Genomic DNA, 57520 nt, shown 5'->3' on the forward strand with positions numbered 1-57520 from the left:
GTGCGGGCGGACGCGGCTCGCTCGGCGGCGGCCCGCTCCCCCACCAGCGTCGTCAGCTGCTGCTGGGCGACGACGAGTTCGGCCTGCACGCTCGCCTGCTGGATGACGAGCTCCTGCTGCTGGGCGCGAGCGCTCACCTCGGCCGTGCGGGCGACCTCGAGCGACTGCTGCGCCTCTTGCTGCAGGTTGTCGGCCTCGACCGACGCGGCGCGGGCCACGACGTCGGCCGCCGTCGCCTGCTCCTGGAGGACCGTGACCCTGACGAGGACGTCGGTGCGGTGGCTGCCGGCCGCCTCGAGCAGCGCGGCGCGCTCGATCAGCTGCGCCGGGCTGCCTGCGGTGAGCAGCGCCGCGGCGCCGGGGCTGGTGCTGCCCTCCATGTAGGTACGGCGGGCGAAGGCGACGAGGTCGTCGCGGGCGACACCGAGCTCCGCGGTCGTGGCGGCGGCGGTGGCCGCTGCTGCCTCGGCGTGGGCGCGGGCGGCCTCGGCGGCGGCTTCGGTGGCCTGGAACTCGTCGAGCGCGATGAGGGCTTGGGTGCGGGCGTCGTCGACGACGGCCTCGGCGTCGGCCAGCTCAGCGTTGAGGGCGCCGATGCGCTGGGCCACGGCGTCGGCCTGGGCCTTCGCGCCGGCGATCTCGCTGTCGGAGGGGCGGCGGGGGGTGGCGTCGGCGACGGCCGGCGTCAGCCCGAGGAGGATCGCGGCGGCGACGGCCGTGCCACCTATGCGCAGCGCTGCACGGCGCCGTGCCGACCACGCGTGCGTGTTCGGGGTTGCGCTGTCCACGACGGGGACCTCTTCCGGTCTGCTCGGCGATGGGCACCGGGGAGTGGTGCCACCACCGTGGAGATCGGTGTCACGGAGGACGTCGTTGAGCGCGCCTCACCCCTCGGGGTGAGACGACACGACCAGGTGACGAGCCGGAGCGGCCACCCTTCAGGGGCCCGCGCCCGGGACGAGGCCTTAGTTGACCTGGCGCTCCGAACCGGCCCAGAACTCGTCGCGCAGCTTGAACTTCTGGATCTTCCCGGTCGCCGTCCGGGCCAGTTCGTCGCGGAACTCCACCCGCTTCGGGATCTTGTAGCCGGCGATCTTCCCGCGGCAGTGGGCGACGATGTCCGCCTCGGTCACCTGCTCGCCCTCGGTGACGACGACGATCGCGGTGACCATCTCGCCCCACTTGTCGTCGGGCACCCCGATGACGGCGACCTCCGCCACCGCCGGGTGGGAGAACACGGCGTCCTCCACCTCGATCGAGGAGACGTTCTCCCCGCCGGTGATGATCACGTCCTTCTTGCGGTCGGAGATCGTGACGTAGCCGCCGTCGTCGATCGATCCGCCGTCGCCGGTGTGGAACCAGCCGCCTTCGAGCGCCTCGCCCGAGGCGTCCGGGTTCTCCCAGTAACCGGCCAGCACGGTGTTGCCCCGCGCCAGGACCTCCCCCGACTCGCTGACCGACAGGCGGGTGCCGAGCGCCGGCACGCCGGCCCGCGACAGCCGCTTCGCGCGCTCCTCGGCGTCCAGGCCGTCGTACTCCGCCCGCGGCCGGTTGATCGTGAGGAGGGGTGCGGTCTCGGTGAGGCCGTAGATCTGGTTGAACTCCCAGCCGAGCTCCGCCTCGACCCGCGCGATGGTCTTCGACGGCGGAGGCGCACCGGCCACGATGATCCGCACGCGGTCCCTGCCGGGGATCTCGCCGTCCCAGTCGGCCGCGGCGTCGAGGACCGCGTTCCAGACGGCCGGGGCGCCGGCCATCAGCGTGACGCCGTGCTCCTCGACACGGCGCAGAATCTCGGGGCCGTCGACCTTGCGCAGCACGATCTGCTTCGCCCCGAGGCCGGCCATCGTGTACGGCAGCCCCCAGCCGTTGCAGTGGAACATCGGCAGCGTGTGCATGTAGACGTCGCGGTCGCTGACCTGCATGTGCATGCCGAAGGTGACGGCGTTGACCCACAGGTTGCGGTGGGTCATCTGCACGCCCTTGGGCCGGGCGGTCGTGCCGGACGTGTAGTTGATGGTGGCCGTCGCCTCCTCGTCCGGCTCGGCCCACGGGCGGGGCTCGGCGTCGAAGCGGAGCAACTGCTCGTACTCCTCGCCGGTGCCGAACCGGTGCTCGGCCTGCACGCGCTTGAGCGACGTCTCCAGCTCCGGGTCGACGAGCAGCACCCGCGCCCCGGAGTGGCCGACGATGTACTCGACCTCCTCGGGCGACAGCCGAAAGTTGATCGGCACCGCGACCCGGCCCGACGACGGCACCGCGAGCAGCAGCTCGAGCAGCCGTGCGGCGTTGTGGCTGACGATCGCCACGCGCTCGCCCGGCCCGATCCCCAGCGAGTCCAGCCCCGCCTGCAGCGCCCTGCCCCGCCGCGCCACCTCGCGGTAGCTGACCTCACCCAGCGACGGCGCCGGCTGCGCCGGTTCGTCGACGATGCCGACCCGGTCGCCGTAGACGAGCTCCGCACGGTCGAGGAAGTCGCGGGTGGTCAAGGGCACGCGCATGCCGGGCTCCCGAGGGTCGCGGCCGGCTGTCCCACCGGTCGCTCGACGTGGTGCCCGTCACGCTAGCCGCCGGCTACAGCAGCGACAGCCCCAGCCGCTCGCTGAGCATGTGCAGTGCCGCCCGCCCGGCCCGGGAATTGCCGGCCGAGTCCAGCGGGGGCGACCAGGCGGCGATGCCGAACCGGTTCGGGACGTCGCCCATCACCGCGCCGTCGACGCCGCTCTTGCAGGGGAAGCCCACGTCGTAGGCGAACTGGCCGGCCGCGTCGTAGGTGCCGCAGGTCATCATCACCGCGTTGACCCGTCGCGCCAGCGGCTCGGTCAGCACCCGGTTCCCGGTCCTCGGGTCCACCCCGTCGTTGGCGAGGAACCGGGCGGCCCGGGCCAGCTGCCGGGTGGTCACCCGCAAGGCGCACAGCCGCGCGTAGACGTCCACGACCTCCTCGACCGGGTGCGTGAAGTTGTCGAAGGAGCTCATCAGGTGCCCCATCGCCAGGTTCATGGAGCTGCCGGCGCGCTCCTTCTCGACCGTCTCCTGGTCCGGCTCGAGCCGCTCCCCGACCAGGTCGGACAGCAGATCGGTCACGGCGGCCTGCGCCGCGTCCGCCGAACCGGTCGCCTCCACCAGCACGTCGGTCACGACGACCGCCCCCGCGTTGATGAACGGGTTCCGGGGCATGCCGTGCTCCCGCTCGAGCTGGACCAGCGAGTCGTAGGGGTCACCGGACGGCTCGACACCGACCCGCCGGAAGACCTCCTCCCCGACGTGCTGCAGCGCCGTCGCGAGCGCGAACACCTTGACCACGCTCTGCACCTCGAAGCCGACATCGGCGTCGCCGGCGACGTGCTCGGTGCCGTCGAGCTCGGACAGCGCCAGCGCGAATCGGTCGGGGCCCGCCCCCGGATCGGCCACCTGGTCGTCCTCGGCCAGCGGGCGGGCCTCGGCGGCCACCCGGTCGAGCACGTGGGTGAGGTCCTGGTCGTCTGCCACGCCGATCAGCGTGCCAGGAGCCGCGGAAGCGACGTCCCGATCGGCTCGGAGACCACGAGCGAGGCGACGTCGTCGTACGGCGTCGGTTCGGCGTTGACGATGACGACGTGGGCGCCCGCCCGCGCCGCGACCTCCACCAACCCGGCGACGGGCCACACCTGCAGCGAGGTGCCGACGGCGAGGAAGACGTCGCAGTCGCGGGCCGCCTCGACCGCCGCATCGATGGTCCGGCCGTCGAGCTCCTGCCCGAAGCTGATCGTCGCGGACTTCAGCATGCCGCCGCACTCGAGGCAGGCAGGATCGGGCTCACCCGCCGCCATCCGCTCGAGCGCCTCGTCCATCGTGGTGCGCGCCCGGCAGCCGAGGCACTCCACCTCGTGCACGGTGCCGTGCACCTCGACCACGCGCTCGGGCGAGGAACCCGCCGCCTGGTGCAACCCGTCGACGTTCTGCGTGACGATCGTGCGCAGCCGCCCCTGCCGTTCCAGGTCGGCCAGCGCGGCGTGCCCCGCGTTGGGCCGTGGCTGCAGTGCCCGCATGTCGCGCCGCATCAGCCAGGCCCGCCGCCGGATGTCCGGGTCGGACACGTAGTACGAGAGCGTCGCCAGCTTCTCGGCCTCGGGGTTCTTCGTCCACACCCCGTCGGGCCCCCGGTAGTCGGGGATGCCGCTGTCGGTCGAGATGCCCGCGCCGGTGAGCGCGGTGATCCGCTCGGCGGCGGTCAGCCAGGTGGGCAACGGTTCGGGGACGGCGCCGGTCACGCCGTCCACGGTAAGGGTCGCCTCACCCGGTGCGTTGTTGCGTGAGCTGGGATGATCGGGGGTGGACACGAGCGCGACGAACCAGCCGCGACGAACCATCGAGGGGTAGGCGCAGAAGAGTGGCAGCCAGCAAGGACAGCTTCGGAGCCCGGTCGACGCTCTCGGTCGACGGAACCGACTACGACATCTACCGACTCGACGCGGTGGAGGGCTCCGAGAAGCTGCCCTTCAGCCTGAAGGTCCTCCTCGAGAACCTCCTGCGCACCGAGGACGGCGCGGACATCACCGCCGACCACATCCGGGCGATCGCCAACTGGGACCCGTCGGCCGAGCCCGACCAGGAGATCCAGTTCACCCCGGCCCGCGTGGTCATGCAGGACTTCACCGGCGTCCCCTGCATCGTCGACCTCGCCACCATGCGCGAGGCCATGGCCGAGCTCGGCGGCGACCCGCAGAAGATCAACCCGCTCGCCCCGGCCGAACTGGTCATCGACCACTCGGTGATCGCCGACATCTTCGGCACCGAGGACTCGTTCCAGCGCAACGTCGAGATCGAGTACGAGCGCAACGGCGAGCGCTACCAGTTCCTGCGCTGGGGCCAGGGCGCCTTCAGCGACTTCAAGGTCGTCCCCCCGGGCACCGGCATCGTCCACCAGGTCAACATCGAGCACCTGGCCCGCGTGATCTTCCCGCGCCAGGAGGGTGACCGCGTGGTCGCCTACCCGGACACCTGCGTGGGCACCGACTCGCACACCACCATGGTCAACGGCCTGGGCGTGCTGGGCTGGGGCGTCGGCGGCATCGAGGCCGAGGCCGCGATGCTCGGCCAGCCGGTCTCGATGCTGATCCCCCGCGTCGTGGGCTTCAAGCTCTTCGGCCAGCTCCCGGACGGCGCCACCGCGACCGACCTGGTCCTCACGATCACCGAGATGCTGCGCGAGCACGGCGTCGTCGGGAAGTTCGTCGAGTTCTACGGCGAGGGCGTGTCCGCCGTGCCGCTGGCCAACCGCGCCACGATCGGCAACATGAGCCCGGAGTTCGGCTCGACCGCGGCGATGTTCCCCATCGACGAGGAGACCATCACCTACCTCAAGCTCACCGGCCGCTCGGCCGAGCAGGTGGCCCTGGTCGAGGCCTACGCCAAGGAGCAGGGCCTCTGGCACGACGCCTCCCGCGAGCCCGCCTTCTCCGAGTACCTGGAGCTGGACCTCGGCAGCGTCGTCCCGTCGATCGCCGGCCCGAAGCGCCCGCAGGACCGGGTCGCGATCACCGAGGCCAAGACCGCCTTCCGCGAGGCGCTCAAGGACTACGTGGCCGACGACGAGACCGGCGGCGAGGACCGCAAGCCCGGCGTCCCGGCCCAGGAGAAGCCCTACGGCGTCACCTCCTCCATCGACGACGCGGTCGCCAACACCTTCCCGGCGTCGGACCCCGTCGCCGAGCAGCACGGCAACGGCGAGGCCGGCAAGCCGCACACGGCCGTCACCGGCAACGGCAGTGGGCGCCGGCCGTCGAAGCCCACCCGCGTGGTCATGGAGGACGGCACCGAGACCGAGGTCGACCACGGCCACGTCGTGATCGCCGCGATCACCTCCTGCACGAACACCTCCAACCCGCAGGTGATGATCGGCGCGGCGTTGCTGGCCAAGAACGCCGTCGAGCGCGGGCTGACCAGCAAGCCGTGGGTGAAGACGACGCTGGCCCCCGGGTCCAAGGTCGTCATGGACTACTACGAGAAGGCCGAGCTCACCCCGTACCTGGAGAAGCTGGGCTTCTATCTTGTCGGCTACGGCTGCACAACCTGCATCGGCAACTCCGGCCCGCTCCCCGAGCCGGTCTCGAACGCGGTCAACGAGGCCGACCTCGCCGTCGTCTCGGTGCTCTCGGGGAACCGCAACTTCGAGGGCCGGATCAACCCCGACGTCAAGATGAACTACCTGGCGTCGCCGCCGCTGGTCATCGCCTACGCGCTGGCCGGATCGATGGACGTCGACCTGAACAACGACCCGCTCGGGCAGGACCAGGACGGCAACGACGTCTTCCTGCACGACATCTGGCCGTCGCCGCAGGAGGTCCAGCGGGTCATCGACCACGCCGTCTCCGCGGAGCAGTTCGGCCGCAGCTACGAGGACGTCTTCGCCGGCACCGAGCAGTGGCAGAACCTGCCCACCCCGACCGGCGACACCTTCGAGTGGGCCGAGGACAGCACCTACGTGCGGCGTCCTCCCTACTTCGAGGGCATGCCGGCCGAGCCGGCCCCGGTCGAGGACATCGCCGGCGCCCGCACCCTCGCGGTGCTCGGTGACTCGGTGACCACCGACCACATCTCGCCGGCCGGCTCGATCAAGGCCGACAGCCCGGCCGGGAAGTACCTGCGCGAGCACGGCGTGGACCGGCGCGACTTCAACTCCTACGGCTCGCGCCGCGGGAACCACGAGGTCATGATCCGCGGCACCTTCGCCAACATCCGGCTGCGCAACCAGCTGGTCCCCGGCACCGAGGGTGGCGTCACGAAGAACCACCTGACCGGCGAGACGACGACGATCTACGACGCCTCGCGCGCCTACATCGACGCCGGCATCCCGCTGGTCGTGCTGGCCGGCAAGGAGTACGGCTCGGGCTCGTCGCGCGACTGGGCGGCCAAGGGCACCGCGCTGCTCGGCGTCAGGGCCGTCATCGCCGAGAGCTACGAGCGCATCCACCGCTCGAACCTCATCGGCATGGGCGTGCTGCCGCTGCAGTACCCCGAGGGCCAGACCGCGGAGTCGCTCGGCCTGACCGGCGACGAGGAGTTCACGATCACCGGGATCACCGCGCTGAACGACGGCGAGATCCCGCGGACCGTGAAGGTGAAGGCCGGCGACGTGGAGTTCGACGCGCGCGTCCGGATCGACACCCCCGGTGAGGCGAACTACTACCGCAACGGCGGGATCATGCAGTACGTCCTGCGGTCCCTGCGCGGTACGGCCGCCTGATGGATCTGGGCCTGGGCGGTCGCGGCTACCTGCTCACCGGCGCGAGCCGGGGGCTGGGGTTCGCGACCGCCCGCGCCCTGGTCGACGACGGCGCCCGGGTGCTGATCAGCTCCCGGTCCGCCGAGTCGGTCGACGCCGCCGTCTCCTCGCTGGGGTCGGCGGCCTCCGGCGTCCCCGCCGACCTGGCCGACCCCGACGCGGCCGAGCGGCTCGTCACCGAGGCGCGCGAGCGGCTCGGGACCGTCGACGGCGTGCTCGTCTCGGTCGGCGGGCCCGCGCCCGGGACCGTGCTGACGACGCCGGAGGACGCCTGGCGGGCCGGCGTGGAGAGCGTGCTGCTCGGTCCGCTGCGGCTGGTCCGGGCACTCGTCCCGCACCTGGACGAGGGCGCGGTCATCGCCTTCGTGCTCTCCATCTCGGTGCGGCAGCCCATCGGTCACCTGGCGATCTCCAACGGCCTGCGCCCCGGGCTGGCGATGACCGCGAAGGCGCTCGCCGACGAGCTGGGACCGAAGGGCATCCGGGTCCTCGGCCTGCTCCCGGGAACGATCGCCACCGACCGGATCGCCGAGATCGAGGCGGCCTCCGGCGACGCCGCGGCGGCGCGCGCCCGCACCGAGGCGGGCATCCCGCTGCGCAGGGTCGGCCGCCCGGAGGAGTTCGGCCGGGTCGCCGCGTTCGCCCTCTCCCCCGCCGCCTCCTACCTGACCGGGATGATGATCGCCGTCGACGGCGGCATGACCCGCGCCCTGTGAAAAAGGACCCCCTCGCCCCCCACCACTCGCAGGCTCGCGGCGGGACACTGCGAGGGGGCCGACCGGTGCTCATTGCCTGCGCGCACGGCACGCGCAACCCGACCGGCCGACGGCTGATCGCCGAGCTGGCGCTGGCCGCGAAGCAGCTCCGGCCGGGCCTGGTCACCACGGCCGCGTTCGTCGACGTGCAGCCCCCCACCGTCGTCGACGTGGTCGCCGCACTGTCCGCCGAGGGCCGTCCCGCCGTCGTCGTCCCCCTGCTGCTGTCCGGCGGGTACCACGTGCACGTCGACATCGCGCAGGCCGTCGCCGGTGCGGACGGCACGGTCGCCGCCCGTCCGCTGGGTCCCGACCCGCGCCTGGCCGCGGTGCTGCTCGACCGGCTGGTCGAGGCCGGCGCCGACCCGGAGGACCCGCTCACCGCCGTCGTCCTCGCCGCGGCCGGGTCCAGCGACCCGCGCTCGGTCGCCGACGTCGAGAACACCGCAGACCTGCTCCAGCGCTCGTGGGCCGGCGCGGTGACCACGGGATATGGCTCCGCCGCGCAGCCGCCGGTGCCAGAGGCAGTGGCCGCGGCCCGCCGCGCCGGCGCCGAGCGGGTCGTCGTCGCCTCGTACCTGCTCGCCCCCGGCCACTTCCACGACAAGCTGGCCGGCGCAGGAGCCGACGTCGTCACCGCTCCCCTGCTGCCCGACGAGCGGATCGCCGCCGTCCTGCTCGACCGCTACGACGCCGTCGTGGAGGGCCCCCGGCCCGACCAGGACCAGGCGTAGCGGCCGTCGTCCACCGCACGCCCGCCCTCACCGAGGGCCAACGGCCGGAACGTGTCGACCATGACGGCGAGCTCGTCGAAGCGCTCGGCGCCCAGCGACGCCTCGACAGCGGCCGGCTGCGGGCCGTGCGAGTGCCCGCCCGGGTGGACGGTGATCGATCCCTTGCCGATGCCGGAGCCCTTGCGCGCCTCGTAGTCGCCGTCGACGTAGAACATGATCTCGTCGGAGTCGACGTTCGAGTGGTAGTAGGGCACCGGCACCGCGAGCGGGTGGTAGTCAACCTTGCGCGGCACGAAGTTGCAGATGACGAAGTTCTGCCCCTCGAAGACCTGGTGCACCGGCGGCGGCTGGTGCACCCGCCCGGTGATCGGCTCGAAGTCCGCGACGTCGAAGGCGTACGGGTAGAGGCAGCCGTCCCAGCCGACGACGTCGAAGGGGTGCTCCGGCACGACGTGCACCGTGCCGGCGAACCCACCCGGCCCGTCGCCGCGGTGCTTCACGTACACCTCCACGTCGGCGCCCTCGGCCAGCAGCGGCTCGGCCGGCGTCCGCAGGTCGCGCTCGCAGTAGGGCGCGTGCTCGAGGAACTGGCCGTAGCGGGAGAGGTAGCGCCTGGGTGGCGCGATGTGGCTGCTCGCCTCGATCGCGTAGGTCCGCAGCGGCTCGTCGCCTGTGGGCAGCCAGCGGTGCGTGGTCGCCCGCGGGAGGACGACGTAGTCGCCGGAGCCCACGTCGAGGGCGCCGAACACCGTCTCGACCGTCGCCGTCCCCCGCTCGACGAAGACGCACTCGTCGCCGGTGGCGTTGCGGTACAGCGGACTCGCCAGGCTGCTCATCGCGTAGGAGATGCGCACGTCGGCGTTGCCCAGCACCAGCCGCCGGCCCGTCACCGGGTCGGCCGCCTTGTGCTCCTCGCCCGGGAACAGGTCGTGCAGCTTCAGGTGCCGCGGGAGCAGCGGGCTGTTCGGCGTCGTCGCCTGGTCGGGCAGCTCCCAGGGACGCGCGTCGACCAGCGACGACGGGACGCCACGGTGGTACAGCAGCGAGGAGTCCGACGAGAAGCCCTCCTCCCCCATCAGCTCCTCGGAGTACAGCCGCCCGTCGGGCCGCCGGAACTGCGTGTGCCGCTTCTGCGGCACCTCCCCCACCTGCCGGTAGTGCGCCATCAGAAGTTGCCGCGGCGTTCCTGCTCGCGCTCGATCGCCTCGAAGAGCGCCTTGAAGTTGCCCTTGCCGAAGCCGAGGGAGCCGTGCCGCTCGATCAGCTCGAAGAACACCGTGGGCCGGTCGCCGGTGGGCCTGGTGAAGATCTGCAGCAGGTAGCCGTCCTCGTCCCGGTCGACCAGGATGCCGCGCGCCTGGAGCTCCTCGATCGGCACGCGGACGTCGCCGATGCGCGCCCGCAGTTCCGGGTCCTCGTAGTACGACGCGGGTGTCGCCAGGAACTCCACGCCCTCGGCGGTCATCGCGTCGACCGTGGCCACGATGTCGTTGGTGGCGAGCGCGACGTGCTGTGCGCCCGGGCCGCCGTAGAACTCGAGGTACTCGTCGATCTGCGACTTCTTCGCAGCGACCGCCGGCTCGTTGAGCGGGAACTTCACCCGGTGGTCGCCGTTGGCCACGACCTTGCTCATCAGCGCCGAGTAGTCCGTGGCGATGTCGTCGCCGATGAACTCGGCCATGTTGGTGAAGCCCATGACCCGGTTGTAGAAGTCGACCCAGCGGTCCATCGCGCCGAGCTCGACGTTGCCGACGACGTGGTCGACCGCCTGGAACAGCCGCTTCGGTGCACCCGGGCGCTTCCGGAAGGACGACGTCCGGGCCACGTGGCCCGGGAGGTACGGGCCCGAGTAGCGCGACCGGTCGACGAGCGTGTGCCGCGTGTCGCCGTATGCGGCGATGGAGGCCAGGCGCACGGTGCCGTGCTCGTCGGCCAGGTCCCGCGGCTCCTCCAGGACGGTGGCGCCCTGGGCCCGGGCGTGCGCGATGCAGCGGTCGACGTCGGGAACGGCGAGCGCGATGTCGACGATCCCGTCGCCGTGCGCGCGGTGGTGGTCGGCCAGCGGGCTGGCCGGGTCGTAGGCGCCCTGGACGACGAACCGCGCCGAGCCCGAGGTGAGGACGAACGAGTGGTGGTCGCGGTTGCCGGTCTCGGGTCCGGAGTAGGCGACGAGCTCCATGCCGAACGCGGACTGGAAGTAGTGCGCCGTCTGCACCGCGTTGCCCACGACCCAGACCAGACCGTCCCAGCCGCTGACCGGGAACGGGTCGGCCGAGGCGTCGTACTCCACCAGGCCGACGAGCTGCTCCAGCTGGCGCAGGTCGAGCCCGGCCAGGCGCTCCTCGTCGTTCAGCGTCTGCTCCAGCGACATCGTTCCCCCTCCGTCTCCCCGGTGTGTGCACCGTCACAGCACACCGCGGGCCCGGGGCCGCGCAAGAGCGACCACTCTTCCTGGCACTCCTGCGCAACGGGGCTAGCAGTCTGGCGCCTGTGATGTGCAGACTGCACAGCTCCTGGACGATCAGCCGGAGGCCCCGATGGCGGAGAAGCGCATCCTGGACACCCTCGACGTCGCGCTGCTCGACGCGCTCCGCGAGCACCCGCGGGCGGGCCTCCTGGAGATCGCGCGGATCGTGGGCGTCGCCCGCGCCACAGCCACGGCACGGCTGCAGCGACTGGAGGAGGCCGGCGTCGTCACCGGCTTCGGGCCCGACGTCGACGTCGCCGCTGCGGGCTTCGGCGTCCAGGCGTTCGTGACGCTGGAGATCGCCCAGGGTGCGCTCGAGGAGGTGCACGCCGAGCTCGCCGCCATCCCCGGCATCCTCGAGGCGCACGCGACGACCGGCAGCGGCGACGTCCTCTGCCGGGTCGCCGCCTCCTCGCACGAGGCGCTGCAGCAGATCCTCGTGGAGCTGAACCGCTCACCGTCGGTCGTGCGGTCGACCAGCGTGGTCGCGCTGTCCTGCGTGGTGCCGTGGCGCACGCTGCCGCTGCTGCGTTCGGAGGCGGTCAGCGGGTCCGGCCGCGCGCCGGGATACCGCTGACCCGCGAGGGCAGCGGCCCGGGAACCGCCCGCCGGTGACCTACTGTGGGGCCACGATGAGCGACCCCACCGGTGCGGTGCCCGAGGCCGCGACCACGCCCGACCCCGGCACGACGCCGTCGGGCGGCCGGCGCTGGAACCGCACGGTGTCCGGCATCGTGACGGCCGCCCTGTCGCTGGCGCTGGGCTTCGGCCTCGTCGTGCAGATCCGCAGCACCGGTGAGGCCGAGGAGCTCGCCGGCGCCACCGAGGACGACCTGGTGCGCATCCTCGACGACCTCGACACCCGCGAGGAGCAGCTCCGCGGGCAGCTCGCCGAGCGGGAACGGGCCGTCGAGGAGCTCAGCGACGGCCGTTCCCAGTCGGGTTCCGCCCTCGCCGAGGCGCAGCGCCGCGCCGACGCCATCGGCGTCCTCACCGGCACCCTGCCGGCCCGCGGGCCGGGCCTGCGGCTGATGATCCAGGACCCGGAGGGCGCGGTCACCACGGCCGTGCTGCTCGACGCGATCCAGGAGCTGCGCGGGGCCGGCGCCGAGGCGATCCAGGTGGACGGCGTCCGCGTGGTCGTCTCCAGCTACGTCGGCGGCACGCCCGGCGAGCTGACCGTGGACGGACAGGAGCTGAGCGCGCCCTACGAGATCCTGGCGATCGGCCCGCCGTCCGACCTGGAGGTGGCGCTCAACGTCTCCGGTGGCGTCGTCGCCGACGTCGCACGCGCCGGAGGGTCCGCCTCGGTCAGCCAGGTCGACGAGGTCGTGATCGACGCGCTGGTCCCCGGGAGCTAGCGCTCCGGGCCGGTCTCGACCGGGCGGTCGTGATCGGCCGACCACTGCGACCACGAGCCCGGCCACAACGCGGCGTCGATCCCCGCGACCGCCAGCGCCGCCACCTCGTGCGCCGCGGTGACGCCCGAGCCGCAGTAGACGCCCACCGTCGCGCCGGGCTCCGCGCCGAGCGCCGCGAACCGCCGCGCGAGCTCGTCGGGGTCGCGGAAGGTGCGCTCCGGCGTCAGGTTCTCCGTCGTCGGGGCGCTCACCGCCCCGGGCACGTGTCCGGCACGGGGATCGATCGGCTCGACCCCGCCGCGGTACCGCTCTCCCGCCCGCGCGTCGAGCAGCACACCACCGGACGTGGGCAGCGCGGCCGCATCGTCGGCATCGAGCACCGGCATCCCCCCTCCGGTCAGGACGACGTCACCCGGGGACCCCTTCGACCTCGCCGACCTCGGCCGCCCTACCGGCCCCCGCCCCAGCGCCCATGGCCCCGCTGCAGGGACCCGCCACGAGCGTGCGAGTGGTGGGGGGCAGCGGGGTCCTTCTTCAGGCGCGGGCCGCGGCCAGTCCCCCGGAGGCGTCGTAGGCGACGACCGGCACGTCCGCCCGCACGCCCCAGCGGCGCGCGGCTCCTTGCAGTCGCTGCAACGACGGCAACGGATGCCGCCCCTCCGCGGCCGACGGCGGCCCGGCGAGCTCGGTCTCGAGGTCGACGTACACCGCGCCCGGCAGGTGGCCGGCCAGGTAGTGCTCGCGACCGTGCGGATCGCCCAGCGCCCAGCGGACGTCGAGCAACGTGACCGGTCCGCCGGCGGCCAGCAGCTGCCCTGCGGACAGCAGCACGCTCACGGGGAGGCCAGCAGGCCGCGCAGCTCCTCGGTCAGGGCGTCGCGGGCCTCGGGGTGCTGGTGCCACGCGGCGGGTGTCGCCTGGAGGAGCTGGATGCGCCAGCGGCCGCCGCCCTCGTCCACCGCGACGACCGTGTGCACCGTGTGGAACTGCGCCTCCACGTCGCCGGCGCCCGGCGGGATCATCCCGGCGTGGGCGACCAGCAGCGCCACCCCGGGCGCCATCGCGCGCACCGACCGGACGACCGCGATGTACGCGGCGGTCTGGTGGCTGCCGAAGATCTGCCGCAGGTGCGCCGCGATGGCCAGCCGGCCGTGGTGGTGCGTGCCGTCGTACCCGATGATGTCGCCGTCGTCGGCGAAGCAGGCCGCGACCGCCGCGCCGCTGCGCCGGTTCCAACCGTCGAGGTAGGCACCGTAGAGGGCCTGGAGCTGGGCGTCGGACGGATGCGCGGATGTCACAGGAGTGACGGTAGTGCTCCGGCCGCGTCGGCCGGTCGACGCTCGCCGTCGGCGAACTGGGTGCGGTGGAGATCGGCGTACCGCCCACCGAGCGCCAGCAACTCAGCGTGCGTGCCCGACTCCACGATGCGACCACCGTCGACGACGAGGATCCGGTCGGCGCTGCGCACGGTGGACAGCCGGTGGGCGATGACCAGCGCCGTCCGGCCGTCCAGCGCGGTGTCCAGCGCCTCCTGGACCGCGGCCTCGGACTCGCTGTCCAGGTGTGCCGTCGCCTCGTCCAGGATCACGATGCCGGGCGCCTTGAGCAGCACGCGGGCGATGGCCAGCCGCTGCTTCTCGCCACCGGACATGCGGTAGCCGCGGTCCCCGACCACCGTGTCCAGTCCCTGGGGCAGCGAGCGCACGAGCGCAGCGATCCGGGCGCCCTCGAGCGCGGACCACAGCTGCTCCTCGTCGGCCTCCGGTCGGGCGTAGAGGAGGTTGGCGCGGATGCTGTCGTGGAACAGGTGCGCGTCCTGGCTGACCACGCCGATCGCGTCCCGGAGCGAGTCCAGCGTCGCCGACCGCACGTCGATCCCGCCGACCCGCACCGCTCCGCCGGTGACGTCGTAGAGCCGGGGCACCAGGTTGGCGATCGTCGACTTCCCGGCGCCGGAGTGCCCCACGAGGGCCACCAGCTGGCCCGGCTCGATCCGGAAGGAGACGTCGTGCAGGACGTCGATCGGCCCCCCGTGCTCGGGCAGCGACACCTCTTCCAGTGACGGCAGCGACACGTCCTCCGCCGAGGGATAGCTGAAGGAGACGTTCTCGAACTCGACCGACCGGTCGTCGGCCGGCACGGCCACGGCGTCGTCGGCCTGGCGGATCATCGGCGGCAGGTCGAGCACCTCGAAGACCCGGTCGAAGCTGACCATCGCGCTCATGACGTCGACCCGGACGTTCGCCAGCGCGGTGAGCGGGCCGTAGAGGCGCGACAACAGCAGCGCCAGGGCGACGACGTCGCCGGGGCTCAGCGAACCGGTGAAGGCGAGCCATCCGCCGAGGCCGTAGACCAGCGCCGTCGCCAGTGCCGCGACGAGGGTGAGGGCGGTGAAGAAGAAGCGGCCGTACATGGCCGAGAGGACGCCGATGTCGCGCACGCGGGCGGCCCGGCCGCTGAAGGCGTCGGCCTCCACCCCCGGGCGGCCGAACAGCTTCACCAGGAGGGCGCCGGCGACGTTGAACCGTTCGGTCATCGTCGCGTTCATCGACGCGTTGAGCTCGTAGGACTCCCGGGTGATCTCCTGCAACCGGCTGCCGATGCGCCGGGCGGGGAGCACGAACAGCGGCACGAGCACCAGCGAGAGCAGGGTGATCTGCCAGGAGAGCGTGAGCATGACGGCGCCGGTCAACACCAGGCCGATCACGTTGGAGACGACGCCCGAGAGCGTCGAGGTGAACGCCTGCTGGGCGCCGACGACGTCGTTGTTGAGCCGGCTGACCAGCGCGCCGGTCTGCGTCCGGGTGAAGAACGCCACCGGCATCTGCTGGACGTGCGCGAAGACCCGGCTGCGCAGGTCGTAGATGACGCCCTCGCCGATGCGCGCGGAGTACCAGCGGGTGGCCAGCGAGATGGCCGCGTCGACCACGGCCAGGCCGGCGATGAACAGGGCGATGCGGACGATGTCGCCGGTGGTGCCCTCGAGGCCGGCGATGCGGTTGACGATGTTGCCGGCCAGCAGCGGCGTGATGACGCCGATCAGCGACGACCCGACCACCAGGGCGAGGAAGAAGGACAGGTCGCGCCGGTAGGGCCGGGCGATCTCGATGATCCGCCGGACCGTGCCGGGCGGGAGCTTCCGCCCGACCACCGACGGGTCCCGCCGGAACGAGCGCATCGCCGCCATGGAGGTCATGGGCTGACTCATCTGCGCCGCCTCCCTCCGTCAGGCCGACGTCGGAGTCGGCCCTCGGGCCAACACCGCCCGGGACGGCGCTTGTTCCGCGCGACGATCAGCGCCCGCCGGCCAGTTCCCGCAGCCGCAGCACCTGCGCGGCCGCCTCGGCGGCGTCCTGGGTGTCGGGGTCGCTGCGCACCGCGGAGCGCACCAGGGCCGCGGTTGCCCGGCTGGCGCCGGCCGGCGGGCCCAGCAGCGCCTGGGTGAGCTGGGCGACGGCGTCGTCGAGCTGGTCCGCGGGGACGACCGCGTTGGCCAGCCCCATCGCGTGCGCCTCGGCGGCGCCGACCTTGCGGCCGGTCAGGCAGATCTCCATCGCCCGCGAGTAGCCGACCAGCTCGACGAGGTTGCTCGTGCCCGTCAGGTCGGGCACCAGGCCGAGCGTCGGCTCGGGCAGCCGGAGCTGCGCGTCCTCGGTGAGCACCCGCAGGTCGCAGGCGAGGGCCAGCTGGCAGCCGGCGCCGATCGCGTGCCCCTGGACGGCGGCCACCGAGACGATGCCGGGCTGCCGCAGCCACCGGAAGCCGCGCTGGTAGACGCGGATGCGCTGCTGGGCCTCCTCCGCGGGCGCCCGGCCCAGGTCGCCCAGCCCGCCGTCGTCGTTCGGCTCCGGGTTGAACAGGCTGCGGTCCAGGCCGGCGGAGAACGACCGCCCGGCGCCGCGCAGGACGACCACGCGCACGTCGTCGTCCAGGGACTCGCCGACCGCGGCCAGCGCCGACCACGTCGCCGGCGTCTGCGCGTTCAGCTGCTCGGGCCGGTCGAGGGTGACGGTGAGGACGGCGCCGTCGCGCGAGGTGCGGACGAACCCGTCGGGCGCGTTGTCTGAGATCACGCCTTCTTACTATTCCGGTTGGCCCCACCCCGGCTGCGCAGGGTGGCACCCGACTCGGAGAGCAGCCGGTGGACGAAGCCGTACGAGCGCTTGGTCGACTCCGCCAGCGAGCGGATGCTCTCGCCCTCGTCGTACCGCTTGCGCAGCTCCTCGGCGAGCGTGCTCCGGTCGCCGCCGGTGATCCGCTTGCCCTTGCCCAGGTCGGTACTGCTCGAGTCGGCCATGGCTCCCCTCCGTGTCAGCCGCCGGCCGGACGCGTCGGGCCGACGCGCGCGTGCACGGTGTGGGCTGCTCCCCTGCGGCGCCGCCGTCCCGCTGACCGCGACCCCTTGGCAACACATGATCACCCAGGCGCCGCACCCCCGCGACGCGAGCGAGGACCGTTGGCCGGACGCGGGAGCGAGTGCCGCTGGAAGGCCGGCCGGCGCCACCGGTTCGGATGACCCGGCGCCTGGGTCAGGCGAGTTCCACCAGGTCGGCGAGGTTCTCGCTCCAGGCGTCCTCGGTGCCGTCGGGCAGCAGGATGACCTTGTCGGGGTCCAGCGCACGGACGGCGCCCTCGTCGTGCGTCACCAGCACGATCGCACCGGTGTAGGTGCGCAGCGCCTCGAGCACCTGTTCCCGGCTGGCCGGGTCGAGGTTGTTGGTCGGCTCGTCGAGCAGCAGCACGTTGGCTCCCGAGGACACCAGCGTGGCCATGGCCAGCCGGGTCCGCTCGCCGCCGGACAGGGTGCCGGCCCGCTGGTCGACCGTCTCGCCGGAGAAGAGGAAGGCGCCGAGGATCCGCCGCAGCTCGGTGTCGGTGCTGTCGGGAGCCGCCGACCGCATCACCTCGAGCAGCGTGCGGTCCATGTCGATCGTCTCGTGCTCCTGGGCGTAGTAGCCCACCCGCAGCCCGTGCCCGGCCTTCACCTCGCCGGTGTCCGGGAACTCGGTGCCGGCCAGCATCCGCAGCAGCGTCGTCTTCCCCGCCCCGTTGAGCCCGAGGACGACGACCCGCGTCCCCCGGTCCACGGCCAGGTCGACGTCGGTGAAGATCTCCAGCGAGCCGTAGCTCTTGCTCAATCCCTCGGCCGTCAGCGGGGTCTTGCCGCACGCAGCGGGCGTCGGGAAGCGCAGCTTGGCGACCTTGTCCTGCACCCGCACGTCGGCGAGGCCGGCGGCCAGGCGCTCGGCGCGCTTGTCCATGCTCTTGGCGGCCTTGGCCTTGGTGGCCTTGGCGCGCATCTTGTCGGCCTGGGCGTTGAGCGTGTCGATCTTGCGCTCGGTGTTGGCCCGCTCCTGCTTGCGGCGGCGCTCGTCGGTCTCGCGCTGGGCCAGGTAGGGCTTCCAGCCGAGGTTGTAGACGTCGACGGTGGCCCGGTTGGCGTCCAGGTGCCAGACCTTGTTGACGACGGCGTCGAGCAGCTCGACGTCGTGGCTGATGACGATCAGCCCGCCCTTGTGGCCGGCCAGGAAGCCCTTGAGCCAGGTGATCGAGTCACCGTCGAGGTGGTTGGTCGGCTCGTCGAGGAGCAGCGTCTCGGCGTCGGAGAACAGGATGCGGGCCAGTTCGACGCGGCGTCGCTGGCCACCGGAGAGCGTGCGCAGCGGCTGGGCCAGCACACGGTCGGGCAGGCCCAGGTTGGTGCAGATGCGGGCGGCGTCGCTCTCGGCGGCGTACCCGCCGAGGGCGGCGAACTGGTCCTCCAGCCGGCCGTAGCGGCGGACCACCTTGTCGCGCTCGTCGTCGTCGGCCGGCTCGGCCATCGCGATCTGCGCCTTGACCATCTGGTTGCGCAGCACGTCGAGCCCGCGACCGGAGAGCACGCGGTCGCTGGCGCTGATGTCGAGGTCACCGCTGCGGGGGTCCTGCGGCAGGTAGCCGATCTCGCCGCTCACCTCGACCTTGCCGGCGTGCGGGATGCGCTCGCCGGCGAGCGTGGTGAGCGTCGTCGTCTTGCCGGCGCCGTTGCGCCCCACCAGGCCGATGCGGTCGCCGGGCTGCACCCGGAGGTCGGCCTCGCTGATGAGGATGCGGGCGCCGGCGCGCAGCTCCAGGCCCGTCGTGGTGATCACTGATCCCAGGGTAGGCGCTCACGGGGCGACATCTCGACCGAAGACGGGGTGACATCGGCGGCATCGCCCGCTCGGGCGTGTTCTGCGGGGAACGGGTCTGCGCGTCGGGCCGGCACGCCAGGATGCGGCCATGAACCCGCCCGGGGCGCCGTGGGTGCCGACCTGTCCCGTCTGCGGGCGCCCGGTGGGCGACCTCGGGCGCGGGCCGTGCCCGTCGTGCGGCCTGCCGGCCGCCGCCCAGGCCGGGTTGGTGATCGCGCGCATCGGGGCGACGATCGGCGAGCTGAACCGCGACCGCGACGCGCTGCTGGCGACGCTCCGGTCCGCCGCTCCCTTCGCCCCGCCCCCGGCCGCTCCCCCGATGACCCCGCGGGCCGCTCCCCTGGTGGCCCCGCCGGCCGCGGCCTGGTCGCCGCCGCCCCCACCACCACCGACTCCCCCGCCGACTCCGCCGACGTGGGCTCCTCCCGTCTCGGGGGCACCTCGCCCGGTCCGGCGGCTCAGCCCGCAGCAGGTCCTGCTCGGCCTCGGCGCGATCCTGGTGGTCGCCGCGGGCATCACCTTCGTCGCCGTCGGCTGGACCCGCTTCGGGATCGTCTTCCAGGCCGGCGCGATGCTCACGGCCACGGCGCTCGCGGCCGGCGTCTCCGCCTGGGTCGCCCGCCGAGGGCTGCGGGCCACCGAGGAGGCGCTGGCCGCTGCCGCCGCCGCGTTGCTCGCCGTGGACCTGGGCGCCGCTCGGGCCCTGGGCCTGTTCGAGCTGGAGGACGTCGGTCTCCGGCCCTGGTGGGCGATCTCCTGCGCGGTCGTCGTCGCGGTGTCGCTGGGCCTGGGCCGCCTGACGCGCAGCACCGCCACCTGGCCCCTGACCGCACTGCTCGCCGCTCAGCCGCTGCCCTTCCTGCTCCTCTCCGGCGAGCTGCTGACGGGGCCGGCGGGTGTCGCCGTCGCCCTCGGCCTCGCAGCCGCCGACGTCGTCGCCGCCCGCCGCCTGCGGCCGGGACTGCGCCCGGTCGCGGCCGTGCTGGCCGGCATCTTCGCGACCGTCGGCGTCCTCGGCGGCATGGGCACCGCATGGGGCGGGAGCGACGGCGACTCGTGGACGGCGACCGGACTGCTCGTCCTTGCCGGCGCCGGCGCCCTGGTGCTGGACCGGTGGACGCGGCAGACCGCCACGTCGCGCCGTTCCGCAGCCGCGGTGTCCGGGGCGGTCGGGGCTGTGGTGGGCATCGCGCTGGCGGGCTCCCTGCAGACCCTCGGGGCCGACGGATCGTGGGTCGCCATCGGTCTCGGTCTGGCCGCGCTCACCGCGGCGGTCCTCCTCGCCGACCGGGCGGCCCCGACGGCTGCACTGGTGACCGCGGGCAGCGCGCTGACCCTCCTGCACGTCGCCCTCCTCGCGGACAGGGAACGGTTCGGCGAACTGGCCGTCGTCGCCCTGGCCGCGACGGTGCCCGCTGCCCTGGCCGCGCTGCGACTGAGCGCCCTGCGAGCCGCCGCGACCGCTGCCGCGCTGCTCGCCCCGGTGATCGCCGTCCTCCTGGCCCGCGCCGATGACGTGCTGACCCGGCCGGTGGCGGGCCTGCTCCTGGCACTGCTGGGCGCGACCGCGTTCGCCGTGGCGGCGCTGCGCGCCGGCCGGCCCGAGGAGTGGACGGCGGCCGCCTGCGGGCCGGTCGCCGGGCTGGCCGCGGCAGTCACGAGCGGAGCCGTGGGCGCCTGGGGTCAGACGGCGGTGCAGCTCGGCGTCGTCGGTGCCGCCGCCGGGGCGTACGCGATCGTGGCGTCCCGCCGCTGGGTGGGCGTCGTGGCCGTCGCCGACCTCGTGCTGGCGACCTGGATCGCCGTCGGGGGCGCGGGGATCGAGACGCCCGAGGCCTACACGCTGCCGGCCGCGGCCGGGCTGCTGGTGGTCGCGCTGCCCGCGCTCCGGTCCGGCGCCCCGTCCTGGGCGGCCGAGGGCGCCGCCGTGGGGGTGGCCCTCGTGCCATCCGCCCTGGTGGTGGTCGCGGCGCCGACCGGGCTCCGGCTGGTCCTCGTCGTCGCCGCGGCCGTCCTGCTCACCGTCGCCGGCACCCTGCGGCACCGGCAGGCGCCGTTCGTGGTCGGCGCCGGGGTCCTGCTCGTCGTCGCGATCGGCCGGCTCGGCCCGTATGCGCCCGTCCTCCCCCGCTGGGTCACCCTGGGCGCCGCCGGACTGCTGCTGCTGGTCGTGGGTGCGACCTACGAGCGGCGGCGGCAGCAGGCCCGCGAGGCGGTGGCCTGGGTGGCGCAGATGCGCTGACCCCGGGTTGACCCGGGTCCGCGCGGGCATCCCCGCCCTACGGTGAGGGGCGCACAGGGGAAGGGGGGCGGCGGTCATGGTGATCCCCGGGCGGACCCGCCCGCCACAGGTGCTGCTGGTCGTCGGCGCCGTCCTGCTGGTGTGTGCCGGGGCCGCGCTGACGTCCGCGTACGACGGCGCGCCGGCGAGGACCGCCGTCCTCGCCCTCGCCGTCGCGGCGGCGGTCCTGTCGGTGCGCGCCGACCGTGCGCAGCTGCGCAGCTCGGCCGAGACGTTCGCCGCCAGCGCGGCCGGGCTCGGGCTGGTCGGCAGCGACGTGGCCGGAGCCCCGGCCGACGGCGACCCGCTGCTCGCCCTGGGCCTGGCCGGCGCGTTCCTCGTCCTCCGTCGGGTCTCCCCCTCCCCCGCCGCGTGGCCGCTCGCCGCCTGGGTCGCCGTCCAGGTGGCGGCCCTCCGCTGGCTGGGCGCCGTCCCGGATGCCCTGCACGTCGAGCTGTTCCTGACGGTCTCGGTCGTCGGGCTCGCGACGGCGCTGTTCGGCCGGCCGCTGGTGGCCCGGCTGACCATGGCGACGACCGCGCCGTGGTGGGCCGCCGGCGTGCTGGGTGGGGTGACGGAGGCCTGGACCGCCGGGCCCGCGGAGCGCTGGCTGGCCGCGTTCCTGATGACCGCCGCCGCGGCCGGGCTGCTGGTGGCGCGTCTCCGCACACCGCTGGACGTGCTGCTGGGCCCGCCACGGCTCGTCCCGGCGGTCGCGGGCGCGGTGTCCGGTGCCGCCGTCGCCGGGGCCAGCTCCGCCGGCGGGCCGGTGACCGTGGCCGTGGCCGGGTTCGCGGGCGTGCTGGGAGCCACCCTCGCCGCCGGCGGGCTGTCGGGATGGCGGCGAGGCCTCTTCCTGCCGGTGGCCCTCAGCGGCGGCGTCCTGCTCGCCGTCCTCTCCGTCGGCCGGCTGCTCCTCGGCCGGCACTGGTCGGAGCTGGCGCTCCTGCTGCTGCTCACCGCCGCGCCGACGGTCTGGGTCGCGGCCTTGCGCCGTGCCGACCGTCCGGTCGCGGCACCGACCGCGGTCGGCTGCCTGGGTGGTGCGGCGCTGCTCGGTCTGCCCGACGGCTGGGCCGCACCGGCCGAGGTCGCGGTCCTGCTGAGCGCTCTCTACGGCGCCGCCCTGCTGATGGCCGCCGCTCTCGACCGCGACTCCCGGCGGGCGACCTCGGTGGCGGGCGCCGCCTGCGCCGCGGCGGCCGTGACCTTGCTGGGGGTGCACGGGGACCACGGGATGCTCGCCGCGCACCTGGCGGCGCACGCGGTCGTGACTCTCACCTGGGCGTGGTGGACCGGCCGCGCAGGTTCCGATGCGGACGAGGACACCGACTCGGCCGCTGCCTGGCGGGTCGGCGCGACCCAGGTGGTGCTCGCCGGATGGCTGGCAGCGGCGCTCGCCGGGCTCGGTGCCGTGGAGGCGTACACGGTGCCGGCGGCGCTGGGGCTGCTCCTCGCCGCGGGACGGGGGCTGGTGCGCGACCCGTCGCGTCAGGCATGGGGTCCCGGGCTGGTGGTGGCCGCGGTGCCCTCGACGGTCCTGGCGGTGACCGCGCCGGACGCCCTGCGCGCGGTGCTCGTGCTGGCGCTCGCCGCGGTCGCGATGCTGGCCGGTGCCCGGGCGGGCGTGCGTGCGCCGCTCACGATCGGGGCGGCGACGGCGGTGGCGCTGGCGCTGGGCCTGGCGGTGCGGGCGCTCCCCTGGCCGGTGGGCACGGCACTCGTCGTCGGCGTCGCGCTGCTGCTCGTCGGCATGCGGCGGGAGGGCCGGCCGATCGCCGGCTTCGCCGCCCGACTGGCCGACCTGCGATGAGCGCCCCCGAGCCGTTCGCTCCGGTCGACCTCCCCCACGTCCTGGCCATCTACGAGGAGGCGTTCCCGGCGAACGAGCGGGTGCCCGCCGCCGTCCTCGCCGAGGAGTTCGGCCGGAGCCGCAGCTGCCTGGTCCTGCGCTCAGGGGGTCGCGTCGTCGCGTTCGCCAGCCTCGTCCGGCTGGCACCGGACGCACAGTTCCTGGAGTACCTGGCCGTCCGCAGCGATGCGCGCGGAGGCGGTCACGGCGCCCGGATGGTGGAGCACCTCGGCGAACGAGGGGCGGGGTCCTGCTCGAGGTCGAGGACCCGGCCGAACCGGAGCTCACGCCCGACGAGGTGCGCGCCCGGGAGCGACGGATCGCCTTCTACGCGGCGCACGGCGCCGTCCCCGCCCCGTTCGGGATCAGCTACCGCCCGCCGTCCTTCGACGGCTCCCCGCCGCCGCGGCTACTGCTGTACGCCCTCGGCGCCCCGGACCGGTGGACGCTCGGCGACGTGCTCCACCGGCTCGCCACCGCCACGGAGGTCACCTACGCCACCGCGGCGGACTGACCGGAACCGCCGAGGTGACGTGCTGGAACGGCCTCGGCCCCTTGCCGGGTCCCAACGCGAGCCTGCGAGCGGTGGGGGGCAAGGGGAGTTTCTCAGACGCGGAAGCCGAGGGCGCGCAGCTGCTCGCGGCCGTCGTCGGTGATCTTGTCCGGGCCCCACGGCGGCATCCAGACCCAGTTGATCCGGATGTCGTCGACGAGGCCGGGGCCGGGGCCGCCGGTCAGGGCCTGACGGGCCTGGTCCTCGATGACGTCGGTCAGCGGGCAGGCCGCCGAGGTCAGCGTCATGTCGATGATCGCGACGTTGCTGTCGTCGTCGACGTCGAGGCCGTAGACCAGGCCGAGGTCGACGACGTTGACGCCGAGCTCCGGGTCGACGACGTCGCGCATGGCCTCTTCGAGGTCCTCGAGGAGCGCGGTCTTGTAGGCCGGCAGGTCGCCAGGCGCTCCGTCGGTCGCGGGCGTCGCGTTCGAGGTGTCGGCGTTCTCGGTGATCTCGCTCATGCGGTGCCTCCGGTCTGGGGTGTGGTGGACAGTGCCCGGGCGGAGGCGTCCTTCAACGCCATCCAGCTCATCAGGGCGCACTTGATCCGCGCGGGGTACTTGGACACGCCGGCGAACGCGACGGCGTCCTCCAGCTCGTCCTCGAGCTTCTCGGCCACGGCGGGGTCACCCTTGGCCTGCATCAGGGTCACGAAGTGCTCGCCGGTCTCGAGCGCCTGCGGCACGGTCTTGCCGATGACCAGGTCGTACATCGCCGAGATGGAGGCCTGGCTGATCGAGCAGCCCATCCCCTCGTAGGAGACGTCCGCGATCGTGTCGCCCTGGACGTGCAGCCGCAGGGTCACCTCGTCACCGCACGTTGGGTTGACGTGGTGCACCTCGGCCTCGAACGGCTCGCGCAGGCCGCGGCCGTGGGGGTTCTTGTAGTGGTCCAGGATGATCTCCTGGTACATCGACTCGAGCTGCATCAGACGGACCTCACACGGTTCCGAAGAACTTCTGGGCCTGCCGAATTCCGTCGGCGAGCGCGTCGACGTCGTCGTAGCCCGTGTGCACGTAGAACGTCGCCCGCGTGGTCGCCGGGACGCCGTAACGCCGGACCACGGGCCACGCGCAGTGATGGCCGACGCGGACGGCGATACCGAGGTCGTCGAGCACCTGGCCGACGTCGTGCGGGTGGATGCCCTCGACGGTGAAGGAGATCGCTCCCCCGCGGGCAACCGTGTCCGGCGGGCCGATCACCGTGACGCCCGGGATCTCGGCGAGCTTCTCCAGCGCGTAGCCGGTGATCGCCTCCTCGTGCGCCTGGACCTTGTCCATGCCGAGCGCCTGCAGGTACTCGACGGCGGCGGCGAGGCCGATCACCTGCGCGGTCATCGGGACGCCGGCCTCGAACCGCTGCGGCGGCGGCATGAAGGTGGAGCCCTCCATGCGCACGACCTCGATCATCGAGCCGCCGGTGAGGAACGGGGGCAGCTTGTCGAGGACCTCGTAGCGGCCCCACAGCACCCCGACCCCGGTGGGCCCGAGCATCTTGTGGCCGGAGAACACCAGGAAGTCGGCGCCCAGCGTCTGGACGTCGACCGGCTGGTGCGGGACCGACTGCGCGCCGTCGACCAGCACGAGCGCGCCGACCTCGTGCGCCCGTTCCACGATCTCGCCCAGGGGGTTGATCGTGCCGAGGATGTTCGACTGCTGGGTGACCGCGACGAGCTTGGTCCGCTCGTTGACCACCGTGGCCAGGTCGGAGAGGTCCAGCCGGCCCTCGTCGGTGAGCCCGAGCCAGCGCAGGGTCGCCCCGGTGCGCTCGCACAGCTGCTGCCACGGCACGAGGTCGGCGTGGTGCTCCATCTCGGTCACGACGATCTCGTCGCCCTGGCCGACGGCGTAGGTGCGGAACTCCGGCTCCTTCGCCGTCGCGGCGTTGGAGAGGGCGTACGCCACCAGGTTGATCGCCTCGGTGGTGTTGCGGGTGAAGACGATCTCGTTCTCGGGAGCTCCGATGAACGCACCGATCGTCGCCCGGGCCTCCTCGTAGGCGCCGGTCGCCTCCTCGGCGAGCTGGTGGGCCCCCCGGTGCGGCGCGGCGTTGACGTTCTCGTAGAACCAGCGCTCGGCGTCGAGCACCTGGCGCGGCTTCTGCGAGGTGGCGCCGGAGTCGAGGTAGACCAGCCGCTTCCCGTCCCGCACGGTGCGGGACAGGATCGGGAAGTCCGCCCGGATCGCCTCGACGTCCAGCGGCAGGGGCTTCTGCGCCCCCTCGGGACGCGAGACGGTCTGGGTCATGCGGAAGCGACCTCCGCGGCGGCAACCTCGTTGGAGCCCTTGACGTAGGCGGCGTAGCCCTCGCTCTCGAGCTTGTCCGCGAGCTCCGGGCCACCCTCGTCGACGACCCTGCCGTTGACGAAGACGTGCACGTAGTCGGGCTTGATGTAGCGCAGGATCCGCGTGTAGTGCGTGATCAGCAGGACGCCGATCTCGCCCTCCTCGCGGGTGCGGTTCACGCCCTCGGAGACGACCCGCAGCGCGTCGACGTCGAGGCCGGAGTCGGTCTCGTCGAGGATCGCGATGGCCGGCTTGAGCAGCCGCATCTGCAGGATCTCGTGCCGCTTCTTCTCACCGCCGGAGAAGCCCTCGTTGACGTTGCGCTCGGCGAAGGCGGAGTCCATCTCGAGCAGTTCCATCTCGCTCTTGACGTCCTTGACCCAGGTGCGCAGCTTCGGGGCCTCGCCCTTGATGGCGGTGGCGGCGGTCCGCAGGAAGTTGGAGACGCTCACCCCCGGCACCTCGACGGGGTACTGCATGGCGAGGAACAGGCCGGCGCGGGCGCGCTCGTCGACGCTCATCGCGAGGACGTCCTCGCCGTCGAGCGTGACGGTGCCACCGGTGATCGTGTACTTGGGGTGACCGGCGATCGAGTAGGCCAGGGTCGACTTGCCCGACCCGTTCGGCCCCATGATCGCGTGGGTCTCGCCGGAGCGGACGGTCAGGTCGACGCCGCGGAGGATCTCCTTGGCGTCGTCACCCTCACCGACGCTGACGTGCAGGTCGCGGATCTCCAGGACGGACACTTCGCTTCTCTCTTTCACTCGCCGGCCGCGCCGGAAGGCTGGATGACGCTCGTCGCTGCGTTCACTTCGGTGTCGACGAGCACGTCCTCCCCTTCCACGCGGACCGGGTAGACGTCGACCGGCTCGGTGGCCGGCAGGTTGGTGGGCTCGCCGGTGCGCAGGTCGAAGCACGACCCGTGCAGCCAGCACTCGATGGTGGGGGCGCCGTGGAACGTCTCGACGTCGCCCTCGGTCAGCGGGACGTCGGCGTGCGAGCACTTGTCCTCGAGGGCGTAGACCTCGCCCTCGAAGCGGACGACCGCCACGTCGATGTCGGCGAGCTCCACCCGCAGGGACCCGTTCTCGGGGACCTCGGAGAGCGCGCAGACCCGCTCGAACGCCATGGCTCAGGCCACCTCGACCGGCTGCTCGTCGAGGTCGGGCAGCGCGCCCAGGCGGGTCTCGATGATCCCCATGAGCCGGTCCTGCAGGGCGTCGATCCCGATGTGCTGGACGACGTCGGCGAAGAAGCCGCGCACGACCAGGCGGCGGGCGGTCTCGGCGTCGATGCCGCGCGAGCACAGGTAGAACAGCTGCTCGTCGTCGAACCGGCCGGTGGCGCTGGCGTGGCCGGCGCCGACGATCTCGCCGGTCTCGATCTCGAGGTTGGGCACCGAGTCGGCGCGGGCGCCGTCGGTGAGCACCAGGTTGCGGTTCAGCTCGTAGGTCTCGGTGCCTGTCGCGGCCGGGCGGATGCGGACGTCGCCGATCCAGACCGTGCGTGCGCCCTCGCCCTGCAGCGCGCCCTTGTAGAGCACGTTGCTGGTGCAGTTCGGGACGGCGTGGTCGACCCAGAGCCGGTGCTCCTGGTGCTGCGTCTCGTCGGAGAAGTAGACGCCGAACAGCTCCGCGGAGCCGCCGGGGCCGGCGTACTGCACGTTGCTGACCAGGCGGACGAGGTCGCCGCCGAGGGTGACCACGACCTGCTTGAAGGTCGCGTCCCGGCCGACGACGGCGTCGTACTGACCGCCGTGCACGGCACCGGGGGCCCAGTCCTGCACGGAGACGAGCGTGACCTGAGCGCCGTCGCCGGCGATCACGGCGACGCCGCCGGCGTACTTCGCCAGGCCGGTGTGGTCGAGCACGACCGTCGCCTTGGCGAACGCGCCGACCTCGACGACCAGCTGGCCCCAGACGACTGCGTCATCAGGGCTGTCGCCGCCGGTGCCGGCCAGGCCGAGGGTGACGGGCCGGTCGAGCTGGGCCTCCTTCGCCACGCGGACGACGGCGGCACCGCCGCTGCGCTGGCGGGCGAGCGCGGCCAACCGGTCGACCGGCTCGGGCAGGCCCTTGAGCAGCGGGTCGCCGGCCTCGACGCTGGTCAGCTCGACACCCTCGGGGAGGTCGGTCGTCCAGGTGAGGTGCGCCTCCGACGGGGCGCCGTCCAGGAGCGGCTTGATCCGCTTCATGGGCGTGAAGCGCCACGTCTCCTCACGACCCGTGGGGACGCCGAAGGCGTCCGGGTCGGTGGAGGTGAAGCGCTCCGCCGGCGATCCGGTCGGGGCAGGGCCCCCGTGCGAGTGCGCACCCGGAGCGGCCTGACCGGCGCTCCCGGTGCCCGCGGCCGGGGTCGTGGGCGGACCGGCCTGGGCGCCCACGCCGTCGGCGAAGAGCTCGCCGGCCAGCGTGGACGACTCCGTGGTGAGACCAGTCGTGTTCGAGTCGGTCATCAGCCGACGGCACCTTCCATCTGCAGTTCGATGAGCCGGTTGAGCTCGAGGGCGTACTCCATGGGCAGCTCGCGGGCGATCGGCTCGACGAACCCGCGCACGACCATGGCCATCGCCTCGTCCTCGGACAGACCACGGCTCATCAGGTAGAACAGCTGGTCGTCGCTGACGCGGGAGACCGTCGCCTCGTGACCCATGGAGACGTCGTCCTCGCGGACGTCGACGTAGGGGTAGGTGTCCGACCGGCTGATCGTGTCGACGAGCAGGGCGTCGCACTTGACCGTGGACTTCGAGCCGTAGGCGCCCTCGTCGACCTGGACCAGGCCGCGGTAGGACGTGCGGCCACCACCGCGGGCCACCGACTTCGACACGATGGTCGAGGAGGTGTGCGGCGCGGCGTGCACCATCTTGGCGCCGGCGTCCTGGTGCTGGCCCTCGCCCGCGAAGGCGATCGAGAGCACCTCGCCCTTGGCGTGCTCGCCGGTCATCCAGACCGCCGGGTACTTCATCGTCACCTTGGAGCCGAGGTTGCCGTCGACCCACTCCATGGTCGCGCCCTCGTGGGCCACGGCCCGCTTGGTGACCAGGTTGTAGACGTTGTTCGACCAGTTCTGGATGGTCGTGTACCGGCAGCGCGCGTTCTTCTTGACGATGATCTCGACGACCGCGGAGTGCAGCGAGTCGCTCTTGTAGATCGGCGCGGTGCAGCCCTCGACGTAGTGCACGTAGGCGCCCTCGTCGACGATGATCAGCGTCCGCTCGAACTGGCCCATGTTCTCGGTGTTGATCCGGAAATAGGCCTGCAGCGGGATCTCGACGTGCACGCCCGGCGGCACGTAGATGAACGAGCCACCCGACCAGACGGCGGTGTTCAGCGCGGCGAACTTGTTGTCGCCGGACGGGATCACCGAGCCGAAGTACTCCTGGAAGATCTCCGGGTGCTCCTTGAGCGCGGTGTCGGTGTCGAGGAAGAGGACGCCCTGCTCCTCCAGGTCCTCGCGGATCTGGTGGTAGACGACCTCGGACTCGTACTGCGCGGCGACGCCGGCGACCAGGCGCTGCTTCTCCGCCTCGGGGATGCCGAGGCGGTCGTAGGTGTTCTTGATGTCCTCCGGCAGCTCCTCCCACGAGGTGGCCTGCTTCTCGGTGGAGCGCACGAAGTACTTGATGTTCTGGAAGTCGATGCCGGAGAGGTCCGAGCCCCAGTCGGGCATCGGCTTGCGGCCGAAGAGCTTCAGCGCCTTGAGGCGGCGCTCGAGCATCCACTCGGGCTCGCTCTTGCGGGCGGAGATGTCGCGGACGACGCTCTCGTCGATCCCGCGGCGGGCGGAGGCACCGGCCACGTCGGCGTCGGCCCAGCCGTACTCGTAGCGGCCGAGCGCATCGATCTGCTCGTCCTGCGTCAGCGGCACGGCGGGCTGCTGGGTGCTGGTCATGCGGGCGTCCTCTCCCGGTGGTTCGTGGGGGTGGTGCTCGTGCTGGTGCGCGCGCCGGCGGGCGCCGCTCGCTCACCTAGTACAGGGCGCACGGGGGTCGATCTGTTCCCTGTGCGCGGAGATCTCGACTGCAGTGGACCGGGGATGTGGGTGGTGCAGATCCCGTCGCCGTGGGCGATGGTCGCCAGCCGCTGCACGTGGGTCCCCACCAGCCGGCCGATCACCGCCGTCTCCGCCTCGCACAGCTGCGGGAACTCGGCGGCGACGTGCGCCACCGGGCAGTGGTGCTGGCAGAGCTGGCCGCCGCCGGAGATCGCCGAGGCCGTGGCAGCGTAGCCCTCGGCCGTCAGGGCCCCGGCCAGGGCCTGAGCCCGGTCCACGGGGCGCCCGCCGGCGGCGCGCACGGCTTCCTCGACGGCGCTGGACGCGCGCACCTCGAGCCCGGCCAGCTGCTGCTCGGCGACGGCGCGGACCGCGTCGGGTCCGCCGGAGGCCGCGACGTAGCGCAGCGCGGTCAGGGCGAGGTCGTCGTAGGCGTGCGGGAACGAGGACCGGCCGGCGTCGGTGAGGTGGAACCGGCGGGCCGGGCGTCCGCGGCCACGGTGCGGGTCACGGGTCTGCCGCTCCTCGACGCGGCCGGCGGCGACCAGGGCGTCGAGGTGGCGCCGGACCGCGGCCGGCGAGACGCCCAGCCGGCCGGCGAGCTCGGTGGCGGTCTGGGGGCCGTGCTCCAGGAGGAGGGCGCTCACGCGGTCGCGGGTCCGCCCGTCGTCGGCCGGGGCCGACGTGCGGGGAGCTGTCGCGACTGTTTCCACAACACGAGTGTGTCCTATTTCAGGACGCCTGCAAGCAAGGTCGCCCTAAGAAAGCCCCGCGGGGGACGCCGTCGTGAGCAGCCTCACGGCGCGACCACCCACCGGGGCCCGCCAGGAGGCCGCGAGCGCCCCCCGTGCTTCTAGCATCGGACCCGTGCCGGTCCTCTCCCCTGCCTTCTCCCCCGCCGTCATCTCGCGGGTGGCGCTGGCCAACGCCATCGCCAACGGGCTGATCGTCGTCACGGGTGGCGCCGTCCGGCTGACCGGTTCGGGCCTCGGCTGCCCGACCTGGCCGCGCTGCACCGAGGACAGCTTCGTCGCGACCGAGGAGCTGTCGATCTACGGCGCGATCGAGTTCGGCAACCGGCTGCTCACCTTCGTGCTGGCGATCGTGGCGATCGCGACCGTCGTCACCATCTGGCGCTCGCCGCGACGTGACCTGCGCCGGCTGGCAGTGATCACCTTCCTGGGGATCCCGGCGCAGGCGCTGCTCGGCGGCGTCACGGTGCTCACGGGGCTGAACCCGTGGACCGTGGCCGCTCACTTCCTCGTCTCCGCTGCGCTCGTCGCGCTGGCCACGACGCTGTGGTTGCGTTCCCGGGAGCCCGGCGTCGGCCAGCCGCTCCTGCGCCGGCCTTTCGTGCTGCTGACCTACGGCATCGCCGCCGCCACCGCCACGGTCCTGGTGCTCGGCACGATCGTCACCGGCAGCGGTCCGCACAGCGGGGACGTGGACCGGGACGGCGTCCCCACCGGCGACCGGATCGGCGTCGACCCCCAGCTGATCAGCCAGGTCCACGCCGACGTCGTCTTCCTGCTGATCGGCCTGACCGTCGCTCTGCTCGTGGCGCTCCACGCGAACGACTCCCCCGCCCGCGTGCGCCGGGCGGCCCGCGACCTGCTGATCGTGCAGCTGGCCCAGGGCGTCGTCGGCTACGTGCAGTACTTCACCGGGCTCCCCATCGTCCTGGTGCTGCTGCACATGGCCGGCGCGGTGCTGACCACCGCGTACACGGCGCGGCTGATCTGGTCGGTCCGCGGCCCGGCGTCGGAACTGCCGGTCGGCACCGTCGCGGAACCGGCTGCCGCCACCCGCTGACCCGACGGCGCCCAGCCCCTCGTTCGGGGAACGAGGCATCCGATCCCGCCGTCAGACCCCTTCTTCCCGGCACGAGGGCCGTCCGGTCACTCGTGCCAGACGAGGACGACGGCGAGTGAGCCGTCCGGTGACTCCCAACGACCGGCGGTCACCGTCTCCCGCGCAGTGCGCGCGTCAGCCCACGCGGGCCAGGCGTCGTCCTCGTCGTGCCAGACCAGCCGCCCGCCCGCGAAGTAGGTCACGACCGGCGTCCCGGCTTCGATGAGCGCCCCGACCTCGGGCCGCTCGATCCGTGGCGCCGTCATGGAGTAGGTCCGCCGGTCGAGCCCGACGAACTGCCCCATCCGCGCATCGGCCAGATCACCCCGCACGGGTCCGGTCCTGCTCCGGCAGTTCGGCGAGGACGGCGAGGGTCGCGCTCAGGCCGAGGCGGGTCGCGCCCGCGTCGAGCATGCGCAGCGCCGTCGCCAGGTCCCGGATCCCGCCCGAGGCCTTGACCCCGAGGTCGGGGACCGTCTTCCGCATGAGCCGGACCGACTCGGTGGTCGCGCCTCCGGAAGGGTGGAAGCCGGTCGACGTCTTCACGAAGTCGGCGCCGGCATCCCGGGAGAGCAGGCAGCCCAGCCGGATCTGCTCGTCGTCCAGGGCGGCGGTCTCGAGGATCACCTTGAGCAGCGCCCCATCGGGCACCGCCGCCCGTACCGCGGCGAGGTCGCGGGCCACCGCCTCGCGCTCACCGTCCCTCAGCAACCCGATGTCGAGGACCACGTCGAACTCGTCGGCGCCGGCCGCGGCCGCCGCGTGCACCTCGGCAACCTTCGCCACGGTCGGCACGGCGCCGGAGGGAAAGCCGATCACCGTGCAGGCCCTCACGCCGGAGCCCGCCAGCCGACCGGCGACCCGACCCACGCGTGACGAAGCGACGCACGCCGCGGCGGCGCCGACGTCCAGCGCCTCCCGGGCCGCGGCGTCGACGTCGGCGGCGCGCGCCTCCGGCTTCAGGAGGGTGTGGTCGATCAGCCGCGCCAGCTCGCTGCGCTGCATGCGGTCAGACGATGGCGTCGACGACGATCGCGACCATGAGCAGCGCCAGGTACGAGATCGAGACGTGGAACAGCTGCATGGGCTTGGTCTCCCCGCCGGCGTCGATGCGGCGGAGCAGGCGGTGCGACTCCACGACGAACCAGGCACCGAGGAGCACCGCGGGGATCGTGTACCCGAGCCCGATGCCGTAGTCGGAGGCGACCGGCCAGAGCAGCAGGGACACGGCGACGGTCACCCACGCCCAGGCGACGGTCTGCCGGCCCACCGAGACCGCGCTGGTGACCACCGGCAGCATCGGGACGTCGGCGCGGGCGTAGTCGTCCTTGAACCGCAGCGCCAGCGCCCAGAAGTGCGGCATCTGCCAGGCCCAGACGACGGCGAACACGACGACCGCCGGCCAGTCGAGCGAGCCGGTGACCGCGGCCCAGCCGATGAGCACCGGGGCCGCACCGGGGACGCCGCCCCACTCGGTGCTGCGCCGCGTGTGCCGCTTGAACACCATCGTGTAGAGGACGGCGTAGTAGAAGATCGCGCCGGCCGCGAGCGCCGCCGCCAGCAGCGTCGTCGTGGCCGCCAGCAGGGCGATCGACACGACCGTGAGCACGAACCCGAAGATCAGCGCCGCCCGCGGCGACACCTCGCCGGTGACCAGCGGCCGCTTCTGGGTGCGCTGCATCAGCCGGTCGATGTCGCGGTCGAAGTAGCAGTTGAAGACGTTCGCGGCTCCGGCGGCCAGGGTGCCGCCGACCAGCGTGGCGACCAGCACCGCCCACGACGGCCAGCCGCGGGCGGCCAGCATCATCGCCGGCACCGTGGTGACCAGCAGCAGCTCGATGATGCGCGGCTTCGTCAGCGCGACGTAGGCGAGCACCCGGGCCCGCAGGGCCGACGGGCGGGACGCCGAACGGCGGGCCGGGTCGCGGCGGGCGGCGGAGCGCTCGGACAGCGCCGTCACCGGTTGCCCTGGAGCGCGGTGACGCGCGGGCAGCGGGGCGCTGCAGGCCAGGCGAGAAGCACGAGGGGCCTACTCCGAACCGGGGATGGGAACGCGGCCCACTGTAGCCCGCGGCCTGATCGGCCATGGTCGCGGCAGGAGCGGCGATGACTAGGGTTGATCGCGTTGATGCCGGCGGTTGTGCGGGTAGGGCCGACGTCGACGAACGACGGAGCATCCCGGTCCAGCGGAGGAACGGGCGGCCCGCCGCGGGAACGCCGGACACACGCCGACCCCGGCCCCCCACCTGCCCGCGACACGCACGGCCATGACCAGGCCCACCGAGGGAGACGCAGGACACATGGACACGCGAAGCACCGAGGCCGAGGCGCCGGCCGAGGCCGCCACCGACTCGCCCACCGGCAGCCCGGCCCAGCCGAACCCCACGCTGCCCGAGGCCTTCGGCGACCTCGACCGCCGCGCGATCGACACCGCTCGCGTGCTCGCCATGGAGGCGGTGCAGAAGGCGGGCAACGGCCACCCGGGCACGGCGATGAGCATGGCGCCGGCGGCCTACCTGCTGTTCCAGAAGTGGATGCGCCACGACCCGACGGACCCGAACTGGGTCGGCCGCGACCGCTTCGTCCTCTCGATGGGTCACTCCAGCCTGACGCTCTACGTGCAGCTGTACCTCTCCGGCTACGGCCTCGAGCTCGACGACCTCAAGGCGCTGCGGCAGTGGGGATCGCTGACCCCCGGTCACCCCGAGGTGAACCACACGCCCGGCGTCGAGACGACCACCGGTCCGCTGGGACAGGGCGTCGGCAACGCCGTCGGCATGGCCATGGCCGCCCGCCGCGAGCGCGGCATGCTCGACCCCGACGCCTCCGAGGGCGAGAGCCCGTTCGACCACACGATCTGGGCCTTCTGCTCCGACGGCGACCTCGAGGAGGGCGTCAGCGGCGAGGCGTCGTCCCTGGCCGGGACGCAGCGCCTCGGGAACCTCGTCCTGGTCTACGACGACAACAGGATCTCGATCGAGGACGACACCACCGTTGCCTTCACCGAGGACGTCGGCAAGCGCTACGAGGCCTATGGCTGGCACGTCCAGCACGTCGACGACGGCGAGGACCTCGCCGCTCTCGACGCCGCGCTCGCCGCCGCGAAGGCCGAGACCCGGCGCCCCTCCATCGTCGTGCTGCGCACGATCATCGGGTGGCCGGCGCCCAACAAGCAGAACACCGGCGCATCGCACGGCTCGGCGCTCGGCGAGGACGAGGTGCGGGCCACCAAGGAGATCCTCGGCTTCGACCCGGAGAAGACCTTCGACGTGGACGCCGAGGTGCTCGCCCACGCCCGCCGGGTCGTCGACCGCGGCCGCGCCTCCCGCGCCGAGTGGCAGGAGGGCTTCGCCGCCTGGCAGCAGGCCAACTCCGAGGGCGCCGCGCTGCTGGAGCGCATGACCACGCGCACGCTGCCCGAGGGCTGGGCCACGAAGCTCCCGAGCTGGGAGGCCGACCCGAAGGGCGTGGCCACCCGCAAGGCGTCCGGCGAGGTGCTGGCCGCCCTCTACCCGGCGCTGCCGGAGCTGTGGGGTGGGTCCGCGGACCTGGCGGAGAGCAACAACACCGCGGTCAAGGGCGAGCCGTCGTTCCTGCCCGCCGACCGCCAGACGAAGGCATGGTCCGGCGGCCCGTACGGGCGCAACGTGCACTTCGGCGTCCGTGAGCACGCCATGGGCGCGGTCATGAACGGCATCGCCCTGCACGGCGGCACCCGCATCTACGGCGGCACCTTCCTCACCTTCTCCGACTACATGCGCGGTGCGGTGCGCCTGGCCGCCCTCATGCAGCTGCCGGTCACCTACGTCTGGACCCACGACTCGATCGGCCTCGGCGAGGACGGCCCGACCCACCAGCCGATCGAGCACCTGGCCGCGCTGCGGGCCATCCCCGGCCTCGACGTGGTGCGCCCGGCCGACGCCAACGAGGTCGCCGTCGCGTGGCGCACCATCCTCGAGCACAACGACCGGCCGGCCGGCCTGGCGCTGTCCCGGCAGAACCTGCCGGTGTTCGACCGGCAGGAGCTCGCCTCCGCAGAGGGCGTCGCCCGCGGCGCCTACGTCCTGGCCGAGGCCTCCTCGGGCACGCCCGAGCTGATCCTGCTGGGCACCGGTTCGGAGGTGCAGATCGCGCTCGCCGCGCGCGACCAGCTGGAGGCCGACGGCGTGCCGACGCGGGTGGTCTCCGTCCCGTGCGTCGAGTGGTTCGCCGCCCAGGACCGCGCCTACAAGGAAGAGGTCCTCCCGCCGTCGGTGCGCGCCCGCGTGAGCGTCGAGGCCGGCATCCCCCAGGGGTGGCGCGAGTTCGTCGGCGACGCCGGCCGGATCGTCGGAATCGACCACTACGGCGCCAGCGCGGCCTACGGCGTGCTCTACGAGAAGTTCGGGTTCACCGCCGAGGCGGTGGTCGCCGCGGCCCGCGAGAGCATCGCGGCGGCGTCCACCGAGCCGTCCGGACCCCTCGGACCCGACGCGTCCGGCGTCCTGCACTCCCCCACCGGCGACCGCTGAGGACCCCGGCGCACCCCACGAGAAGGGCACGAGACATGGCACAGAACGAGAAGCTGGCCGAACTCTCCTCGGCCGGGGTCGCCGTCTGGCTCGACGACCTGTCGCGCGACCGCATCCGCAGCGGGAACCTGCAGGCACTCGTCGACGAGCACTCGGTCGTGGGCGTCACCACCAGCCCGACGATCTTCGCGGCGGCGATCAGCGGGTCGGAGTCCTACGACGACCAGTTGCACGCGCTGGCCGTGCGGAAGGTGAGCGTCGAGGAGGCGCTGCGGACGATCACGGCAGCCGACGTCCGCGACGCCTGCGACCTGCTCCGCCCCGTCGCCGACCGGCAGCCCGGTGACGGTCGGGTGTCCCTCGAGGTGGCTCCCGGCCTGGCGCACGACACCGACGCCACCGCGGCCGAGGCCGCCCACCTGTGGTGGCTGGTGGACCGGCCCAACCTCTACATCAAGATCCCGGCGACCGAGGCCGGCCTGCCGGCCATCCAGACGTCGATCCGGCGCGGCATCAGCGTCAACGTCACCCTGATCTTCAGCCCCGACCGCTACCGCAAGGTCATGGACGCCTACCTGTCCGGTCTCGAGGAGCGGCTGGCCGACGACGCGGAGGCCGACCTCTCGGGCATCGGCTCGGTCGCATCGTTCTTCGTCTCCCGGGTGGACACCGAGATCGACAAGCGGCTGGACGCCGCCGGCGCGGACGCCTCGCTGAAGAGCAGGGCCGGCGTCGCGAACGCCCAGCTGGCCTACCAGGCCTACGAGGAGATCTTCTCCTCCGACCGCTGGAAGGCTCTCGAGTCCCACGGAGCCCGTCCGCAGCGCCCGCTGTGGGCCTCGACCGGGGTGAAGAACCCCGAGCTGCCCGACACCCTCTACATCAGCGAGCTCATCGCCCCCGGCACGGTCAACACCATGCCGGAGAAGACGTTGATGGCCTACGCCGATCACGGCACCCCCGGCACCCCGGTGCAGAAGGCCTACGACGACGCCGCCTCGGTCATGCAGGCCGTGCGCGACGCCGGCGTCGACCTCGACGACGTGTTCAGGGTCCTCGAGGACGAGGGCGTGCAGAAGTTCGTCGACTCCTGGGACGAACTCACCGAGTCGGTGCGCACCCAGCTGGAGGACAAGAAGTGAGTCTGGCGGTCAGCGTCGAGGGGCTCGACGTCCCTACCGACGTCCGCAGCCGGCTCACCGACGACGACGTCGCCGCTCGGCTCGCGCGCAAGGACGCGACCCTGTGGGGACCCGAGGCCGAGGACGAGGCGGCGATCCGGCTGGGGTGGCTGGACCTGCCCTCGACGTCCCGGTCGCTGGTCGACCAGCTGGCCGAGCTGCGGGAGCAGCTGCTGTCCGAAGGTCTGGACCGGATCGTGCTCTGCGGCATGGGCGGCTCCTCGCTCGCGCCCGAGGTCATCTGCCGGACCGCCGGCGTGCCCCTGGTCGTCCTGGACACCACCGACCCCGGCCAGGTCGCAGCGGCGATGACCGATCTGGAGCGGACCGTCGTGGTCGTCGCCTCGAAGTCCGGCGGGACCGTCGAGACCGAGAGCCAGCGGCGGACGTTCGTGGCCGCCTTCGCCGAGGCCGGCCTCGACGAGCAGCAGATCGGCGGGCGCTTCGTCGTCGTCACCGATCCGGAGTCCCCGCTGGCCGAGACGGCGGCCGCCATGGGCGCCCGCGCGGTGTTCCTGGCCGACCCCACCGTCGGCGGCCGCTACAGCGCCCTGTCCGCCTTCGGGCTCGTCCCCTCGGCGCTGGCCGGCGCCGACGTCGGTGCGCTGCTCGACGAGGCCGGTGAGCTGGCCGAGCACCTCGCCCAGGGCGACAACCCCGCCTTCGAGCTGGGGGTCGTCCTCGGCGCCGCCGTCCTCCAGGGACGGGACAAGCTCGTGCTGGCCGACGCGGAGGGCGAGTCCGCGATCGAGGGCTTCGGCGACTGGGCCGAGCAGCTCGTCGCGGAGTCCACGGGCAAGGAGGGGCGCGGCATCCTGCCCGTGGTCGTGGAGTCCCCCACCGCCCCCGGCGCGACCGGTCCCGACACCCTGCTGGCCGTGGTGGGCACGGGGACGCCCGCGGGCTCCCCGTCGCTCGCGGTCGACGGCCCGCTGGGCGCGCAGTTCCTCGGCTGGGAGTACGCCACGGCGGTGGCCGGGCGGGTGCTGGGCATCAACCCGTTCGACCAGCCGAACGTCACCGAGAGCAAGGAGAACACCCAGGCCATCCTCGCCTCGGGGCTGCCCGACGAGCAGCCGGCGGCGACGATCGGCGCTGTGGAGGTGCGCGCCGGCGGCGGGCTCCTCGACGGCGTCGACCTGAGCGCGCACGACGGCGTCTCGCTGGCGATCGACGCCCTGCTGGCCGCCATCCCGCCGGGCGGCTACCTGGCGGTCATGGCCTACCTCGACCGGCTGGCCGACGCGAGTGCCGCGGATCTGCGCGCCGCCCTGGCCGCCCGCACCGAGTGCGCGGTCACGTTCGGCTGGGGCCCGCGGTTCCTGCACTCCACAGGGCAGTACCACAAGGGCGGTCCTCAGGCCGGCGCGTTCCTGCAGATCACCGGGGGCATCGGCGAGGACCTCGCGGTCCCCGACCAGCCGTTCACCTTCGGGGTGCTGCAGGCCGCCCAGGCCGGCGGCGACCGCAAGGCGCTCGCCGACCGCGGCCGCCCGCTGCTGCACCTGCACCTGACCGACCGGGCCGCCGGGATCGGCCAGCTCCTGGCGGCTCTGGACTGACCACCGACCCGAGGACGGACCATGGCTCTCAGCCCGCTCCGCGGCCCCCGATGATCCCCAATCCACTGCGTGATCCCCGGGACCGACGGCTGCCGCGGGTGCCGGAGCCGTGCGCCCTGGTGGTCTTCGGGATCACCGGGGACCTCGCCCGCAAGAAGCTGCTGCCGGCGGTCTACGACCTGGCCAACCGGGGCCTGCTGCCCACGAACTTCGCGATGCTCGGCTTCGCCCGTCGCGACTGGGGCGACACCGAGTTCGCCGAGCTGGCGCGCGACGCCGCCCGGCAGAACGCCCGCACTCCCTGGCGCGAAGAGGTCTGGGAGCGCCTGGCCACCAGCGTGCACTTCGTCCAGGGCTCCTTCGACGACGACGACGCCTTCGACGAGCTGGCCTCCGCACTCCACGAGCTGGAGGGCAGTCACGGCATCGGCGGGAACGCCGCGTTCTACCTGTCGATCCCGCCGGCGATGTTCCCGGTGGTGCTCAAGCAGATGCAGCGCACCGGCATGGCCGAGAGCACGGGCGAGCGGTGGCGGCGGGTCGTCGTCGAGAAGCCGTTCGGCACCGACCTGCCCTCCAGCCGGGAGCTCAACGAGCTGGTCGACTCGGTGTTCGGCGCGGACGACGTCTTCCGGATCGACCACTACCTGGGCAAGGAGACCGTCCAGAACCTGATGGCGCTGCGGTTCGCCAACAGCCTGTTCGAGCCGGTCTGGAACGGACACCACGTCGACTCGGTGCAGATCACCATGGCCGAGGACGTCGGGATCGGCGGGCGAGCCGGGTTCTACGAGGAGACCGGCGCGGCCCGCGACGTGCTGCAGAACCACCTCCTGCAGCTGCTGGCGCTCACCGCGATGGAGGAGCCGGTCGAGTTCTCGGCCGAGCAGATCCGGATCGAGAAGCTCAAGGTGCTGCGGGCGATCTCGCTGCCCGACGACCTCCGGACCTTCGCCGTCCGCGGTCAGTACGAGCAGGGCTGGCTGGCCGGCCAGCGGGCCGACGGCTACCGGCAGGAGGAGGGCGTCGACCCGGAGTCGACCACCGAGACCTACGCCGCGGTGCGGCTGGGGGTCGAGACCCGCCGGTGGGCCGGGGTGCCGTTCTACCTGCGCACGGGCAAGCGGCTGCCGCGCCGGGTCACCGAGATCGCGCTGGTGTTCAAGCGTGCGCCGCACCTGCCCTTCGCCGACACCGACACCGAGGAGCTGGGCAACAACCAGCTCGTCGTGCGGGTGCAGCCGGACGAGGGGGTCACCCTCAAGTTCGGCTCGAAGGTGCCCGGCAGCGTGATGGAGGTCCGCGACGTGTCCATGGACTTCCTGTACGGCGAACAGTTCACCGAGTCCTCCCCCGAGGCCTACGAACGACTGCTCCTCGACGTCCTGCTGGGGGACGCCACCCTGTTCCCCCGCAACGCCGAGGTCGAGGCCTCCTGGGCGGTGATCGACCCGCTGGTGGAGTTCTGGGCCGGTACCGAGCCCTATCCGTACCGCGCCGGCGAGTGGGGGCCGCGCGCCGCCGACGAGATGCTCGCGGCGGAGAGCCGTCAGTGGCGACGGCCGTGACCCGCCCCCCGGGCAGACCGGACCCTGTCTGCCCCACCGCGGCACCCCGAGCAGAGGAGCGACCGTGACGACGCTGTGGGACACCACCGGCTCGGCCGTGGTGAAGGAGCTGGCCGCCCAGCGGCGCACGGGCGGCGCGGTCCTCTCGGGGGTCGCGCTCACGCTCGTGGTGGTGGCCGACGAGAGCCGGGTCACCGAGGCGGAGGAGGCCGCCACCTACGCGGCGGAGATGCACCCCTGCCGGGTGCTCGTCGTGGTGCGCCGCCAGATCGAGGCGCCGGTCCCCCGCCTGGACGCGGAGGTGCAGATCGGTGGGCGGCTCGGCCCGGGCGAGGCCGTCGTGCTGCGCATGTACGGGCGGCTGGCCCTGCACTCGGAGTCCGTCGTCCTGCCACTGCTGGCCGCCGACGCGCCCGTCGTCGCCTGGTGGCACGGCGATCCGCCGGAGCGGCTGGCCACCGACGCCCTGGCCGTCTTCGCCGACCGCCGGATCACCGACTGCTCCCTGGCCGAGGACCCGCGCGACGCCCTGCGCATCCGCGCCGAGGACTACGTGCCCGGAGACACCGATCTGACCTGGACGCGCAGCACCGCCTGGCGGGCGATCCTCGCCTCCACCGTCGACGCCGTCGCCGGCCGCCGCGGGGACGCCGTCCGCATCACCGGCGGACGGATCGAGGGCGATCCGCACAACGCCACCGCCCAGTTGGTGGCCGGGTGGATCTCCTCCCGCTGCGGCTGCGTCATCGACGTCGCCGAGGGCTCCCGGGGCGCCGGGCCCAGCGGTGTCGAGTCGATCGTGCTGCAGCTGGACGAGGGCGAGGAGGTGCGGATCACCGCCGACCACCGGGGCGGGGCGGTCATCACCCAGCCAAACCGCCCCGAGGGCACGGTCGCGCTGCCCGAGCGCGCGCTCGGCGAGCTGCTCAGCGAGGAACTGCGCCGGTTGGATCCGGACGAGCCCTACAGCGACGCGCTGGAGGCGGCGATCGGGATCAGCGGGCTGACCGAACGCTCCGCGGAGCGCGAGCACGTGTGGTTCGACCCCACGGAGGACGACAGCGCGGCCCGGAGCAGCTCGTGACCGCCGACCGGCCCGTCCCCGACGTCGTCGTCGAGCCCGACGTCGACCGGCTCGCGCGCGCCGTCGCCGAGGCCCTGGTGGCCCGGCTGGCCGCGGCTCAGGCGCTGCGCGGAACGGCGTCGGTCGTCCTGACCGGCGGCAGCATCGGCATCGCCGTCCTCGAACGCGTGGCCGCGCTGGCCGCCGAGCCGGTGCGCGAGACGGTGGACTGGGGGTGCGTCGACGTGTGGTGGGGCGACGAGCGGTTCGTCCCCGAGGACGACGACGAGCGCAACGAGAAGGCGGCGCGGCGCGCGCTGCTCGATCACGTCGGCGTGGACCCCGCCCGCGTGCACGCCATGCCCGCCTCGGACGGCCGGTTCGCCGAGCCCGAGGACGCCGCCGCCTGGTACGCCGAGCAGCTCGTGGCGGCCGGCGGTGGGGCCGTACCCGCGTTCGACGTGCTGCTGCTCGGCATGGGAGGCGAGGGGCACGTGGCGTCCATCTTCCCGGACTCCCCCGCCGTCGGCGACGAGCGGCCGGTGTTCGCGGTCCGGGACTGCCCGAAGCCGCCGCCGACCCGCCTGAGCCTGGGCTTCGGCGCCATCGGAGCGGCCACCGAGGTGTGGCTCGTCGTGGCCGGCGAGGGCAAGGCCGAGGCGGTCGCCCGCGGGATCGCCGGGGCCGAGCCCCGCGACCTCCCCGCAGCCGGGGTGCACGGCACGCAGGCCACCCGATGGCTGCTCGACGCCGCCGCAGCCTCCCGGCTGCCCGCGGGCTGACCGAGGTCGGTGGGCCGCTAGGCGCCGCGGCGGGCGCGCAGGCGGGTGAGCGCCTCCTCGAGGAGGGCGTCGCCGTCGGCGTCGGTGCGCCGCTCGCGCACGTAGGCCAGGTGGGTCTTGTACGGCTCGTTGCGCGGAGCCGGCGGCGGGTTGGTCTGGTCCTGCCCGGCGGGGAGCCCGCACCGCGGGCAGTCCCACAGCTCGGGGACGTCGGCCTCGTCGGCGAAGGCGATGCGGGTCTCGTGCCCGTGGGCGCACCAGAACGGCAGCCGCCGGCGCGGTGCCGCCTCCCCGCGCTCCGCCTCGCCCATCGGACCTGCTCCGACCCGGCTCCCCCGGATCGCGTTGCCACCAGCCACGAGCGCTCCCTGATCTCCGGTACCGACGTGTGGCAGATCACCACAGCGGCCGAAGTCTAGAGCCTGGAGAGCCGATCCCCGGTCACGATTTCGCTCCGGTCGGCGGAGGCCGAAGGTGACGGGATGGCACGGCCCTCCTGCAGGGGCCCGCCGCGAGCCTGCGAGTGGTGGGGGGCAGGAGGGTCCTTTGTCAGTCGACCTTGATGAGGATGCCGAGCGCGACGATGCAGACCGTCCAGATCAGCGCGGTGAAGACGGTCAGCCGGTTCAAGTTCTTCTCGACCACGGACGAGCCGGACAGCGAGGCGGAGGCCGCGCCGCCGAACATGGAGGACAGGCCGCCGCCCTTGCCGCGGTGCAGCAGGATGAGCACCACGAGCAGCGCGCTGGACAGCACCAGCAGCACGTTCAGGACGACCTCGATCATGACCTCTCCAGCCTCACGCCCGGCGCCGGGCGCCGGATCTCGGCCACGAGCCTAACCGACGTCCCCGGCGGTCAGCGGACGCCGGCCGTGGCGAGGTCGTAGCCGGCGTAAGGCCGCATCACCACGCCGTTGCGCAGCCGCTGGCCGGAGACCAGCTGGACCCGGGTCTCGGCGAGCGGCACGTAGGCGGCGGTCTGCTCCGCGGCGGCCGCCACCGCCCGCCACGCCTCGTGCGACTCGTCGCCGGCCCCCGCCGCACGGGCGGTGTCGATCAGCGCCTTGATCTCCGGGTCGTCCAACCGCGCGTAGTTGGTGTTGCCGACGAGCCGGATGCTTCGCCCGTCGACCAGAGGCGTCAGCAAGGAGGCCGCCGTCGGGAAGTCGGGGGTCGACGTGGCCAGCACGATGCCGTAGCCCTTGGCGACGACGCTGTCGGGGTTGCCGACCTCCCGGGCGTAGAAGTCGGCCACGTCCAGCGGGCGGACGTCCACCTCGATGCCGACCTGCGCCAGCTGGTCGGCCACGGCGTCGGCGACCTGCACGCTGGTCCGGGCGTCGGGCACGGCGAGCACGGTGGCGAAGCCGTCGGGCATCCCGCACTCCTCCAGGTGCGCGCGGGCGGCGTCCAGGTCAGGGCCGGGGTCGGCGTCCTCGGGGCCACCGCCCAGTGCCCGCGACCAGAGCCGCGAGGTGCGCAGGGCGTTGCCCTCGCCCAGCGCCTCCCGGACGGCGCCCCGGTCGATCGCGGCGGCCACCGCGGCCCGGCAGGCGACGTCGTCGAAAGGGGCCACGTTCGTGGGCAGCGCCAGCAGGCGCAGTGCACCGGTCGTCACGTCGTCGACCCGGTCGCGCAGGTCCTCGTTGTCCTCGTGCGCGAGGCGGGCCAGCGTGGGGGGCTGGGCCCCGGAACCGGAGATGTCGAGGTCGGCCGAGCCGGCCAGCAGCGCCTGGTCGCGCTCCACGCCTGCGAGCCCCGTGCGGACGATCACGGTGTCGGGCAGGGCGGTGCGGACGTCGTCGGTCGCCGGGTCCCACTCGGGGTTCCGGTCCAGCCGGATCCCGGTCGCGACGTCGACGGAGGTGATGAGGTACGGCCCGGAGGACACCGGGTCGATCCCGTAGTTGCCCTGGGTGTCGGCCTCCTGCGGGACCGGGCTGCTGGAGGGCAGCGCCAGCACGTACGGCAGGTGGGCCGCCGGGGCACGCAGGCGGAACACGATCGTCCGCTCGTCCGGGGTCTCGACCGACACGAGGTCCGGGTCGTCCTCCTCGGCGGAGTAGGGCCCCGGGTAGGGATTGGCCGGGTCGTCGAACAGGTCGACGACGTAGGTGGGGCCACCGACGATGACGTCGGACGCGAACGACCGCTGGATGCCGTACTTGACGTCCTGGGCGGTGATCGGCCGGCCGGTCTCGAAACGGACTCCCTCGCGCAGGGTGAACGTCCAGCTCAGGCCGTCCTCGGACAGCGTGCCGAGATCGGTGGCGAGGTCGGGCACGAGCTCGTGGGTGCGGCCCGGCTCGGAGGAGTACGTGACCAGGGTGCGGGTGTAGAGCCGCATCAGGTTCCACACGCCCGGCAGGTAGGAGCGCTGCGGGTCCAGGCTGTCCGGCAGCGGCGAGACGACGCGCAGCGTCCCTCCGGTCTCGTCGGAGGGGGCTCGCACGCCGTCGATCCCGGCGTCCGGCTCGCCCTCGACGACGGGGATGTCGGCCCGCCCGCCGGTCCCGCCCAGGCAGCTGACGGCGAGGACCAGGACCAGGAGCGCGACGGCACCGGCGGCGAGGACCCGGTGCCCCGTCCGGCTCCGCGCCCACGCCGGCAGCCGGCGGGCGAGCCGTTCGAGGGTGTCGTTCACGACGTGCTGTTCCGCCCCCGGGTGTACGGCCGGCGGCGGTCAGCGTGGACTAGCTGACGCCGGCGGCGGTCCGACAGATCTGTGCGAACTCGTCGGTGTCCAGGCTGGCACCGCCGACGAGCGCACCGTCGATGTCCGGCCCGGCCAGGATCCCGGCCGTGTTCGAGGCCTTCACCGACCCGCCGTAGAGGATACGGACGCTCGCGGCCGTCTCCGGTCCGAATCGCTCGGCGAGCCGCGACCGGAGCGCGCCGCAGACCTCCTGGGCGTCCTCCGGGGTGGCGACCTCGCCGGTGCCGATCGCCCACACCGGCTCGTAGGCGAGAACGATCCCGCGGCCGCCGTCCGGGTTGACGGTGACCTGCTCGGCGGTCAGGCCCTCCAGCGCGGCGTCGAGCTGGGCTGTGGTGTGCGCGACGTGATCGCCCGCCTTCCGGACCTCCAGGCCCTCCCCCACGCACAGGATCGGGACCAGCCCGTGCCGCAGCGCCGCCTGGACCTTGTCGGCCACGACGGCGTCGGTCTCGGCGTGGTAGGCGCGCCGCTCCGAGTGTCCGACGACGACGTAGGTGCAGGCCAGCGCGTTGAGCATGGCGCCGCTGATCTCGCCGGTGTAGGCGCCGGAGTCCTGTGCGGACAGGTCCTGCGCGCCGTACCCGATGTCCAGCTTGTCGCCGGCCACGAGGGTCTGGACGCTGCGCAGCGCGGTGAACGGCGGCACGACGACGACCTCGGCGGCCTCCAGCTCGGTCGGCTTGAGGGAGAAGGCGACCTTCTGCACCAGGCCGATGGCCTCGAGGTGCGTCATGTGCATCTTCCAGTTGCCGGCGATCAGTGGCCGGCGTCCCTCGCGCGCGGCGGGCTGCTCCTTGCGTGCCATGCTGCGTCCCTCGCTCAGTCGGTGAGCACCGAGAGACCCGGCAGGTCCCGGCCCTCGAGGTACTCCAGCGACGCGCCGCCGCCGGTGCTGATGTGCCCGTAGGCCTCCTCGTCGAGGCCCAGCTGCCGGACCGCGGCCGCGGAGTCCCCGCCGCCGACGACCGACAGGCCGTCCACCGCGGCGACGGCCTGTGCCACGCCCCGGGTGCCGGCCTGGAAGGGCGCCAGCTCGAAGACGCCCATCGGGCCGTTCCAGAAGACGGTGCGGGCGCTCCCCAGCTCGGCGCCGAACACCTCGACCGTGCGCGGGCCGACGTCCAGGCCCATCTGGTCATCCGGGATGTCCGCCACGGCGACGACGGTCGAGCCGGCGTCGGCGCTGAACTCCGGCGAGCAGACGACGTCGACCGGCAGCACGATCCGGTCGCCGGCCTCGGCCAGCAGGCGGCGGCAGGTGTCCACCTGGTCGGCCTCGAGCAGCGACTTCCCGACGCCGTGACCCTGCGCGGCCAGGAACGTGAAGCACATCCCGCCGCCGACCAGCAGCCGGTCGACCTTCGGCAGCAGCGCCTCGATGACCGCCAGCTTGTCGCTGACCTTGGAGCCGCCGAGGACGACCACGTAGGGCCGGTCGGGCTCGGTGGTCAGGCGGGTGAGCACCTCGAGCTCGCGGGCGACCAGCCGGCCCGCGTAGCACGGGAGACGCTGGGCGACGTCGAAGACGCTCGCGTGCTTGCGGTGCACGGCACCGAACGCGTCGTCGACGTAGACGTCGGCCAGGGCAGCGAACCGGTCGGCCAGCTCGCCGCGCTCGGCGTCGTCCTTGCTGGTCTCGGCCGCCTCGAAGCGGACGTTCTCCAGCAGCAGGACGTCGCCGTCGCCGAGGGCTTCGGCCTTCGCGCGGGCGTCGTCGCCGGCCGTGTCGGCGGCCAGCGGCACGGCGGTGCCCAGCAGCTCCCCGAGCCGCGCCGCGACGGGCGCGAGGGAGAACTGCGGGTCCGGCGTGCCCTTCGGGCGGCCGAGGTGCGCGGAGACGACCACGCGGGCACCGGCCTCGCGCAGCGCCTGCAGGGTGGGCAGGCTGGCGCGGATCCGGCCGTCATCCGAGATGACCGGCGATCGAGTCGTGTGATCCAGCGGGACGTTCAGGTCGGTGCGCAGGAACACGCGCCGGCCGGAGACGCCCTCGGCGATGAGGTCGTCGACGGAGCGCATCAGAGCTTCGAGCCCACCAGGGAGGTGAGGTCGACGAGGCGGTTGGAGTAGCCCCACTCGTTGTCGTACCAGCCCAGGACCTTGGCCATCGGGCCGAAGACCTTGGTCAGCTTGGCGTCGTAGATGCACGACGACGGGTCGGTGACGATGTCGGAGGAGACGATCTCGTCGCTGGTGTAGGTGAGGTACTTGCCGAGCGGTCCGGCGGCGGCCTCGCGGTAGGCGGCGTCGATCTCGTCGGCGGTCGCCTCCCGCTTGAGCTGCACGGTGAGGTCGGTGGCCGAGCCGGTCGGGACCGGGACGCGGATGGCGTAGCCGTCCAGCTTGCCCTTGAGCTCGGGCAGGACCAGGCCGATCGCCTTGGCGGCACCGGTGGAGGTGGGGACCATGTTCAGCGCGGCACCTCGGGCGCGGCGCAGGTCCTTGTGCGGGCCGTCCTGGAGGTTCTGGTCGGCGGTGTAGGCGTGGATCGTGGTCATCAGACCGCGCTCGATGCCGAATGCGTCGTTGAGGACCTTGGCCAGGGGGGCCAGGCAGTTCGTCGTGCAGGACGCGTTGCTGATGACGGTCTGGGAGCCGTCGTACAGGTCGTCGTTGACGCCCATGACGATCGTGATGTCGTCGTCGGTGGCCGGCGCGGAGATGATGACCTTCTTGGCGCCACCGGCGTCGACGTGCTTGCGCGCGTCGGCGGCCTTGGTGAAGAAGCCGGTCGACTCGACGACGACGTCGACGCCCAGGTCCGCCCACGGCAGGTTCGCCGGGTCGCGCTCGGAGAGCACCTTCATCTTGGTGCCGCCGATGGTGATGCCGTCGCCGTCGGCGACGACGTCCTGCGGCAGCCGGCCCAGGATGCTGTCGTACTTGAGCAGGTGGGCCAGGGCCTCGTTGCTGGTGAGGTCGTTCACCGCCACGATCTCGATGTCCTGACCGCTGGCGGCGGCGGCACGCCAGAAGTTACGACCGATGCGGCCGAATCCGTTGATGCCTACCCGGACCGTCACTGCTGACCTCCACGTCGAGTTCGCGCTGTCGCGTCACCGGGTCGCGCGCAGCGCGCGACCTCGCTGCCGCAGACCCTATCTGCCGCGCTCCCCCTCGGCTCCCGGTCACCCGCTCGGGCGTCGGGCACCCGGGTGAGAGGGCGCTCACCCCTCGCCCCGACGGCCCGGGACGACCCCGCGAAGGGGCCGTCGCCGAGGTACGGGGCGAGGGGGTCCTCTTACTGCGTGAGCATGTCGTCGGTGACGACGGACTCCGTGTCCGGGATGCCGAGGTCCTTGGCCCGCTTGTCGGCCATCGCCAGGAGACGTCGTATGCGGCCGGCGACCGCGTCCTTGGTCATGGGCGGGTCGGCCCGCTGGCCGAGCTCCTCGAGCGAGGCCTGGCCGAACTCCAGCCGCAGCCGCCCGGCGACGAGCAGGTGCTCGGGGGCGTCGCCCGCGAGGATCTCCATCGCCCGCTCGACCCGCGCGCTGGCCGCGACGGCGGCGCGGGCCGACCGGCGCAGGTTCGCGTCGTCGAAGTTGGCCAGCCGGTTGGCGGTGGCCCGGACCTCGCGGCGCATCCGCCGCTCCTCCCAGGCCATGACGGCGTCGTGGGCGCCCATGCGGGTCAGCAGCGCGCTGATCGCGTCGCCGTCGCGGACGACGACGCGGTCGGCTCCCCGGACCTCGCGCGCCTTGGCGGCGATGCCGAGCCGGCGGGCGGCGCCGACGAGGGCCATGGCCGCCTCGGGTCCGGGGCAGGTGACCTCGAGCGACGAGGAGCGCCCGGGCTCGGTGAGCGAGCCGTGCGCGAGGAAGGCGCCGCGCCAGGCGGCCTCGGCGTCGTTGATGCTGCCGGACACGACGGCCGGGGGCAGTCCGCGCACCGGGCGGCCGCGCTGGTCGACCAGGCCGGTCTGCCGGGCCAGGCCCTCGCCGTGCTTGGCGATCCGCACGAGGTAGCGCACGCCGCGGCGGATGTTCCCGCCGGCGAGGACGCTGACCCCGCTGGTGTACCCGTAGACCTCGCTGATGTCGCGCCGCAGCCGCCGGGCCACGGAGCCGGTGTCCAGCTCGGCCTCGATCACCACCCGGCCGCCGACGATGTGCAGGCCGCCGGAGAAGCGCAGCAGCGCCGTGACCTCCGCCTTGCGCTCGGAGGTCTTCGTGCACTCCACCCGGGAGAGCTCGTCCTTCACCATGGCGGTCATCGCCATGTCGTCCACCCCCACGTACCCACGGGACTACCCGTCGTCGTCACTCGGGTCCTCGCCATGAGCGGCGTCCCCTCTTCCCCCTCGTACCGGCCGGGCTCGATCGTTGCGATACCCGACCGCAGCCCGCTACTCGTTCAGCACCGCCCGGCCACGGAGACCAGGGCTTCGGACAGGCGCACGGGATCGTGCCGCGGCGCACCGTCGAGCTCGGCGACCGGGGCCAGCACGAGCTCGGCACCGCACCTGCGCACTGCAGACAGGAGACCACGGCGGTCAACAACCGAATCAGCGTCGGCGATCACGCTGTGCAATGGCACTCCGCCCAGATGCTCCTGAAGCACCGCCACATGCTCCTCCGGTGAGAACCCGTCGGTCTCACCGGGCTGCGGCGCCAGGTTCAGCACGACGACCACCCGCGCCCGCGTGGCAGCCAGGGCCGCCCGCAACTGGGGCACGAGCAGGTGCGGCAGCACGGAGGTGTACCAGGACCCCGGGCCGAGGGAGACCACGTCGGCCTCGGCGATCGCGTCGAGCACGGCCTGGTTCACCGGCGGGTCGGGCGGCGCGAGCCGGATCTCGCGCACGCGGCCCGGGGTGGTGGCGATGGCCACCTGCCCGCGGATGGTCCGCACCTGCGTCCGGTCCTCGCGGTCGATCGGCTCCACGCGGGCGACGAGGTCCAGCGGCACGTCGGCCATGGGCAGCACCCGGCCCTGGGTGCCCAGGAGGCCGCACAGCTCGTCGAGCGCTCGCACCGTGTCGCCGCCGTGCAGCTCCACCAGGCCGGTGAGCAGGAGGTTGCCCACCGAGTGCCCGGCGAGCCCCCCGGTGCCGCCGAGGCGGTGCTGGAGCAGCGCGGCCAGGCCCTGTTCCCGCTCCCCCGCGCCGGCCAGGGCGCTGAGCGCCATCCGCAGGTCGCCGGGTGGCAGGACGGGCAGCTCGCGACGGATCCGGCCGGAGGAGCCGCCGTCGTCGGCGACGGTGACCACCGCCGTCAGCCGGGGGGTGATCCGCCGCCAGGCGCCCAGCGCAGCGGCCAGCCCGTGACCGCCGCCGAAGGCGACGACCCGTGGTTCGGTACCCACTACTCGCGGCCCAGGTCGCGGTGGCGGGCGGCCGCGGTGAGCCCCTCGGCGGTGAGGCGCCGGGCGAACTCCTCGGCGATGGCCACGCTGCGGTGCTTCCCGCCGGTGCAGCCGACGGCGAGCGTGAGGTAGCGCTTCCCCTCGCGGCGGTAGCCGGGGAGGAGCAGCCGCAGCACGTCGGTGTACCGGTCCAGGAAGTCGGCGGCGTCGTCCTGGGCGAGCACGTAGGCGCTCACCTCCGGGTCCCGGCCGGTCTTCGGCCGCAGCTCGGGGATCCAGTGCGGGTTCGGCAGGAACCGGGCGTCGACGACGAGGTCGGCGTCGAGCGGGAGCCCGTACTTGAACCCGAAGCTCATGACCGTCGCGGTGAGGGGCGGGGTCTGCCCCTCACGGGCGAAGGCGTTCTCCAGTGTGGCGCGCAGTTGGTGGATGTTGAGGTCGCTGGTGTCGACCCACAGGTCGGCGTCGCCGGCGATGCCCGTCAGCAGGTTCCGCTCGGTGGTGATGCCGTCGATCAGGGTGCCGTTGCCCTGGAGCGGGTGCTCGCGCCGATTGGACTCGTAGCGCCGGACGAGGACCTCGTCCCGCGCGTGCACGTAGATGACCCGGGGGCGGTTGCCTGCCTCGGCCAGGGTCTCGATGGCCTCCTGCAGGTCGCTGGAGAAGGCACGGCTGCGGACGTCGACGACGGCGGCGAAGCGCCGGACGTCGCCGCGGGCGCCCAGCTCCACCATCGGCTGCAGCAGGGCCGGAGGGAGGTTGTCGACGACGAACCAGCCGAGGTCCTCCAGCACCCGGCCGGCGCTGAGCTTCCCCGCGCCGGAGAGGCCCGTCACGACGATGACCTCGAGCGGCTGGACCTCCGTGGAGGCCGGGTCGAGGCCAGGGGGGACGTCGCTCTGCGGTCCGGCCGGCCCCTCCGTGACGCTGGGCCGCCCCTCGGCGCCGTCGAGTTCCCGAGTCATGAGGCCACCCGTCCGACCTCGGCGGTCCGGCCGGCCTCGGTCTGCGGCGTGCCGCGCTCGGCGGGGCCGTGCGGAGCCGTCGTCGTCTCGACCGGCTCGGCGATGGCCGCCTGCACCGCCTCCGCGGTGCGCCGGCCGATACCCGGTACGGCCATGAGCTCCTCCACGGTGGCGGCCCGCAGCCGCTTGAGCGATCCGAACTCCTTCATGAGCGCCTTTCGCCGCGTCTCCCCGAGACCGGGGACGTCGTCCAACAGGGAGACCAGCATCGTGGTGGACCGCTTCTGCCGGTGATAGGTGATCGCGAACCGGTGCGCCTCGTCGCGGACCCGCTGCAGGAGGTAGAGCGCCTCGGAGGTGCGCGGCAGGATCACCGGGTCGCTGTCGCCCGGGAGCCACACCTCCTCCATGCGCTTGGCCAGCCCGCAGACCGCGACGTCGACGACGCCCAGCTCCTCGAGGGACCGGGCCGCCGCGGCGACCTGCGGGGCCCCGCCGTCGACGACCAGCAGGTTGGGCGGGTAGGCGAACCGGCGCGGGCGCCCCTCCTCCGCGGCGACGCCCTGCTCGTCCTGACGGTCCTGCTCGTCCTTGAGGTGCCGGGCGAACCGCCGGCGGACGACCTCGGCCATGGCGGCGGTGTCGTCGGTGCCGTTCGTGACGGAGAAGCGGCGGTAGTCGGACTTCTTGGCCAGGCCGTCCTCGAAGACGACCATGCTGGCCACCACGTTGGTGCCCTGCACGTGGCTGATGTCGATGCACTCGATGCGCAGCGGCGCGTCGGGCAGCTCCAGCGCCTCCTGCAGCTCGCTGAGGGCGAGGGAGCGGGCGGTGAGGTCGCTGGCCCGCTTCACGCGGTGCCGGGCGAACGCCTCCTTGGCGTTGCGCTCGACGGTCTCGAGCAGGCTGCGCTTGTCCCCGCGCTGGGGCACCCGGAGCGAGACCTTGCCGCCGCGGAGCTCCTCGAGCAGCTCGGTGTAGACGTCGGCGTCCTCGGGGAGCTCGGGCACCAGCACCTCGCGCGGCACCGCCTCCCCCGCCTCGCCGACACCGGTCTGCTCGTCGATCCCGCCGTACACCTGGAGGAGGAACTGCTCCACCAGTTCGCCGGTGGAGACGGCCTCCACCTTGTCTACGATCCAGCCACGCTGACCGCGCACCCGGCCGCCGCGCACGTGGAAGACCTGGACCGCGGCCTCCAGTTCGTCCTGGGCGAAGGCGACGACGTCGGCGTCGGTGCCGTCACCGAGGACGACGGCCTGCTTCTCCAGCGCGCGCTTCAGGGCGCCGAGGTCGTCGCGGAGCCGGGCCGCCTTCTCGTACTCCATGGCCTCGGCCGCCACGGCCATCTCCCGCTCGAGCCGCTTGATCATCGACTCGGTCCGGCCGGCCATGAAGTCGCAGAAGTCGTCGACGATCTCGCGGTGCTCGTCGGCGCTGACCCGTCCCACGCAGGGCGCGGCGCACTTGCCGATGTAGCCGAGCAGGCAGGGCCGGCCGATCTGGCCGGCGCGCTTGAAGACCCCGTTGGAGCAGGTGCGGGCCGGGAAGACGCGGGTGAGGGTGTCGAGCGTCTCGCGGATGGCCCAGGCGTGGGCGTAGGGCCCGAAGTACCGGACCCCCTTCTTCTTCGGTCCGCGCATGACCTGCAGCCGCGGGTACTCCTCGTTCAGCGTCACGGCCAGCGACGGGTAGCTCTTGTCATCGCGGTAGCGGACGTTGAAGCGGGGGTCGAACTCCTTGATCCAGTTGTACTCGAGCTGGAGGGCCTCGACCTCGGTGCCGACGACGGTCCACTCGACGGCGGACGCCGTGGTGACCATCTGGCGGGTGCGCGGGTGCAGGCCGGCGACGTCGGCGAAGTAGCTGTTCAGCCGCTGCCGGAGGCTCTTGGCCTTGCCGACGTAGATGACCCGGCCGCCGGGGTCGCGGAACTTGTAGACCCCGGGGCTCTCGGGGATGGAGCCGACCGCCGGGCGGTACGTCGAAGGGTCGGCCATGCGTCCAGATTAGGTCGGGAGGGTGACACGCCGCCCAGGTCGGGGCCCGGGCGTCACAGCCGTCACAGTCGGGAGCGGACAGCAGTCGTCCGGGGCACGCCTGCGCGGCCCCGGACGGTGGGAGCGATCAGCTGACGGGCTGCGAACGCCGCACGGCGACGGTCGGCATCCGGCCGGCGACGGCGGACGCCGCGTGGACCGCCAGGCGGACGCCGCGACGGACGAGCAGGATCGCGGTGAGCACCGCGATCGGGGCGGCCACGTAGTCGAAGCGGTCGGAGACGGCGTGCGTGGCCACGACGAGGAGCGAGACGCCCAGGATCGCGAGCAGGACCGTGGCGGACAGGAGGCCCCCGCCGGGCCGGCTCTTGCCCTGCCACGGCTGACCGCAGTGGCTCATGTCGGGGTCGCAGTCGGGCGTGAGCGCGCTCATCGCAACCTCCTAGCGGGCGCGCGGATGCGCCCTCGTGATGTCTGTCACACGAGGGTACCGGAGAGTGACGGCACTCACAAGGAACGCAGGTCAGAGCACGAGTCCGAGCCCGCCGTCGACGACCAGCGTCTGACCGGTGGTGTAGCGGGAGCCGATGACGCCGACGCAGGCATCGGCGATGTCGTCGGGCGTCGCCACCCGCTGCAGCGGCGCCATCGCAGTCACCCCGTCCTTGATCTGGTCCCAGGTCTCGGTCCACGGCGTCGCCACCAGGCCGGGAGCCACCGCGTTCACGCGCACCCTCCCGCCGGCGTGCTTGGCCAGGATCGTGGTGAGGTGGTCGACGGCCGCCTTCGACACCGCGTACGGCAGCGAACTGCCGGTCTGGCGGATGCCGGCGATCGACGTGATGTTGAGGATCCACCCGTCCTCGGCCGCACGCAGCAACGGGAGCGCGGCCTGGGACACCAGGAACGTGCCCACCACGTTGACGCCGAGGACGCGGTTCCAGTGGTCGACCGTGACGTCGTCGATGTTCGCGAGCGGCACGTCCGCGGTGACCGCCGCGTTGTTGACCAGCCCGTCGAGCCGCCCCCACCGCTCCCGTGCGGCATCGACCAGCGCGTGCGCCGTGGCGGGGTCGGAGATGTCCCCCTGGACGTAGCAGGCCTCCCCCAGTTCCCCGGCCAGTCGCTCACCCGCGTCGACGGAGGACGAGGAGTTGACGACGATGCGGGCGCCGGCGGCCGCCAGTCTGCGGGCGACGGCTTCGCCGATGCCGCTGCTCGAGCCGGTGACGATCACGACGTGGTCGGTGAGGTCCATGCGAGCAGTGTCCCGCCCGGATCCGACGGCGCATCAGCGGCCGACGGGGCCCGTCCCTGACCGGGTGCCCGGCGTGCGGGTCGACGGCGCCCGCCCCGGGGTGCGGGACGGGCGCCGTCGCAGGCTCAGCTGGCCTTCTTGCGCGTCCTCTTCTTCGGCGCACCGGCCGCGGCCACGGCGTCCTCGTCGAGGATCTTCGCGAGATACCGGCCGGTGTGGCTCTCGGGGACGGTGGCGACGAACTCCGGCGGGCCCTCGGCGACGACCGTTCCGCCGCGGAAGCCGCCCTCCGGGCCCATGTCGATGAGCCAGTCGGCGCTCTTGATGACGTCGAGGTTGTGCTCGATGACGATGACCGAGTTGCCCTTGTCGACCAGGCTCTGCAGGACCAGCAGCAGCTTGCGGATGTCCTCGAAGTGCAGGCCGGTGGTCGGCTCGTCGAGGACGTAGATGCTGCGGCCGTTGGACCGCTTCTGCAGCTCGCTGGCGAGCTTCACCCGCTGCGCCTCGCCGCCGGAGAGCGTCGTCGCCGGCTGCCCGAGCCGGACGTAGCCCAGCCCCACCTCGGTGAGCGTGCGCAGGTAGCGGGAGATGGCCGGGATGGCGGCGAAGAATTCCGCCCCCTCCTCGATCGGCATGTCGAGGACCTCGGCGACCGTCTTGCCCTTGTAGTGCACCTCGAGGGTCTCCCGGTTGAACCGGGCCCCCTTACACACCTCGCACGGCACGTAGACGTCCGGCAGGAAGTTCATCTCGATCTTGAGGGTGCCGTCACCGGAGCATGCCTCGCAGCGGCCGCCCTTGACGTTGAAGGAGAAGCGGCCGGGCAGGTAGCCACGCATCTTCGCCTCGGTCGTGCTGGCGAAGAGCTTGCGGACGTGGTCCCAGACTCCGGTGTAGGTCGCCGGGTTGGACCGCGGCGTGCGGCCGATCGGCGACTGGTCGACGTGCACGACCTTGTCCAGGTGCTCGAGCCCGGTGATCGTGCGGTGCCGTCCGGGCACCATGCGCGCGCGGTTCAGCTGGTTGGCCAGCGTCGTGTACAGGATGTCGTTGACCAGGCTGGATTTGCCCGAGCCGGAGACGCCGGTGACGCCGACGAAGCAGCCCAGCGGGAACGTCACGTCGACGCCCTTGAGGTTGTGCTCCCGCGCGCCCTTCACGACCAGTTCCCGGCCCGGCGTCGGCTGGCGCCGCTTCCGCGGGATCTCGATCGCCATGCGACCCGAGAGATAGGCGCCGGTCAAAGAACGCTCGCTCTTCATCAGGTCCTCGAGCTGCCCGCTGACGACGATCTCGCCGCCGTGCTCCCCGGCCCCGGGGCCGATGTCGACGATCCAGTCGGCCACCTTGATCGTGTCCTCGTCGTGCTCCACGACGATGAGCGTGTTGCCCATGTCCCGCAGCCGCACGAGCGTCTCGATCAGCCGGGTGTTGTCCCGCTGGTGCAGCCCGATCGACGGCTCGTCGAGCACGTACAGGACGCCGACCAGCCCAGATCCGATCTGGGTCGCGAGCCGGATGCGCTGGGCCTCACCACCGGCCAGCGTCGCGGCCGGGCGATCGAGGGACAGGTAGTCCAGGCCGACGTCGACGAGGAAGGACAGCCGGGCCTGGATCTCGCGGAGGACGCGGTCGGCGATCGCACGCTCCCGCTCCCCCAGCTCCAGAGCGTTGAGCCACTCTGACGCCTCCCCGATCGACAGGTTGGTGACCTCGGCGATGGAGCGGCTGTTGAGCTTGACCGCCAGGATCTCCGGCTTGAGCCGGGTGCCGTGGCAGACGGGGCACGGGACGTCCCGCATGTAGCCCTCGTACTTGTCCTTCATGTAGTCGCTGTCGGTGTCCTCGTGCCGGCGCTCGAGGAACGGCAGCACGCCTTCGAACGCGGCGTAGTAGCTGCGCTCGCGGCCGTAGCGGTTCTTGTAGCGGACGTGCACCTGGTCGGGCGAGCCGTGCAGGATCGCCTTCTGCACCTTGGCCGGCAGCCGCTCCCACGGGTCGTCCATGGAGAAGCCGATCTGCTGGGACAGGCCGGTGAGCAGCCGGGTGAAGTACTCGTTGCTCATCGAGCTCGACCACGGTGCGATGGCGCCCTGGTTGAGGCTCTTCTCCGGGTCGGGCACGACGAGCTCGGGGTCGACCTCCTTCCGGGTGCCGATGCCGGTGCACTCCGGGCAGGCGCCGAACGGGGAGTTGAACGAGAAGGAACGAGGCTCGAGCGCCTCGAAGGACAGCCCGTCGTCGACGCAGGCGAGATGCTCGGAGAAGGTGCGCTCGCGGTGGGGGTCGTGCTCGTCCATGTCCACGAACTCCAGGACGACGAGGCCGCCTGCCAGGCCGAGCGCGGTCTCCACCGAGTCGGTGAGGCGGCGCTTGGCGCTCTCCTTCACGGTGAGGCGGTCGACGATCACCTCGATGGTGTGCTTCTCCTGCTTCTTGAGCTTCGGCGGCTCGGTGAGCGAGTGCACGACGCCGTCCACCCGGACGCGGGAGAAGCCCTGGGTCTGCAGCGAGCTGAACAGGTCGACGTACTCGCCCTTGCGCGCGCGGACCACCGGTGCGAGCACCTGGAAGCGGGTGCCCTCCTCCATGCCCAGCACCTGGTCGACGATCTGCTGCGGCGTCTGCCGGGAAATCGGCTTGCCGCAGTTGGGGCAGTGCGGCTGACCGGCGCGCGCATAGAGCAGGCGGAGGTAGTCGTAGACCTCGGTGATCGTGCCGACGGTCGACCGCGGGTTCCGGTTGGTCGACTTCTGGTCGATGGACACCGCGGGCGACAGGCCCTCGATGAAGTCCACGTCGGGCTTGTCCATCTGGCCCAGGAACTGACGGGCGTAGGCCGACAGCGACTCGACGTAGCGGCGCTGCCCCTCGGCGAAGATCGTGTCGAAGGCCAGGCTCGACTTGCCGGAGCCGGAGAGCCCCGTGAACACGATGAGCGCGTCGCGGGGAAGGTCGAGGTGGACGTCCTTGAGGTTGTGCTCTCGGGCGCCGCGGACGACGAGCCGGTCCATGTGATCCCTGT

General features: G+C 73.0%; 52 protein-coding genes and 1 pseudogene. 16 read left to right on the forward strand and 37 right to left on the reverse strand.

All coding sequences use genetic code 11. The features are described from left to right. From BN344_RS20875 to BN344_RS16935, 4 genes are all read right to left on the reverse strand, one after another. Positions 1-788 (reverse strand): coiled-coil domain-containing protein (locus tag BN344_RS20875; RefSeq protein WP_414625673.1); only part of this gene is annotated, 788 nt, incomplete at its 3' end. A gap of 177 nt (positions 789-965) precedes the next feature. Beyond that, on the reverse strand, positions 966-2501 hold the full coding sequence (locus BN344_RS16925; protein WP_040339661.1) for an AMP-binding protein: 1536 nt from the start codon (positions 2499-2501) through the stop codon (positions 966-968). Positions 2502-2574: 73 nt separating this feature from the next. Continuing rightward, positions 2575-3492: a glutaminase A gene (gene glsA / locus BN344_RS16930; protein WP_040339662.1), complete on the reverse strand. Its 918-nt coding sequence runs from the start codon at positions 3490-3492 to the stop codon at positions 2575-2577. A gap of 5 nt (positions 3493-3497) precedes the next feature. Next, the gene (locus BN344_RS16935; protein WP_040340088.1) at positions 3498-4253 is read right to left on the reverse strand and encodes an SIR2 family NAD-dependent protein deacylase; all 756 of its coding nucleotides are present in this window, start codon (positions 4251-4253) and stop codon (positions 3498-3500) included. A gap of 119 nt (positions 4254-4372) precedes the next feature. Here BN344_RS16935 and BN344_RS16940 point away from each other — a divergent pair, with 119 nt between their 5' ends. The 3 genes from BN344_RS16940 (at position 4373) to BN344_RS16950 (ending at position 8756) form a co-directional block, all read left to right on the forward strand. Further along, positions 4373-7228 (forward strand): aconitate hydratase, encoded by a 2856-nt coding sequence (locus BN344_RS16940; RefSeq protein WP_040339663.1) that lies wholly within the window; start codon positions 4373-4375, stop codon positions 7226-7228. After that, positions 7228-7983 (forward strand): SDR family oxidoreductase, encoded by a 756-nt coding sequence (locus tag BN344_RS16945; RefSeq protein ID WP_040339664.1) that lies wholly within the window; start codon positions 7228-7230, stop codon positions 7981-7983. The genes BN344_RS16940 and BN344_RS16945 overlap by 1 nt, the downstream gene beginning before the upstream one ends. 65 nt (positions 7984-8048) lie before the next feature. Next, complete coding sequence (locus tag BN344_RS16950; RefSeq protein ID WP_040339665.1) at positions 8049-8756, forward strand: sirohydrochlorin chelatase; 708 nt, start codon at positions 8049-8051, stop codon at positions 8754-8756. Here the strand turns inward: BN344_RS16950 and BN344_RS16955 are convergent. After that, positions 8708-9922: a homogentisate 1,2-dioxygenase gene (locus BN344_RS16955; protein WP_040339666.1), complete on the reverse strand. Its 1215-nt coding sequence runs from the start codon at positions 9920-9922 to the stop codon at positions 8708-8710. The genes BN344_RS16950 and BN344_RS16955 overlap by 49 nt on opposite strands. Continuing rightward, entirely contained in the window at positions 9922-11127 is a 1206-nt protein-coding gene (gene hppD, locus BN344_RS16960; RefSeq protein ID WP_040339667.1) for a 4-hydroxyphenylpyruvate dioxygenase, read from the reverse strand. Before hppD ends, BN344_RS16955 begins: the two co-directional genes overlap by 1 nt. A 166-nt stretch (positions 11128-11293) precedes the next feature. Between hppD and BN344_RS16965 the strand changes: the two genes are divergently transcribed. Further along, on the forward strand, positions 11294-11800 hold the full coding sequence (locus BN344_RS16965; protein ID WP_040339668.1) for an Lrp/AsnC family transcriptional regulator: 507 nt from the start codon (positions 11294-11296) through the stop codon (positions 11798-11800). A 55-nt stretch (positions 11801-11855) separates the two neighbouring features. Beyond that, positions 11856-12584, forward strand: a complete 729-nt coding sequence (locus BN344_RS16970) for a DUF881 domain-containing protein (protein ID WP_040339669.1) — start codon at positions 11856-11858, stop codon at positions 12582-12584. Here BN344_RS16970 and BN344_RS20880 read toward each other — a convergent pair. From BN344_RS20880 to BN344_RS17005, 7 genes are all read right to left on the reverse strand, one after another. After that, positions 12581-12970, reverse strand: coding sequence for a sulfurtransferase (locus tag BN344_RS20880; protein ID WP_166518264.1), 390 nt, complete (start codon positions 12968-12970; stop codon positions 12581-12583). The two genes, BN344_RS16970 and BN344_RS20880, sit on opposite strands and share 4 nt — an antisense overlap. A 148-nt stretch (positions 12971-13118) precedes the next feature. Beyond that, positions 13119-13415: a sulfurtransferase gene (locus BN344_RS20885; RefSeq protein WP_231486958.1), complete on the reverse strand. Its 297-nt coding sequence runs from the start codon at positions 13413-13415 to the stop codon at positions 13119-13121. A gap of 2 nt (positions 13416-13417) precedes the next feature. Next, positions 13418-13882 (reverse strand): SgcJ/EcaC family oxidoreductase, encoded by a 465-nt coding sequence (locus tag BN344_RS16985; protein ID WP_040339671.1) that lies wholly within the window; start codon positions 13880-13882, stop codon positions 13418-13420. After that, on the reverse strand, positions 13879-15792 hold the full coding sequence (locus BN344_RS16990; RefSeq protein WP_040339672.1) for an ABC transporter ATP-binding protein: 1914 nt from the start codon (positions 15790-15792) through the stop codon (positions 13879-13881). Before BN344_RS16990 ends, BN344_RS16985 begins: the two co-directional genes overlap by 4 nt. A gap of 85 nt (positions 15793-15877) precedes the next feature. Next, positions 15878-16657, reverse strand: coding sequence for an enoyl-CoA hydratase/isomerase family protein (locus BN344_RS16995; protein WP_231486962.1), 780 nt, complete (start codon positions 16655-16657; stop codon positions 15878-15880). Beyond that, complete coding sequence (locus BN344_RS17000) at positions 16654-16881, reverse strand: helix-turn-helix domain-containing protein (RefSeq protein ID WP_040339673.1); 228 nt, start codon at positions 16879-16881, stop codon at positions 16654-16656. Before BN344_RS17000 ends, BN344_RS16995 begins: the two co-directional genes overlap by 4 nt. A 232-nt stretch (positions 16882-17113) precedes the next feature. Continuing rightward, a complete protein-coding gene (locus tag BN344_RS17005; protein WP_040339674.1) occupies positions 17114-18715 on the reverse strand; it encodes an ABC-F family ATP-binding cassette domain-containing protein in 1602 nt (533 codons plus the stop codon). Between the two features lie 130 nt (positions 18716-18845). On the opposite strand from BN344_RS17005, the gene BN344_RS17010 reads away from it, so the two are divergent. The 4 genes and pseudogenes from BN344_RS17010 to BN344_RS17020 all read left to right on the forward strand — a co-directional run bounded on the left by BN344_RS17010 (position 18846) and on the right by BN344_RS17020 (position 23404). Continuing rightward, entirely contained in the window at positions 18846-20999 is a 2154-nt protein-coding gene (locus BN344_RS17010; RefSeq protein WP_040339675.1) for an SCO7613 C-terminal domain-containing membrane protein, read from the forward strand. A gap of 76 nt (positions 21000-21075) precedes the next feature. Then, positions 21076-22851, forward strand: a complete 1776-nt coding sequence (locus BN344_RS17015) for an SCO7613 C-terminal domain-containing membrane protein (protein WP_155858927.1) — start codon at positions 21076-21078, stop codon at positions 22849-22851. Continuing rightward, positions 22848-23117, forward strand: a pseudogene (locus BN344_RS21240) (GNAT family N-acetyltransferase); the annotation flags it as partial. The gene BN344_RS17015 and the pseudogene BN344_RS21240, both read left to right, overlap by 4 nt. 71 nt (positions 23118-23188) lie before the next feature. After that, positions 23189-23404, forward strand: coding sequence for a hypothetical protein (locus BN344_RS17020; RefSeq protein WP_040339677.1), 216 nt, complete (start codon positions 23189-23191; stop codon positions 23402-23404). A 92-nt stretch (positions 23405-23496) separates the two neighbouring features. Here the strand turns inward: BN344_RS17020 and BN344_RS17025 are convergent, their stop codons facing one another. The 8 genes from BN344_RS17025 to BN344_RS17060 are packed head-to-tail and all read right to left on the reverse strand — an operon-like array spanning position 23497 to position 30371. Continuing rightward, positions 23497-23907, reverse strand: a complete 411-nt coding sequence (locus BN344_RS17025; RefSeq protein WP_040339678.1) for a metal-sulfur cluster assembly factor — start codon at positions 23905-23907, stop codon at positions 23497-23499. Continuing rightward, positions 23904-24374 carry a Fe-S cluster assembly sulfur transfer protein SufU gene (sufU, locus tag BN344_RS17030; RefSeq protein ID WP_040339679.1) on the reverse strand — a complete coding sequence of 157 codons (471 nt, stop codon included), beginning with the start codon at positions 24372-24374 and terminating at the stop codon, positions 23904-23906. The genes BN344_RS17025 and sufU overlap by 4 nt, the downstream gene beginning before the upstream one ends. Before the next feature lie 10 nt (positions 24375-24384). After that, positions 24385-25692: a cysteine desulfurase gene (locus BN344_RS17035; protein ID WP_040339680.1), complete on the reverse strand. Its 1308-nt coding sequence runs from the start codon at positions 25690-25692 to the stop codon at positions 24385-24387. Beyond that, complete coding sequence (gene sufC, locus BN344_RS17040; protein WP_040339681.1) at positions 25689-26477, reverse strand: Fe-S cluster assembly ATPase SufC; 789 nt, start codon at positions 26475-26477, stop codon at positions 25689-25691. Before sufC ends, BN344_RS17035 begins: the two co-directional genes overlap by 4 nt. Before the next feature lie 14 nt (positions 26478-26491). After that, positions 26492-26860: a Rieske (2Fe-2S) protein gene (locus tag BN344_RS17045; RefSeq protein ID WP_040339682.1), complete on the reverse strand. Its 369-nt coding sequence runs from the start codon at positions 26858-26860 to the stop codon at positions 26492-26494. A gap of 3 nt (positions 26861-26863) precedes the next feature. Then, positions 26864-28186 (reverse strand): Fe-S cluster assembly protein SufD, encoded by a 1323-nt coding sequence (sufD, locus tag BN344_RS17050; RefSeq protein ID WP_040339683.1) that lies wholly within the window; start codon positions 28184-28186, stop codon positions 26864-26866. Beyond that, the gene (sufB, locus tag BN344_RS17055) at positions 28186-29622 is read right to left on the reverse strand and encodes a Fe-S cluster assembly protein SufB (RefSeq protein WP_040339684.1); all 1437 of its coding nucleotides are present in this window, start codon (positions 29620-29622) and stop codon (positions 28186-28188) included. The genes sufD and sufB overlap by 1 nt, the downstream gene beginning before the upstream one ends. Then, positions 29619-30371 (reverse strand): helix-turn-helix transcriptional regulator, encoded by a 753-nt coding sequence (locus tag BN344_RS17060; RefSeq protein WP_231486966.1) that lies wholly within the window; start codon positions 30369-30371, stop codon positions 29619-29621. The genes sufB and BN344_RS17060 overlap by 4 nt, the downstream gene beginning before the upstream one ends. Positions 30372-30591: 220 nt before the next feature. Here BN344_RS17060 and BN344_RS17065 point away from each other — a divergent pair, with 220 nt between their 5' ends. Next, on the forward strand, positions 30592-31536 hold the full coding sequence (locus BN344_RS17065) for a COX15/CtaA family protein (protein ID WP_040339686.1): 945 nt from the start codon (positions 30592-30594) through the stop codon (positions 31534-31536). Positions 31537-31622: 86 nt separating this feature from the next. On the opposite strand, the gene BN344_RS17070 is transcribed toward BN344_RS17065, so the two are convergent. Genes BN344_RS17070 through BN344_RS17080 form a run of 3 tightly spaced genes read right to left on the reverse strand, consistent with a single transcriptional unit; the run spans position 31623 to position 33535 of the window. Continuing rightward, the gene (locus BN344_RS17070; protein ID WP_040339687.1) at positions 31623-31907 is read right to left on the reverse strand and encodes a hypothetical protein; all 285 of its coding nucleotides are present in this window, start codon (positions 31905-31907) and stop codon (positions 31623-31625) included. Beyond that, positions 31897-32580, reverse strand: coding sequence for a deoxyribose-phosphate aldolase (gene deoC, locus BN344_RS17075; RefSeq protein ID WP_040339688.1), 684 nt, complete (start codon positions 32578-32580; stop codon positions 31897-31899). The genes BN344_RS17070 and deoC overlap by 11 nt, the downstream gene beginning before the upstream one ends. A gap of 4 nt (positions 32581-32584) precedes the next feature. Continuing rightward, positions 32585-33535 (reverse strand): heme o synthase, encoded by a 951-nt coding sequence (locus tag BN344_RS17080; RefSeq protein WP_051516062.1) that lies wholly within the window; start codon positions 33533-33535, stop codon positions 32585-32587. Between the two features lie 340 nt (positions 33536-33875). Between BN344_RS17080 and tkt the strand changes: the two genes are divergently transcribed. From tkt to pgl, 6 genes are all read left to right on the forward strand, one after another. Continuing rightward, a complete protein-coding gene (gene tkt, locus BN344_RS17085; protein ID WP_081788725.1) occupies positions 33876-36086 on the forward strand; it encodes a transketolase in 2211 nt (736 codons plus the stop codon). A gap of 35 nt (positions 36087-36121) precedes the next feature. Continuing rightward, positions 36122-37228 carry a transaldolase gene (gene tal / locus BN344_RS17090; RefSeq protein ID WP_040339689.1) on the forward strand — a complete coding sequence of 369 codons (1107 nt, stop codon included), beginning with the start codon at positions 36122-36124 and terminating at the stop codon, positions 37226-37228. Beyond that, a complete protein-coding gene (locus tag BN344_RS17095) occupies positions 37225-38829 on the forward strand; it encodes a glucose-6-phosphate isomerase (protein ID WP_040339690.1) in 1605 nt (534 codons plus the stop codon). The genes tal and BN344_RS17095 overlap by 4 nt, the downstream gene beginning before the upstream one ends. 98 nt (positions 38830-38927) lie before the next feature. Next, positions 38928-40397, forward strand: coding sequence for a glucose-6-phosphate dehydrogenase (zwf, locus tag BN344_RS17100; protein ID WP_231486967.1), 1470 nt, complete (start codon positions 38928-38930; stop codon positions 40395-40397). A gap of 64 nt (positions 40398-40461) precedes the next feature. Then, entirely contained in the window at positions 40462-41481 is a 1020-nt protein-coding gene (locus BN344_RS17105; protein ID WP_040339692.1) for a glucose-6-phosphate dehydrogenase assembly protein OpcA, read from the forward strand. Continuing rightward, entirely contained in the window at positions 41478-42242 is a 765-nt protein-coding gene (gene pgl / locus BN344_RS17110) for a 6-phosphogluconolactonase (protein WP_040339693.1), read from the forward strand. The genes BN344_RS17105 and pgl overlap by 4 nt, the downstream gene beginning before the upstream one ends. Positions 42243-42259: 17 nt before the next feature. Here the strand turns inward: pgl and BN344_RS17115 are convergent, their stop codons facing one another. The 13 genes from BN344_RS17115 to uvrA form a co-directional block, all read right to left on the reverse strand. Beyond that, on the reverse strand, positions 42260-42601 hold the full coding sequence (locus BN344_RS17115) for an RNA polymerase-binding protein RbpA (RefSeq protein WP_081788726.1): 342 nt from the start codon (positions 42599-42601) through the stop codon (positions 42260-42262). 190 nt (positions 42602-42791) lie between these two features. Next, entirely contained in the window at positions 42792-43028 is a 237-nt protein-coding gene (gene secG / locus BN344_RS17120) for a preprotein translocase subunit SecG (protein ID WP_040339695.1), read from the reverse strand. Positions 43029-43099: 71 nt separating this feature from the next. After that, complete coding sequence (locus tag BN344_RS17125; RefSeq protein ID WP_051516063.1) at positions 43100-44887, reverse strand: ABC transporter substrate-binding protein; 1788 nt, start codon at positions 44885-44887, stop codon at positions 43100-43102. Between the two features lie 49 nt (positions 44888-44936). Next, positions 44937-45767, reverse strand: coding sequence for a triose-phosphate isomerase (gene tpiA, locus BN344_RS17130; RefSeq protein WP_051516064.1), 831 nt, complete (start codon positions 45765-45767; stop codon positions 44937-44939). 14 nt (positions 45768-45781) lie between these two features. After that, complete coding sequence (locus BN344_RS17135) at positions 45782-46981, reverse strand: phosphoglycerate kinase (RefSeq protein WP_040339696.1); 1200 nt, start codon at positions 46979-46981, stop codon at positions 45782-45784. Then, entirely contained in the window at positions 46981-47985 is a 1005-nt protein-coding gene (gene gap, locus BN344_RS17140) for a type I glyceraldehyde-3-phosphate dehydrogenase (protein ID WP_040339697.1), read from the reverse strand. The genes BN344_RS17135 and gap overlap by 1 nt, the downstream gene beginning before the upstream one ends. A 218-nt stretch (positions 47986-48203) precedes the next feature. After that, the gene (whiA, locus tag BN344_RS17145; RefSeq protein ID WP_462475931.1) at positions 48204-49199 is read right to left on the reverse strand and encodes a DNA-binding protein WhiA; all 996 of its coding nucleotides are present in this window, start codon (positions 49197-49199) and stop codon (positions 48204-48206) included. 119 nt (positions 49200-49318) lie between these two features. Next, entirely contained in the window at positions 49319-50269 is a 951-nt protein-coding gene (locus tag BN344_RS17150; RefSeq protein ID WP_040339698.1) for a gluconeogenesis factor YvcK family protein, read from the reverse strand. Next, positions 50269-51234: an RNase adapter RapZ gene (gene rapZ, locus BN344_RS17155; RefSeq protein ID WP_040339699.1), complete on the reverse strand. Its 966-nt coding sequence runs from the start codon at positions 51232-51234 to the stop codon at positions 50269-50271. The genes BN344_RS17150 and rapZ overlap by 1 nt, the downstream gene beginning before the upstream one ends. After that, positions 51231-53234, reverse strand: coding sequence for an excinuclease ABC subunit UvrC (gene uvrC / locus BN344_RS17160; RefSeq protein ID WP_040339700.1), 2004 nt, complete (start codon positions 53232-53234; stop codon positions 51231-51233). The genes rapZ and uvrC overlap by 4 nt, the downstream gene beginning before the upstream one ends. 127 nt (positions 53235-53361) lie before the next feature. Next, positions 53362-53667 carry a hypothetical protein gene (locus BN344_RS17165; RefSeq protein ID WP_040339701.1) on the reverse strand — a complete coding sequence of 102 codons (306 nt, stop codon included), beginning with the start codon at positions 53665-53667 and terminating at the stop codon, positions 53362-53364. A 90-nt stretch (positions 53668-53757) separates the two neighbouring features. Beyond that, on the reverse strand, positions 53758-54492 hold the full coding sequence (locus BN344_RS17170) for an SDR family NAD(P)-dependent oxidoreductase (RefSeq protein ID WP_040339702.1): 735 nt from the start codon (positions 54490-54492) through the stop codon (positions 53758-53760). A 125-nt stretch (positions 54493-54617) separates the two neighbouring features. Next, positions 54618-57509 (reverse strand): excinuclease ABC subunit UvrA, encoded by a 2892-nt coding sequence (uvrA, locus tag BN344_RS17175; RefSeq protein WP_040339703.1) that lies wholly within the window; start codon positions 57507-57509, stop codon positions 54618-54620. Positions 57510-57520 lie beyond the last annotated feature (11 nt).

Source organism: Candidatus Blastococcus massiliensis AP3 (genome assembly GCF_000582785.1).
GTDB lineage: Bacteria > Actinomycetota > Actinomycetes > Mycobacteriales > Geodermatophilaceae > Blastococcus > Blastococcus massiliensis.

What these genes read in the sequence shown, in the direction of transcription:
- tpiA (WP_051516064.1), bottom strand. Translation starts at nt 45,767, where the DNA reads ATGGCACGCAAGGAGCAGCCCGCCGCGCGCGAGGGACGCCGGCCACTG.
- BN344_RS16945 (WP_040339664.1), top strand. Translation starts at nt 7,228, where the DNA reads ATGGATCTGGGCCTGGGCGGTCGCGGCTACCTGCTCACCGGCGCGAGC.
- deoC (WP_040339688.1), bottom strand. Translation starts at nt 32,580, where the DNA reads ATGCAGCGCAGCGAGCTGGCGCGGCTGATCGACCACACCCTCCTGAAG.
- BN344_RS17035 (WP_040339680.1), bottom strand. Translation starts at nt 25,692, where the DNA reads ATGACCCAGACCGTCTCGCGTCCCGAGGGGGCGCAGAAGCCCCTGCCG.
- rapZ (WP_040339699.1), bottom strand. Translation starts at nt 51,234, where the DNA reads ATGACTCGGGAACTCGACGGCGCCGAGGGGCGGCCCAGCGTCACGGAG.
- BN344_RS17165 (WP_040339701.1), bottom strand. Translation starts at nt 53,667, where the DNA reads ATGAGCGCGCTCACGCCCGACTGCGACCCCGACATGAGCCACTGCGGT.
- uvrC (WP_040339700.1), bottom strand. Translation starts at nt 53,234, where the DNA reads ATGGCCGACCCTTCGACGTACCGCCCGGCGGTCGGCTCCATCCCCGAG.
- BN344_RS16990 (WP_040339672.1), bottom strand. Translation starts at nt 15,792, where the DNA reads ATGAGTCAGCCCATGACCTCCATGGCGGCGATGCGCTCGTTCCGGCGG.
- BN344_RS17170 (WP_040339702.1), bottom strand. Translation starts at nt 54,492, where the DNA reads ATGGACCTCACCGACCACGTCGTGATCGTCACCGGCTCGAGCAGCGGC.
- BN344_RS20880 (WP_166518264.1), bottom strand. Translation starts at nt 12,970, where the DNA reads ATGCCGGTGCTCGATGCCGACGATGCGGCCGCGCTGCCCACGTCCGGT.
- uvrA (WP_040339703.1), bottom strand. Translation starts at nt 57,509, where the DNA reads ATGGACCGGCTCGTCGTCCGCGGCGCCCGAGAGCACAACCTCAAGGAC.
- tkt (WP_081788725.1), top strand. Translation starts at nt 33,876, where the DNA reads ATGGACACGCGAAGCACCGAGGCCGAGGCGCCGGCCGAGGCCGCCACC.
- sufB (WP_040339684.1), bottom strand. Translation starts at nt 29,622, where the DNA reads ATGACCAGCACCCAGCAGCCCGCCGTGCCGCTGACGCAGGACGAGCAG.
- BN344_RS16970 (WP_040339669.1), top strand. Translation starts at nt 11,856, where the DNA reads ATGAGCGACCCCACCGGTGCGGTGCCCGAGGCCGCGACCACGCCCGAC.
- BN344_RS17135 (WP_040339696.1), bottom strand. Translation starts at nt 46,981, where the DNA reads ATGCGCTCCGTCGACGACCTCATCGCCGAGGGCGTCTCCGGCCGGCGC.
- tal (WP_040339689.1), top strand. Translation starts at nt 36,122, where the DNA reads ATGGCACAGAACGAGAAGCTGGCCGAACTCTCCTCGGCCGGGGTCGCC.
- sufU (WP_040339679.1), bottom strand. Translation starts at nt 24,374, where the DNA reads ATGCAGCTCGAGTCGATGTACCAGGAGATCATCCTGGACCACTACAAG.
- BN344_RS16965 (WP_040339668.1), top strand. Translation starts at nt 11,294, where the DNA reads ATGGCGGAGAAGCGCATCCTGGACACCCTCGACGTCGCGCTGCTCGAC.
- sufD (WP_040339683.1), bottom strand. Translation starts at nt 28,186, where the DNA reads ATGACCGACTCGAACACGACTGGTCTCACCACGGAGTCGTCCACGCTG.
- BN344_RS16925 (WP_040339661.1), bottom strand. Translation starts at nt 2,501, where the DNA reads ATGCGCGTGCCCTTGACCACCCGCGACTTCCTCGACCGTGCGGAGCTC.
- hppD (WP_040339667.1), bottom strand. Translation starts at nt 11,127, where the DNA reads ATGTCGCTGGAGCAGACGCTGAACGACGAGGAGCGCCTGGCCGGGCTC.
- secG (WP_040339695.1), bottom strand. Translation starts at nt 43,028, where the DNA reads ATGATCGAGGTCGTCCTGAACGTGCTGCTGGTGCTGTCCAGCGCGCTG.
- BN344_RS17045 (WP_040339682.1), bottom strand. Translation starts at nt 26,860, where the DNA reads ATGGCGTTCGAGCGGGTCTGCGCGCTCTCCGAGGTCCCCGAGAACGGG.
- BN344_RS16955 (WP_040339666.1), bottom strand. Translation starts at nt 9,922, where the DNA reads ATGGCGCACTACCGGCAGGTGGGGGAGGTGCCGCAGAAGCGGCACACG.
- BN344_RS17025 (WP_040339678.1), bottom strand. Translation starts at nt 23,907, where the DNA reads ATGAGCGAGATCACCGAGAACGCCGACACCTCGAACGCGACGCCCGCG.
- BN344_RS17010 (WP_040339675.1), top strand. Translation starts at nt 18,846, where the DNA reads ATGAACCCGCCCGGGGCGCCGTGGGTGCCGACCTGTCCCGTCTGCGGG.
- BN344_RS17015 (WP_155858927.1), top strand. Translation starts at nt 21,076, where the DNA reads ATGGTGATCCCCGGGCGGACCCGCCCGCCACAGGTGCTGCTGGTCGTC.
- BN344_RS17000 (WP_040339673.1), bottom strand. Translation starts at nt 16,881, where the DNA reads ATGGCCGACTCGAGCAGTACCGACCTGGGCAAGGGCAAGCGGATCACC.